At 37.6% G+C, this 57,671-nt stretch carries 54 protein-coding genes, 1 pseudogene, 1 riboswitch and 1 other annotated feature (2 of these 57 only partly in view); of the genes and pseudogenes, 21 read left to right on the plus strand and 34 right to left on the minus strand.

Features of this window, described 5'->3' with window-relative positions; translation table 11 throughout:
* From dltB to BN1082_RS04485, 5 genes are all read left to right on the plus strand, one after another.
* A protein-coding gene (dltB, locus tag BN1082_RS04465; RefSeq protein ID WP_090631453.1) for a D-alanyl-lipoteichoic acid biosynthesis protein DltB crosses the window boundary here: on the plus strand, nucleotides 1-1,112 show its 3' portion. It extends 46 nt beyond the left edge of the window; the window shows 1,112 of its 1,158 coding nt (coding positions 47-1,158); its start codon lies beyond the left edge, outside the window; the stop codon is at nucleotides 1,110-1,112.
* A gap of 16 nt (nucleotides 1,113-1,128) precedes the next feature.
* Nucleotides 1,129-1,365: a D-alanine--poly(phosphoribitol) ligase subunit 2 gene (gene dltC, locus BN1082_RS04470; RefSeq protein WP_090631456.1), complete on the plus strand. Its 237-nt coding sequence runs from the start codon at nucleotides 1,129-1,131 to the stop codon at nucleotides 1,363-1,365.
* Nucleotides 1,362-2,564 (plus strand): D-alanyl-lipoteichoic acid biosynthesis protein DltD, encoded by a 1,203-nt coding sequence (dltD, locus tag BN1082_RS04475; protein WP_090631459.1) that lies wholly within the window; start codon nucleotides 1,362-1,364, stop codon nucleotides 2,562-2,564. Before dltC ends, dltD begins: the two co-directional genes overlap by 4 nt.
* Before the next feature lie 393 nt (nucleotides 2,565-2,957).
* On the plus strand, nucleotides 2,958-3,545 hold the full coding sequence (locus BN1082_RS04480) for a hypothetical protein (RefSeq protein WP_090631462.1): 588 nt from the start codon (nucleotides 2,958-2,960) through the stop codon (nucleotides 3,543-3,545).
* An 89-nt stretch (nucleotides 3,546-3,634) separates the two neighbouring features.
* Nucleotides 3,635-3,850: a twin-arginine translocase TatA/TatE family subunit gene (locus BN1082_RS04485; RefSeq protein WP_090631464.1), complete on the plus strand. Its 216-nt coding sequence runs from the start codon at nucleotides 3,635-3,637 to the stop codon at nucleotides 3,848-3,850.
* Nucleotides 3,851-3,943: 93 nt separating this feature from the next.
* On the opposite strand, the gene BN1082_RS04490 is transcribed toward BN1082_RS04485, so the two are convergent.
* The 5 genes from BN1082_RS04490 to BN1082_RS04510 all read right to left on the minus strand — a co-directional run bounded on the left by BN1082_RS04490 (nucleotide 3,944) and on the right by BN1082_RS04510 (nucleotide 8,630).
* Nucleotides 3,944-4,516: a hypothetical protein gene (locus BN1082_RS04490; RefSeq protein ID WP_090631467.1), complete on the minus strand. Its 573-nt coding sequence runs from the start codon at nucleotides 4,514-4,516 to the stop codon at nucleotides 3,944-3,946.
* Between the two features lie 388 nt (nucleotides 4,517-4,904).
* Nucleotides 4,905-5,846 (minus strand): CAP domain-containing protein, encoded by a 942-nt coding sequence (locus BN1082_RS04495; RefSeq protein ID WP_245640308.1) that lies wholly within the window; start codon nucleotides 5,844-5,846, stop codon nucleotides 4,905-4,907.
* A gap of 109 nt (nucleotides 5,847-5,955) precedes the next feature.
* Complete coding sequence (locus BN1082_RS04500; protein ID WP_090631470.1) at nucleotides 5,956-6,936, minus strand: ABC transporter permease subunit; 981 nt, start codon at nucleotides 6,934-6,936, stop codon at nucleotides 5,956-5,958.
* Nucleotides 6,929-7,840 (minus strand): ABC transporter ATP-binding protein, encoded by a 912-nt coding sequence (locus BN1082_RS04505; protein WP_090631474.1) that lies wholly within the window; start codon nucleotides 7,838-7,840, stop codon nucleotides 6,929-6,931. The genes BN1082_RS04500 and BN1082_RS04505 overlap by 8 nt, the downstream gene beginning before the upstream one ends.
* Before the next feature lie 13 nt (nucleotides 7,841-7,853).
* Entirely contained in the window at nucleotides 7,854-8,630 is a 777-nt protein-coding gene (locus tag BN1082_RS04510) for an SGNH/GDSL hydrolase family protein (protein ID WP_425412106.1), read from the minus strand.
* A gap of 374 nt (nucleotides 8,631-9,004) precedes the next feature.
* Between BN1082_RS04510 and BN1082_RS04515 the strand changes: the two genes are divergently transcribed.
* Together BN1082_RS04515 and BN1082_RS04520 are read left to right on the plus strand one after the other, a co-directional pair.
* Nucleotides 9,005-9,601, plus strand: a complete 597-nt coding sequence (locus BN1082_RS04515) for a YdcF family protein (RefSeq protein WP_090631477.1) — start codon at nucleotides 9,005-9,007, stop codon at nucleotides 9,599-9,601.
* A gap of 113 nt (nucleotides 9,602-9,714) precedes the next feature.
* Nucleotides 9,715-9,945, plus strand: coding sequence for a hypothetical protein (locus BN1082_RS04520; protein ID WP_176699644.1), 231 nt, complete (start codon nucleotides 9,715-9,717; stop codon nucleotides 9,943-9,945).
* A 143-nt stretch (nucleotides 9,946-10,088) separates the two neighbouring features.
* On the opposite strand, the gene BN1082_RS04525 is transcribed toward BN1082_RS04520, so the two are convergent.
* The 5 genes and pseudogenes from BN1082_RS04525 to proS form a co-directional block, all read right to left on the minus strand.
* Nucleotides 10,089-10,994 (minus strand): nuclease-related domain-containing protein, encoded by a 906-nt coding sequence (locus BN1082_RS04525; protein ID WP_090631483.1) that lies wholly within the window; start codon nucleotides 10,992-10,994, stop codon nucleotides 10,089-10,091.
* Between the two features lie 135 nt (nucleotides 10,995-11,129).
* Nucleotides 11,130-12,245, minus strand: coding sequence for a CaiB/BaiF CoA transferase family protein (locus BN1082_RS04530; RefSeq protein ID WP_090631486.1), 1,116 nt, complete (start codon nucleotides 12,243-12,245; stop codon nucleotides 11,130-11,132).
* 67 nt (nucleotides 12,246-12,312) lie between these two features.
* On the minus strand, nucleotides 12,313-13,074 hold the full coding sequence (locus tag BN1082_RS04535) for a 3-hydroxyacyl-CoA dehydrogenase (RefSeq protein WP_090631489.1): 762 nt from the start codon (nucleotides 13,072-13,074) through the stop codon (nucleotides 12,313-12,315).
* Nucleotides 13,075-13,254: 180 nt separating this feature from the next.
* A pseudogene (locus BN1082_RS04540) lies at nucleotides 13,255-13,368 on the minus strand (GNAT family N-acetyltransferase); the annotation flags it as partial.
* 232 nt (nucleotides 13,369-13,600) lie between these two features.
* Complete coding sequence (proS, locus tag BN1082_RS04545) at nucleotides 13,601-15,031, minus strand: proline--tRNA ligase (RefSeq protein WP_176699645.1); 1,431 nt, start codon at nucleotides 15,029-15,031, stop codon at nucleotides 13,601-13,603.
* Between the two features lie 48 nt (nucleotides 15,032-15,079).
* Nucleotides 15,080-15,296: a binding site (T-box leader), on the minus strand.
* 89 nt (nucleotides 15,297-15,385) lie between these two features.
* On the opposite strand from proS, the gene BN1082_RS27295 reads away from it, so the two are divergent.
* Nucleotides 15,386-15,556 (plus strand): hypothetical protein, encoded by a 171-nt coding sequence (locus BN1082_RS27295; protein WP_176699646.1) that lies wholly within the window; start codon nucleotides 15,386-15,388, stop codon nucleotides 15,554-15,556.
* A gap of 154 nt (nucleotides 15,557-15,710) precedes the next feature.
* Nucleotides 15,711-16,592, plus strand: coding sequence for a cupredoxin domain-containing protein (locus BN1082_RS26910; RefSeq protein WP_141650817.1), 882 nt, complete (start codon nucleotides 15,711-15,713; stop codon nucleotides 16,590-16,592).
* Nucleotides 16,593-16,948: 356 nt separating this feature from the next.
* Here the strand turns inward: BN1082_RS26910 and BN1082_RS04555 are convergent, their stop codons facing one another.
* Together BN1082_RS04555 and BN1082_RS04560 are read right to left on the minus strand one after the other, a co-directional pair.
* Nucleotides 16,949-18,004: an ABC transporter permease gene (locus BN1082_RS04555; protein WP_090631495.1), complete on the minus strand. Its 1,056-nt coding sequence runs from the start codon at nucleotides 18,002-18,004 to the stop codon at nucleotides 16,949-16,951.
* Nucleotides 18,001-18,726, minus strand: a complete 726-nt coding sequence (locus BN1082_RS04560; RefSeq protein ID WP_090631498.1) for an ABC transporter ATP-binding protein — start codon at nucleotides 18,724-18,726, stop codon at nucleotides 18,001-18,003. The genes BN1082_RS04555 and BN1082_RS04560 overlap by 4 nt, the downstream gene beginning before the upstream one ends.
* 28 nt (nucleotides 18,727-18,754) lie before the next feature.
* Between BN1082_RS04560 and BN1082_RS28495 the strand changes: the two genes are divergently transcribed.
* From BN1082_RS28495 to BN1082_RS04570, 3 genes are all read left to right on the plus strand, one after another.
* Nucleotides 18,755-18,886 carry a hypothetical protein gene (locus BN1082_RS28495; protein WP_281176988.1) on the plus strand — a complete coding sequence of 44 codons (132 nt, stop codon included), beginning with the start codon at nucleotides 18,755-18,757 and terminating at the stop codon, nucleotides 18,884-18,886.
* On the plus strand, nucleotides 18,867-19,481 hold the full coding sequence (locus BN1082_RS04565) for a TetR/AcrR family transcriptional regulator (RefSeq protein ID WP_176699647.1): 615 nt from the start codon (nucleotides 18,867-18,869) through the stop codon (nucleotides 19,479-19,481). The genes BN1082_RS28495 and BN1082_RS04565 overlap by 20 nt, the downstream gene beginning before the upstream one ends.
* 89 nt (nucleotides 19,482-19,570) lie before the next feature.
* Nucleotides 19,571-19,780 (plus strand): hypothetical protein, encoded by a 210-nt coding sequence (locus BN1082_RS04570; RefSeq protein WP_090631502.1) that lies wholly within the window; start codon nucleotides 19,571-19,573, stop codon nucleotides 19,778-19,780.
* Nucleotides 19,781-19,924: 144 nt separating this feature from the next.
* On the opposite strand, the gene BN1082_RS04575 is transcribed toward BN1082_RS04570, so the two are convergent.
* The 5 genes from BN1082_RS04575 to BN1082_RS04595 form a co-directional block, all read right to left on the minus strand.
* The gene (locus BN1082_RS04575) at nucleotides 19,925-21,175 is read right to left on the minus strand and encodes a sensor histidine kinase (protein ID WP_090631505.1); all 1,251 of its coding nucleotides are present in this window, start codon (nucleotides 21,173-21,175) and stop codon (nucleotides 19,925-19,927) included.
* A gap of 10 nt (nucleotides 21,176-21,185) precedes the next feature.
* The gene (locus tag BN1082_RS04580; protein WP_090631508.1) at nucleotides 21,186-21,857 is read right to left on the minus strand and encodes a response regulator transcription factor; all 672 of its coding nucleotides are present in this window, start codon (nucleotides 21,855-21,857) and stop codon (nucleotides 21,186-21,188) included.
* A gap of 315 nt (nucleotides 21,858-22,172) precedes the next feature.
* Nucleotides 22,173-23,339, minus strand: a complete 1,167-nt coding sequence (locus BN1082_RS04585; RefSeq protein WP_090631512.1) for an ABC transporter permease — start codon at nucleotides 23,337-23,339, stop codon at nucleotides 22,173-22,175.
* Nucleotides 23,317-24,027, minus strand: coding sequence for an ABC transporter ATP-binding protein (locus BN1082_RS04590; RefSeq protein WP_090631515.1), 711 nt, complete (start codon nucleotides 24,025-24,027; stop codon nucleotides 23,317-23,319). The genes BN1082_RS04585 and BN1082_RS04590 overlap by 23 nt, the downstream gene beginning before the upstream one ends.
* Complete coding sequence (locus BN1082_RS04595; RefSeq protein WP_090631518.1) at nucleotides 24,027-25,058, minus strand: efflux RND transporter periplasmic adaptor subunit; 1,032 nt, start codon at nucleotides 25,056-25,058, stop codon at nucleotides 24,027-24,029. The genes BN1082_RS04590 and BN1082_RS04595 overlap by 1 nt, the downstream gene beginning before the upstream one ends.
* A 193-nt stretch (nucleotides 25,059-25,251) precedes the next feature.
* Between BN1082_RS04595 and BN1082_RS04600 the strand changes: the two genes are divergently transcribed.
* Together BN1082_RS04600 and BN1082_RS04605 are read left to right on the plus strand one after the other, a co-directional pair.
* On the plus strand, nucleotides 25,252-25,713 hold the full coding sequence (locus BN1082_RS04600) for a MarR family winged helix-turn-helix transcriptional regulator (protein ID WP_090631521.1): 462 nt from the start codon (nucleotides 25,252-25,254) through the stop codon (nucleotides 25,711-25,713).
* 3 nt (nucleotides 25,714-25,716) lie between these two features.
* Entirely contained in the window at nucleotides 25,717-28,863 is a 3,147-nt protein-coding gene (locus BN1082_RS04605; RefSeq protein WP_090631524.1) for an MMPL family transporter, read from the plus strand.
* Nucleotides 28,864-29,106: 243 nt separating this feature from the next.
* On the opposite strand, the gene BN1082_RS04610 is transcribed toward BN1082_RS04605, so the two are convergent.
* The 4 genes from BN1082_RS04610 to BN1082_RS04625 form a co-directional block, all read right to left on the minus strand.
* Nucleotides 29,107-30,156 carry a sulfite oxidase gene (locus BN1082_RS04610; RefSeq protein WP_245640309.1) on the minus strand — a complete coding sequence of 350 codons (1,050 nt, stop codon included), beginning with the start codon at nucleotides 30,154-30,156 and terminating at the stop codon, nucleotides 29,107-29,109.
* 65 nt (nucleotides 30,157-30,221) lie between these two features.
* Nucleotides 30,222-30,998, minus strand: a complete 777-nt coding sequence (locus tag BN1082_RS04615; protein ID WP_090631530.1) for an arylamine N-acetyltransferase family protein — start codon at nucleotides 30,996-30,998, stop codon at nucleotides 30,222-30,224.
* 84 nt (nucleotides 30,999-31,082) lie between these two features.
* Nucleotides 31,083-32,147 (minus strand): undecaprenyldiphospho-muramoylpentapeptide beta-N-acetylglucosaminyltransferase, encoded by a 1,065-nt coding sequence (locus BN1082_RS04620; protein WP_090631533.1) that lies wholly within the window; start codon nucleotides 32,145-32,147, stop codon nucleotides 31,083-31,085.
* Nucleotides 32,140-32,652 carry a DUF5946 family protein gene (locus tag BN1082_RS04625; protein ID WP_090631536.1) on the minus strand — a complete coding sequence of 171 codons (513 nt, stop codon included), beginning with the start codon at nucleotides 32,650-32,652 and terminating at the stop codon, nucleotides 32,140-32,142. Before BN1082_RS04625 ends, BN1082_RS04620 begins: the two co-directional genes overlap by 8 nt.
* A 627-nt stretch (nucleotides 32,653-33,279) precedes the next feature.
* Between BN1082_RS04625 and BN1082_RS04630 the strand changes: the two genes are divergently transcribed.
* Nucleotides 33,280-34,716 carry a TerD family protein gene (locus BN1082_RS04630; protein WP_090631540.1) on the plus strand — a complete coding sequence of 479 codons (1,437 nt, stop codon included), beginning with the start codon at nucleotides 33,280-33,282 and terminating at the stop codon, nucleotides 34,714-34,716.
* 51 nt (nucleotides 34,717-34,767) lie between these two features.
* On the opposite strand, the gene selB is transcribed toward BN1082_RS04630, so the two are convergent.
* A complete protein-coding gene (gene selB / locus BN1082_RS04635; protein WP_090631543.1) occupies nucleotides 34,768-36,651 on the minus strand; it encodes a selenocysteine-specific translation elongation factor in 1,884 nt (627 codons plus the stop codon).
* Between the two features lie 71 nt (nucleotides 36,652-36,722).
* Nucleotides 36,723-37,520 carry a type II pantothenate kinase gene (gene coaW, locus BN1082_RS04640; RefSeq protein ID WP_245640310.1) on the minus strand — a complete coding sequence of 266 codons (798 nt, stop codon included), beginning with the start codon at nucleotides 37,518-37,520 and terminating at the stop codon, nucleotides 36,723-36,725.
* A gap of 272 nt (nucleotides 37,521-37,792) precedes the next feature.
* On the opposite strand from coaW, the gene BN1082_RS04645 reads away from it, so the two are divergent.
* Nucleotides 37,793-39,097, plus strand: coding sequence for an Nramp family divalent metal transporter (locus tag BN1082_RS04645; RefSeq protein WP_090631546.1), 1,305 nt, complete (start codon nucleotides 37,793-37,795; stop codon nucleotides 39,095-39,097).
* A 251-nt stretch (nucleotides 39,098-39,348) separates the two neighbouring features.
* Here BN1082_RS04645 and BN1082_RS04650 read toward each other — a convergent pair whose 3' ends face one another.
* Nucleotides 39,349-39,723, minus strand: coding sequence for a GNAT family N-acetyltransferase (locus tag BN1082_RS04650; RefSeq protein ID WP_245640311.1), 375 nt, complete (start codon nucleotides 39,721-39,723; stop codon nucleotides 39,349-39,351).
* A 357-nt stretch (nucleotides 39,724-40,080) separates the two neighbouring features.
* On the opposite strand from BN1082_RS04650, the gene BN1082_RS04655 reads away from it, so the two are divergent.
* The gene (locus BN1082_RS04655) at nucleotides 40,081-41,052 is read left to right on the plus strand and encodes a phosphodiester glycosidase family protein (RefSeq protein ID WP_090631549.1); all 972 of its coding nucleotides are present in this window, start codon (nucleotides 40,081-40,083) and stop codon (nucleotides 41,050-41,052) included.
* Nucleotides 41,053-41,065: 13 nt separating this feature from the next.
* Nucleotides 41,066-42,076, plus strand: a complete 1,011-nt coding sequence (locus BN1082_RS04660) for a hypothetical protein (protein WP_090631552.1) — start codon at nucleotides 41,066-41,068, stop codon at nucleotides 42,074-42,076.
* 561 nt (nucleotides 42,077-42,637) lie between these two features.
* Here BN1082_RS04660 and BN1082_RS04665 read toward each other — a convergent pair.
* The 4 genes from BN1082_RS04665 to BN1082_RS04680 all read right to left on the minus strand — a co-directional run bounded on the left by BN1082_RS04665 (nucleotide 42,638) and on the right by BN1082_RS04680 (nucleotide 48,253).
* Nucleotides 42,638-44,545 (minus strand): APC family permease, encoded by a 1,908-nt coding sequence (locus tag BN1082_RS04665; RefSeq protein ID WP_090631554.1) that lies wholly within the window; start codon nucleotides 44,543-44,545, stop codon nucleotides 42,638-42,640.
* Nucleotides 44,546-44,637: 92 nt separating this feature from the next.
* A riboswitch (cyclic di-AMP (ydaO/yuaA leader) is annotated at nucleotides 44,638-44,780 on the minus strand.
* Nucleotides 44,781-45,225: 445 nt separating this feature from the next.
* Nucleotides 45,226-45,426, minus strand: coding sequence for a cold-shock protein (locus BN1082_RS04670; protein ID WP_007083969.1), 201 nt, complete (start codon nucleotides 45,424-45,426; stop codon nucleotides 45,226-45,228).
* Nucleotides 45,427-46,129: 703 nt separating this feature from the next.
* Nucleotides 46,130-46,486 carry an ArsR/SmtB family transcription factor gene (locus tag BN1082_RS04675; RefSeq protein ID WP_090631557.1) on the minus strand — a complete coding sequence of 119 codons (357 nt, stop codon included), beginning with the start codon at nucleotides 46,484-46,486 and terminating at the stop codon, nucleotides 46,130-46,132.
* Between the two features lie 21 nt (nucleotides 46,487-46,507).
* A complete protein-coding gene (locus BN1082_RS04680) occupies nucleotides 46,508-48,253 on the minus strand; it encodes a SulP family inorganic anion transporter (RefSeq protein WP_090631560.1) in 1,746 nt (581 codons plus the stop codon).
* Between the two features lie 313 nt (nucleotides 48,254-48,566).
* Here BN1082_RS04680 and BN1082_RS04685 point away from each other — a divergent pair, with 313 nt between their 5' ends.
* Complete coding sequence (locus BN1082_RS04685) at nucleotides 48,567-49,358, plus strand: TIGR00266 family protein (RefSeq protein WP_090631562.1); 792 nt, start codon at nucleotides 48,567-48,569, stop codon at nucleotides 49,356-49,358.
* Nucleotides 49,359-49,886: 528 nt separating this feature from the next.
* On the opposite strand, the gene BN1082_RS27300 is transcribed toward BN1082_RS04685, so the two are convergent.
* From BN1082_RS27300 to BN1082_RS04700, 3 genes are all read right to left on the minus strand, one after another.
* The gene (locus tag BN1082_RS27300; RefSeq protein ID WP_176699648.1) at nucleotides 49,887-50,057 is read right to left on the minus strand and encodes a hypothetical protein; all 171 of its coding nucleotides are present in this window, start codon (nucleotides 50,055-50,057) and stop codon (nucleotides 49,887-49,889) included.
* Between the two features lie 207 nt (nucleotides 50,058-50,264).
* Nucleotides 50,265-51,707: an amino acid permease gene (locus BN1082_RS04690; RefSeq protein ID WP_090631565.1), complete on the minus strand. Its 1,443-nt coding sequence runs from the start codon at nucleotides 51,705-51,707 to the stop codon at nucleotides 50,265-50,267.
* A gap of 996 nt (nucleotides 51,708-52,703) precedes the next feature.
* Nucleotides 52,704-52,895 (minus strand): hypothetical protein, encoded by a 192-nt coding sequence (locus BN1082_RS04700; protein ID WP_090631570.1) that lies wholly within the window; start codon nucleotides 52,893-52,895, stop codon nucleotides 52,704-52,706.
* Between the two features lie 495 nt (nucleotides 52,896-53,390).
* Between BN1082_RS04700 and BN1082_RS04705 the strand changes: the two genes are divergently transcribed.
* A complete protein-coding gene (locus tag BN1082_RS04705) occupies nucleotides 53,391-53,714 on the plus strand; it encodes a hypothetical protein (protein WP_090631573.1) in 324 nt (107 codons plus the stop codon).
* A 58-nt stretch (nucleotides 53,715-53,772) separates the two neighbouring features.
* Here BN1082_RS04705 and aspA read toward each other — a convergent pair whose 3' ends face one another.
* Together aspA and BN1082_RS04715 are read right to left on the minus strand one after the other, a co-directional pair.
* On the minus strand, nucleotides 53,773-55,197 hold the full coding sequence (gene aspA, locus BN1082_RS04710) for an aspartate ammonia-lyase (protein WP_090631575.1): 1,425 nt from the start codon (nucleotides 55,195-55,197) through the stop codon (nucleotides 53,773-53,775).
* 327 nt (nucleotides 55,198-55,524) lie between these two features.
* Nucleotides 55,525-55,968 (minus strand): MarR family winged helix-turn-helix transcriptional regulator, encoded by a 444-nt coding sequence (locus BN1082_RS04715; protein ID WP_090631580.1) that lies wholly within the window; start codon nucleotides 55,966-55,968, stop codon nucleotides 55,525-55,527.
* 304 nt (nucleotides 55,969-56,272) lie between these two features.
* Here BN1082_RS04715 and BN1082_RS04720 point away from each other — a divergent pair, with 304 nt between their 5' ends.
* The gene (locus tag BN1082_RS04720) at nucleotides 56,273-57,523 is read left to right on the plus strand and encodes an MFS transporter (RefSeq protein WP_090631582.1); all 1,251 of its coding nucleotides are present in this window, start codon (nucleotides 56,273-56,275) and stop codon (nucleotides 57,521-57,523) included.
* Nucleotides 57,524-57,666: 143 nt separating this feature from the next.
* Here the strand turns inward: BN1082_RS04720 and BN1082_RS27305 are convergent, their stop codons facing one another.
* Nucleotides 57,667-57,671, minus strand: the end of a protein-coding gene (locus tag BN1082_RS27305) for a hypothetical protein (RefSeq protein WP_176699649.1). It continues 502 nt past the right edge of the window; the window shows 5 of its 507 coding nt (coding positions 503-507); its start codon lies beyond the right edge, outside the window; its stop codon occupies nucleotides 57,667-57,669.

Consider the following 57,671-nt stretch of genomic DNA (forward strand, 5'->3'; position numbering starts at 1 on the left):
TTTTAGCACCGACTGTTATTCTTGGTTTGTTAGGAAAAAGGTTTCAAGCCTATAATATTTTTGTTTCGGTTATTGTCTTAGCAATAATTTTTTCATCGAAGCCAACTGGAGCGATTGCCCTAATTTCATTTACAATTTGGCAAATTTTGTTGATAAAGGCATACTTTGCTTATCGTAAAAAGGCCAATAATACTGCTGTTTTTTGCATTGCGGTCATCGCTTCGATTCTGCCATTAACGATATCGAAACTGCTGCCGTTTTTTGGACAGGTAAATTGGATGGGCTTTTTAGGAATTTCGTATTTAACCTTTAAAGGTACACAATTAATAATGGAGATAAGGGATGGACTTATCAAAAAAGACTTGTCAATTGTCCGTTTACTCTATTTTATTCTCTTCTTTCCGACGATTTCCTCCGGTCCAATCGACCGCTATCGCCGGTTTGAAAAAGATCTAAAAAATGAGATAACAAAAGATCAATACAAACTACTTTTATATGATGGAATCAACAAAATATTCCTTGGTTTTTTATATAAATATATTATTGGTTATTCCATTAACAATTATTTTATCTCGAATATCGGAAACATTGCTCATAGTCCATTTGAGAATCATCTTTATTATATGTATGCCTATAGTATGTATCTCTTCTTTGATTTCGCCGGTTATAGCTGTTTTGCTATCGGTGTCAGCTATATTATGGGTATTAAATCTCCAGAAAACTTTAATAAGCCGTTCCTTAGCCGAAATATTAAGGAATTCTGGGATCGTTGGCATATGAGTTTATCCTTCTGGTTTAGAGACTACGTATTCATGCGTTTTGTCTTCTGGATGACAAAGAAAAAGTGGATTAAAAACAGAAACCTTTTAGCCAACTTAGGCTTTATCTTGAATTTTTTATTAATGGGTGTATGGCATGGACTGGCCATTCAATATATTCTTTACGGTGCCTATCAGGCATTAATAATGGTATGCTATAATACCTTTGACCAGTTCAATAAAAAACATAAATGGTTGCCAAACAATAAATATACTAAAATAGCTGGAATTGTGATTACCTTCCATTTTGTTTGTTTTGGCTTCTATATCTTCTCAGGTCATTTAATTAAATAAGGGAGTTTGATTTATAATGGAATTTAAAAATGAAGTAGTTTCTCTATTAGCTGAAATTTGCCAGGATGACGTCATCAAAGAAAATCCTGATATTGATTTATTTGAAGCAGGTTTATTAGATTCTTTCGGTACAGTAGAATTACTTGTTCAGGTCGAAGAACGATTTGGAATTACCGTTCCTATTACGGAATTTGACCGTGAAACTTGGAACACTCCAAATAATATTGTTAAAGAGTTGGAAGATATGAAATGAAAAAGCCTGTCTTTGGCCCAATGATATTGGCGGTACTCGTTCTTTTTTGTCTTGTTATCATTCCAAATAGTTGGATTGAAACCTTTATTCCAAAGAATCGAGTCAGTCAGGCAGCAACAGATTTAAATCCGGTCATGTTCCAAGGAAAGTATATTCAGTCAGAAATGCTTGAGGATAATCGTTATCTTCCCATTTATGGTTCTTCTGAACTTTCAAGGTTGGATCGCTTTCATCCATCAAATTATTTCCAAGTGACCAATGCGCCATTTACCCCTTTCCTTATCGGAAGAGGTGGAACCGAATCTTTAATTCATTTTTTGAATTTTTCCGAGCATATGGACCAGCTTAAAGGAAAAAAATTAGTATTCATCATTTCTCCTCAATGGTTCCAACCTAATGGAACTGATGAATCGCATTTTGTACCAAATTATTCAACATTACAAGGATATGATTTTGCTTTTAACAACAAAATTGATCCATCCGTAAAAAAACAAGCAATTGAACGCATGTTAAAGTTTTCACCAGTTAAAGATGATCCTATGCTCTCTACCCTTTATAAAGGAGAGATTTCCAATAGCCCATGGGACCAACAAAAAGCTAATCTTGTTCGCCCATTTGCTTATGTCTATCGAAATTTATTAGAGAAAAAGGATCTCTATTATTCTTATGTTGGCAGTGAACAGCCTGGACGTGAAATTAAGCATAATTTAAGACATAAATCTTGGAACCAATTAGCGGAGGAAGCAAACCAATTAGGTGCTAGTCAGGCCACAAATAATCAATTTGATGTCATTAATTCACAATACGATAAAATGAAAAAAATGGTTCCTTCATTAAGAGGCTATAAGCATGGAGCTACTTACGGAACTGGACCAGAATACAAAGACTTTCAACTCGTTCTTGATGTTTTAAAACAATCTGGAGCTGACCCGTTATTTATATCCATTCCAGTAAACGGAAAATGGTATGACTATACTGGATTTCCTAAGCAAGGTCGTACTGCTTATTATCAGCGGATTACAAAGCAAATCGAAGCTGAGGGCTTTCCTGTTGCCGATTTCTCAGACCATGAATACGATCCATATTTCATGAAAGACACGATCCACATTGGTTGGAAAGGCTGGGTTTATACTGATAAAGCGATTGAGGATTTTTATTATGGTGTAAAGGGAAACGATGAAGTCGTCCGGGCAAATTAACCCGGACGACTTTTTCATTGGCGTGTGCGTTGTTAACTTATATAAGTTTTTTAATATGTGAAAATAGAAAAAACCTTTTGGATTTATCAGCCTATTAAGGGAAAATTAATAAATATTGGTTATGATAGGTTTTAAGATATAGGCTGTGTTAAACTTGCCTGCTGATTTGCGCTCAAGAAGCGAGCATCCGCGGGCGTTCCGGGGAGCCTCCTCGGCGCTTAAGCGTCTGTGGGGTCTCCCCTGCCCCGTACTCCCACAGGACGTTGAATCAGCATCTATGTATCAACACCGCACGAAGGAAATGCGATAGCATTTTCGAGGATCTCGCGCCTTCCGCTCATAGTTTCAAAAATCAACAATGACCTTTAACACAGCCAAGATTTAAAGAGGTGGGTGATTCCAATTAAACAGCATACAATGGCTAATCAAAAATCAGGGTTCTTGGCTAACTATATTGCAAATCCAAAGGAACGCAGATTAGTCCTCCTTTTCTTCATCCTAACGGCTATTCTAAATATAACAGGTATATTTATAATCCTGGCGTTCTATCAAAAGATAATGGCTGTAAATTTCAGACAATATAAACATCTATTTAGACAATTTGGTTCTATTTCTGAGTATGGTTTTTTTGTCGCGTTATCGATATATCCCATATTTTTTATCTTAAAATGGAAAAATATCAAGAAGCTTCAATGGGGGAAATTTCAGATTAAAGCCCTTTTGCAGCCCTTAGGAAAGCTGGTTAGAAAATGGCATGTTCCTGCTGCCCTTGTATCAACTGGGATCGTATTACTGCACGGGGTTTTAGCGATTTTAAAGGGTTTTAAACTAGATTTCACATATTTATCAGGAATATCAGCCACCATTATCTTGTTTTTTCTACTCATTATGGGCTTAAAACGGTATAAAAGAAACGACCGCAAATGGCATTTTAGACTTGCTGTTATCTTTTTAATCCTATTTTTGGTCCATGCCGGATAGACACAAAAAATTAACTAGATGAACGTTTGGAAAAGCGATATAATAAGAATGAAATTAAATGAGCACTTCTAGGTTAGGAGATGACATTTATGCTTTCTAATATTGGAGTACCTGGTTTAATATTGATCCTTATTGTTGCTTTAGTAATCTTTGGGCCAAATAAACTACCTGAAGTGGGACGTGCCTTTGGTAAGTCCATTCGTGAATTTAAAAAGGCAACAGAAGGTATTACTGACGGTATTAAAGAAGATTTGCATGAAGATTTGAAAGAGGTTAAACAAGAATCCAGTGATGTAAAAAAGTAAAAAATGGTTGAATATGAAAAGCGGAAGCGCTTAAGGGACTAGGTTTACAGACAATCTCCCCTCCCTAAGGCGCTTGCGCTTTTCTTTTTCAATTTATTTTTTTAAGATTACTTTTAACATTTGATTATGCTGCTTGTACTGAGCCAATAATTGATTTAATAGAACGGCTGCATCCTTCTTATTTTTCGCTTCTACCGCCATCTCTAATTCATGGTATGTTTTCCAATGCCCCATACCTTTCCATTCATGTGCCTTTTTCATAAATTCTTCCTTTGTCAGCTTTCCTTCTTCAAATTGTTTCTTTAGCTCCGCTATTTGGGCCATTTTTTCTTTTTTCAACTTCTCTCTCTTTTCTGCATTCTCCGGACTCATCCATTGACTACGTAATGCCTTCTTCTCCGCCATTACTTTTTCCCATTCCGCTTTCTTTTCCGGAGTATACTGACTTACCCAAGTCATTAGATGTTTGTCCCGCTGCTCCATCTTTGCTTGCCAATCTTTATGCTTCAAATGATGGTCCCTATCCTCATTACAATTACAAGGTTGTTTTTCAACCTGTTCTCCCTTTATTTCTCCCTTGGTGTCAGGCACCGTAGGGTTGGCAGCTGCAATGCTCGGAACCATAAAGAGTAAGCCTAGAGCAAATATTAACATTTTCATATTCATCCTAATCACCTTCCAATACTTTATATTAGTAATTTTAACCAGTTTTTAATTGTCACGAATTTATCATTCCCAATTTAGCCGAAAAAATTTACTATTTCACCAAAATTTTTGTTAATATTTTCTTGAGGAAATTTTTCTAATATTGCATCTTAATCGAGCGATTTGTGAAATATTTCACATTTTTAACAAAACGAGTGCTCTTTATTATTTATGTTTTATTTTGAAACTTTTCGTCTTCTGTAAAAGCAATTCCACATTCTTTTAAATGTTTTATTAATTCGACTAAACTTTCTACAACAAACGTTAGGTGGGCTTTTTTAGCAGACGTAAATGGTTAATCAATTCAAAAAAGCTATCCCTCACGATGCAAGGAATAGCTTTCTTGATGTTATTTACCAATAAACATTTGTGACCAGTAGTTTCCATCGGAAGTAAAACCAACACCGATATTGGTATAGTTTGGACTTAAAATGTTTTTTCTGTGCCCTTCACTGTTCATCCAAGCAGTTACAACTTGTTGCGCGGTAGTTTGCCCCATCGCAATATTTTCTCCAGCTGAACTGTAGGATATACCGAAGTCCCTCATCATATCAAACGGGGAACCATATGTCGGACTTGTGTGCGAGAAATAATGTTTTGCTTCCATATCATTTGTTTTTGTCTGGGCTACTCTACTTAGCGAGCTGTCTGCCGTTAAAGGAGGTAGTCCATTTTTCTTTCTTTCCGCATTGGTCAAATTAATTACCTGCTGAGCCATCTGACTGATTCCCGTTGGGGCTTGTGCCGTTGGCTTTTGTGGAGCCGGTGCAGCAGGTGTTGTTGTTCTTGGTGCCGTTGGTGCTGTTGGTGCCGTAGTCTGAGGTGGTGTCACCGACTGTTTTGGCAAAGCAGCGTTTGGATTAGCATTTCCGGGTACGAATGAGTAATACCAGAAATTGCCTTGGTTAATTCGTTGTGTATGAGGATACTGGCTGCTTGGTGTTTGTGTACTATAAGAATTTGGAGCAATAGTAATAAACCCATTGTTCATCGGCTGAATTTCGGTTGTCGCATTAGACATTCCATCTGGATATATTACGTTTCGAGTATTGAACCCATCAGTAGGCATTTTGTGGTTGTCTGTACGACCCAAGTTGTTTGCTGGATTATAGTTCTGATTTAAGTCATTCATTACGCTATTTCGATTATTCATCGTTCTTAAATCACCAGTTGAGACATTTCTTGGACCAGTCGTGGTATTGTTTATATTCGCTCCCCTATTGGCTGTGCACGCCGTTAACGAAGCTAACATCACAGAAGCAACCGCAATTTTCGACAGCTTAAAACCCATCTTTCACATACCCCCCTTGTATTATTGAAGAAAGATACGTTATTATCTTTTCCCTTTACTACAGAAGTATTGATGGGAAATACCGTGAAAGCTGGGAAGCAATATTTCATTAATACACATCTTTTTTTGTAAATACGAAAAAAGAAACAAATAAGGCAACTGCCCACCAAACTAAAAGATCCAGCAATGAAAAAGAAAGCGTCATTCCTTGAATTGGCGGTGCTAGCCCCTTCATATAATCCGTTAACCTTAAATTGACCATGAAAAGGTATTTCGCTGAATCCCAAGAAGAAACCATATTACTTAAAATAGCTCCGGATATAAGAGCTGCAAGCATAACTCCCATTCCAGCAGCTGTGCTTCTAATTAATACAGAAAGCATAAAGGATAATGTTCCAACTACAATTGCTACGAACCAGACAAGCCCAAAATCCATTAGTAAAAACTGCCATAGGTAAAGAACCTTTACAGCCGCAGTATTTAGTCCTGTTTCTGTTACATTAAAGCCTGTAAGAATGGGAGCTCCCCATCCCTTATAACCAAAAACCATTCCGGAAATGATATATGAAAGAAAGCCTACAATAGCAACAATTAATGAAATCACTAAACAAAGGGTAATATATTTACTCAAGAGAACCTTCCATCGCTTAACTGGTCTTGTCAATAAAAGCTTAATGGAGCCCAAACTATGTTCGGATGATACCAAATCGCTAGCGATGACCATTACCATTAAAGGAATAAACAAATCAATTGAATTTTCTAAAAATACCCTCATAAAGGTTGGTGCACCTGGCTCAGCAGGATTAATATTTTTGTCTAGATAGTATTGTTGCTGCTGCAGGGAAATTTGAAGCTGCTTTTTAAAATCAGGAGTAAGGCGGCTGTTACTTAACCTATTTTGCGTATCAATAATTTGCTGTTGTAACATCGTTCTCCAGTCACTTGTTCCCAATTTCTCCATTTGCGTTTGGACCTGTTTATGTTGTGCATATGTAAATAAAATTACCAATACACCTATTATGATCGTAATGACGATTAGCCTCTTTTTGGCGATAAGCTTCATCATTTCATTTTGAACGAGTTTAATCAATTGAATCCCCCCCGGTCAGTTCGAGAAATAAATCTTCAAGAACAGGCATTTTCCGGTTAATTTCGATCACAAGGACACCTGATTCTACTAGTTGTTTGTTCCACTCAGGTGTTTTTTGTTCATTAAATTCTGTAAGAATCGTTCCATCTTCTCTCACTTCGATTGTGGTTAAGGAACTTAATATTTGCTTTCCTTTTTCAAATGGCTGGAACCGCCATTCAACTTTTTCCCGATTAGCAAGTAATTGGTGGACCGTATCAATCCGAATAATCGTTCCCTTTGAAATTATCGCAACCCGATCACATAAAAGCTGGATTTCACTTAATAAATGGCTGGAAACAAGAACGCTTAGTCCCTCTTTTTCTGCGAGAAATCGGATAAATTGCCGCATCTCACGAATTCCAGCCGGATCAAGTCCATTAGTTGGTTCATCAAGAATAAGCACTTTTGGTTTTCCTAAAAGAGCCTGAGCAATTCCAAGGCGCTGCCTCATTCCAAGGGAATATGTTTTGACCTTATCATGAATTCTTTCCGACAACCCCACAAGCTCAGTGACCTCATTAATCCGATCTTCCCCAATGTCGTCAAGCATTCTGGCAAAATGAAGTAAATTGTTATAGCCAGACAAATACGGATATAATTCTGGATTTTCTACGATACAGCCAAGATTTTTCATCGCCTGCTGAAATTGGTCACCAATTTTATATCCGCAAATACAGATTTCCCCTGAGGACGGTTTAATAAGACCGACAAGCATTCGGATGGTCGTTGTTTTGCCGGCTCCATTTGGCCCCAAAAAGCCAAATACTTCCCCCTCTTTTAAATCAAAGGTAAGCCCTTTAATAATTTCCTTTTTTCCAATTGTCTTTTTTAGATTCTTTACAGATAATGTTATATTCTCCATCAACCATTTCTCCTTACCAAGTGATCAATGAGGCAACCCGTTCAGCAATTAAACGGTAGCCCTTTGAATTTGGATGAAACTTATCGGAATAAAGATAATCGTTCACTTTTAATTCGAACAAATCATATGTTGGTACGAATACGATTTTGGGAAAAACAGCGCAAGCTTCGGAGCTATCGTAATTCCAATGACGAACGACCTCCGACATCGCTTTGCCCTGGTTTAAATCCATAAAGGGATTATACAATCCAATAAAGAACACATTTGCATTGCTATTGTTCTTGCGAATCTGTTGAAAAATAAAGTTGAGATTATCCAAGTAGTTTTTTTCTATCTTGTTAATTTCTGTTGTTTGATAATCCACTAAGCCTTGTCCACCGCGAAACAAATCATTACCGCCTATTGTCACCAAAATGATATCCGCTTTTTGAATCTGACGCTGGACTTCCATTTGTTGAACCTGTGACCGGAGCTGATCCGATGTTTGTCCGATAATGCCCAGGTTCGTCAGCTGAATGGGCTGCTTTGTTTTTTTCTTAAGTTCATCAAGCAAATCGCCGACATAGCCCTTTCCGGTTACATCACCAGTTCCTCTTGTTAAAGAATCGCCAAGTGCTACGATCGTCAACCCTTTTTTATTTTCTACTTTATTGTTTATAATTTTTGTCTGTGGAAGTTTAGCCGGTTTTTCTGCATAATATTCCTTCACTGCCCACCCAAGCCCCACTATCCAGACTAAACAAAATAATGCTGATACTATAGTAACGAACCGGATAATTATCTTATTCAAAAAAATCATCCCCTCTGGCAATTTCTACCTCTAATTAAATCACATTTGTCGCTTGAGTCAAAACTCTCTCAGCAAGAAAGGATTAAGTGAAAACTTGGCGATTGTCGATTCCGTTAGGACGGTTCATGAGGCATTGTAGAATTTATGCTTTCCTATTTGCCAAAAAAAGAACCCAAAGATTGGATACCATAAATGTCTTCATAGAAGTTATCGTTTAAGAAAGATTTACTGAAAACGAATCCATCTATGGAAATCGCTTTGCTCCGCAAAACTCACCTTATAAACGGATGCATAAATTTTCCAATTGTGATATGCTTTCATTATTATACCTGAGTTCTATATAATGTATTTATTTAAAAAAAGGATTTGACACCATGAAAAATAAGAAAAAAATTTTATTTACATTAGGTATTATTGTAGGAATTGGGTTGATTTATCTTGTTTTTTTACAAGTGAAGATTTCTCAATACAGTCACTTAGAGCCTCCAAAGAACGCTGATTATGTAATTATTCTCGGTGCAAAGGTCAATGGCAAGGTGCCCTCTCTGGTATTGCAATCTAGAATTGACGCTGCAGCCAAATATTTAACGGAAAATAAAAATACTATTGCGATTGCTTCAGGAGGAAAGGGTTCTGGAGAAGATATTTCTGAGGCGGAAGCCATTAAAAATGAGCTTATGAAAAAAGGGATCGATGAATCGAGAGTTATTATGGAGAATCGATCAACTAATACAGTAGAAAATATCGAGTTTTCTAAAAAGCTCATCCCGAAAAATGCTAAGTCCGGCATTGTTGTAACCAATACCTTTCACATGTACCGATCGCTATCGATTGCGCATGACCAAGGATTAACATTGTCCGGTCTGCCAGCTGAAACCCCAGCAAATGCTGTCATAAAATCATACTCACGTGAATATTTAGCAATTACTAAATATTATTTACAAAAATTGTTTTCAGTAGGGGTATTTTAACTAGTGATTACTTGGCCGATAAGAGGAAAATTTCTTGAATCAGGACACGTAGATGGATTTACGTGTCCGCAAAAGTGAAAATTGCTCTACCCGGGTCACGTAAATGGATTTACGTGACCCGATTATTGAAAATAACTCGACTCGGGGCACGTATTTGGTTTTACGTTACCGATTTTGTGAAAATAGCTCGACTTGGGGCACGTATTTGGATTTACGTTACCGATTTTGTGAAAATAACTCGACTCGGGGCACGTATTTGGTTTTACGTTACCGATTTTGTGAAAATAGCTCGAGTAGGGGCACGAAAATGGTTTTACGTTACCGATTTTGTGAAAATAGCTTGACTCGGGGCACGAAAATGGTTTTACGTTACCGCATTAGTAAAAATTGCTCCACCAAGGGCACCTTAATGACTTTACGTTACCAATTTAGTAAAAGTTACTCGACTTGGGGCACGTAGGAGTTCATTGTGAGCGAAATTTACAAGTTACTCAAAATAAAACCCCTTACCAAAACCGATACCTTTATAGTTTTCAAGCAAAACCCTCCGAATGATCTTCTTAGAAGATATCACTACACACCACTCTTGAATAGTCCTGGTAGTAATTTTTCTATTGGGAAAAAGAAGTTTAAGCTCCTCTGCACTTCGCAATATGGCAGAATCTATTTCTTCTTGGTTCCCGCACTTATCACATACCAACTTCTTAGCATTGGCAGTAACGTTAAATGAATGACACGATGCGCAAGTGATACCCTTTTTTTGTTGATCATAATCATATGAAGGCAACAGAGTATACGGTGATTCAGTAATATGCTTTGAGATAATTTGTTCAGCTAGCTTCATATGCCAACTATTAAGCTTTGATGGAGTATTTTCCAAATTTCCTATAAAACGATTAACTTGTGTTGGATAAATGATTGGTTCGTTTAAAGGTGCTTGATATAAGGTAAACTCGGGGTTATTAAAGACAAGGTATGGTTCGATGTGGCCGTGGTATCCGAGGTTACGAAGAAATTGGCGGAGTAAGGATTCACTTCGTCTCAATTGCTGCAGCGGATTCTGAATTTCTTTTTTGGGTATTTTAAAAAAGCTTTCGGATTGATAGTAATGATCACCATTAAAATATTTTATTTCAATCGGAAGGATAGAAGACTGAGAAATAATGAGGGTATCAATTTGAAAATGGGTGTTATTCGTCTTAAGCATTAAATCATTTAAAATGTATAAATCGTTTCCTAGGTTTTTTGTTAACTCATCAAACCTCTTCTCGCCTACATAACCTTTCTCTTGGTTTAAATAATACTGTTTTTCTTCCTCAGTTAAATTCATTCGTACGTTCAATGATCGTAAAATTTTTAACCTATTAAGTTCAGACCGATTCTTTAAAATCATTTCACACAACCTTTCTTAAATAAGTTATAAGTTAATTTTACAAAATCCACTAATTTTTTTGCATGTAATGATTGAATATTTTGTTAACATATATAAACAAAAATACCCCAAAGATTAGCTTTGGGGTATTCTCAATTAACTGGACGATTCCAATTTATTTAGCCCTACGAAAACTTCCTTATTACTATCTCCGGGACTTAAACCAACATGTTTATAGTTGGGAGTGAATACAGATGTTTTGATTGGACAAGCTATTTGTTTTTGAGTCCCTCCATCTACTTTAGGTACCTCAACCACCATTCCACGTGCGATCAATTGCGGATGTTCGCACGCTTCAGCAAATGTTAGTACGGGCTCGGCACATGCTTCAAAATCAGCAAAAATGTCCTGCCACTCGTCAAAGGTTTTCAATAAAAACTCCTGTTTAACTGCTTCTTTAAAGGATGCGATATGTTCCGGATTGTTACTAAAGCTAGTCTCAATTAAATCCACTCGACCAATTGCTTCACACAGCGCTTTTCGAAATTGCGGTTCTAAACTCCCTACTGAGAAATAGCGGCCATCCTTCGTTTGATAATAGCCATAAAAGGTTCCACCATTTAACATTAATTTTTCCGGCTCGAGGTTTTTCTCTCCGACTAAGTATGTCGGAGCAAATAATGCATTCAAGGCAAAGCTGCAATCCGTCATGCTAATGTCAATAAATTGCCCCTCCCCCGTTCGTTCACGGTAGATAACTGCAGATAATATGGCAACAACAGAATGTAAAGAACCGCCCGCAATATCCGCGATCTGTGTTCCCTGATTTGGTGGCCCTCCTTTTTGAGTGCCAGAATAGCTGGAAAGCCCGGCGATTGAGAGATAATTAATGTCATGACCAGGACGATCCTTATATGGTCCCGTTTGTCCAAATCCAGTTAAGGAGCAATAAATTAATCGTGGGTTTATTTTTTTTAAATCATCGTACCCTAAGCCAAGCCTTTCCATTACACCTGGGCGGAATTGCTCAAGAACAATATCATACTCTTTCACTAACTGCTTTACCAAATCTTTGGACTCATCTTGCTTTAAATCAAGGGTAATCGATTTTTTTGACCGATTAAGATAACGATCGTCAAACCAGGCCTCCCTGCTTGCCGGTTTTTTGACATGAAGAACCTCTGCACCTAAATCGGTCAATAATAAAGTTGCAAAAGGTCCAGGTAGTAAAGTCGAAAAATCTAAAATCTTTAAATTACTTAATAGAGTCATACGCCTTTGTTTTCCCCCTTACAATTGCAATATATTAGTGGGATTCACCGCCAATGGTTATTACGAACTATCTAGGTGACATCCGGATCGCACCATCAAGGCGAATCGTTTCTCCGTTCAGCATTGGATTTTCAATGATACTTTTTGCAAGCATCGCAAATTCATTCGGTTTTCCAAGTCGTGACGGGAAAGGAATTTGTTTTCCTAGCGCAATGCGGAGCTCTTCAGGCACCTGCCCCAATAGCGGTGTTTCAAACAATCCCGGAGCAATCGTCATGACACGGATTCCAAAACCAGCCAGTTCACGTGCAATGGGTAAAGTCATACCTACGATGCCAGCTTTTGAAGCAGAATACGCTGCCTGACCAATTTGTCCTTCAAATGCAGCCACGGATGCGGTATTAATGATGATACCCCGTTCTCCTTCTTCATTGGGTTCACCTAGAGACATTGCTTCCGCAGCCAAACGGAGAACATTGAAGGTACCGATTAAATTAACTTGAACGACTTTTGTAAACAGTTCAAGTGGAAACGGCCCCTTCTTACTGACAACCCGTTTTGAATCGCCAATACCTGCACAATTGATGGCACCGTGAAGCCCGCCATAGCTATCAATAGCAGTCCTAACAGCTCGCTTTACATCCTCTTCATCACAAACATTGGCTTGGACGAATTGTCCGTCAAGCTCCTCTGCTACTGCATGTCCCTTTGATTCATCTAGATCAACAATGACTGTCTTACCGCCATTTTCATGGATGATTCGGGCAGAAGCTTCTCCAAGTCCGGAGCCACCGCCAGTTATTAGAAAAACATGATCCTTCAGTTGCATCGTGTCATCCTCCTATTATTCATTCAGAGCAAGTCCAATTTCCATAATGAAACCACTCTCATTTTCTGAATAATGATTCATAATTCTCTATTTCATCATAAACCGTTCTTTAGTGAAGATTCAATATTATTTTCGTAAAATTCAGTTAATATTTTATAATTAAAGACCTCGGTACTCTAATTACTTTATCTTTGCATAGATGCACGTATCTCTTAATTCATTATCTTCAAAAGATTTTCCATCATTTTTTAAAATCCCTTCTAATTGGAATCCCAGCCGTTCAGGGATTGCCCGGCAGATATAATTGATTTTTCGCAGATAAATCATCTAAATGCAGATAAAATGTGATTTTTCCGCAGCTATATTGTTAACGATGGTCTATAACTGCTTTCAAACAGCATTTATGCGCGAATTAATCTGATATATGCGCGAATTTTTTTATTTATGAGCGAAAAAACAAATATATGCGCGTTTCACTTTTTTTGAAGTAAAAAAGACTCTTCCAAGTAGAAGAGCCTTTAAAAAATTAATAAGCTTTCGCCCAATATACCATCTTTTTCGCTTCTTTTCCGCAGCACACGCACTTATCTGAAACCTGTTCCTGTTCAAACGGGATACATCTGGAGGTTGCACCAGTTTCTTCTTTGATTTTTTCCTCACAAGCTGTTTCTCCGCACCACATGGCTTTGATAAAACCAGGTTTGTTAACAAGTGTTTCTTTAAATTCATCAAAGTTTACAGCCTTTGAAGTTCTTCCTTCGCGATGATTAAGTGCTTTATTGAAAAGATTTTCTTGGATCTCATCTAATAACTCAGCAAGCTTAATTTCTAGTTCGGCGATAGGAACAACTAATTTTTCTAATGTATCCCTTCTTACCAAAACAACTTGCTTGTTTTCAATGTCTTTTGGCCCAACTTCAAGGCGAACTGGAATCCCCTTCATTTCGTATTCATTGAATTTCCAGCCTGGTTTCTTATCACTTGCATCGATGTCAACTCGAGCAACCGAAGAAAGAGACTGTTTCAAATTATAGGAAAAGTCAAGAACGCCTTCTTTATGCTGGGCAATTGGCACAATCATGACTTGGGTCGGTGCTGCCTTTGGCGGTATCACCAGGCCGCGGTCATCGCCATGTACCATGATTAAGGCACCAATAATTCTAGTGGTGAAGCCCCATGAAGTTTGATGAACATATTGTAGCTTACCATCTTTGTCTGTGTATTGAATACCGAACGCTTCTGCAAATCCTGAACCAAAGTGATGAGAAGTTCCAGACTGAAGTGCTTTTCCATCATGCATTAAGCTTTCGATTGTGAAGGTTGCTTTGGCTCCAGCAAATTTTTCTTTTTCCGTTTTTTGCCCTTTTACGACCGGAATAGCGAGAATTTCTTCACAGATAGAGGCATAAACATTTAGCATTTTAATGGTTTCTTCCATTGCATCTTCATCTGTTGCGTGCGCTGTGTGACCTTCCTGCCATAAAAATTCTAATGTTCGAAGGAATGGGCGAGTTGTTTTTTCCCAACGCACCACATTTGCCCACTGATTATATAGCTTTGGTAAATCACGATAGGAATGAATGATATTTTTGTAATGCTCACAGAATAACACTTCTGATGTTGGGCGAACCACGAGTCTTTCAGCAAGCTCTTCAGAACCACCATGTGTTACCCAAGCGACTTCAGGAGCAAATCCTTCAACATGATCCTTTTCCTTCTGAAGTAAGCTTTCAGGAATAAATAGTGGCATATAAACATTTTCATGCCCGGTTTCTTTAATGCGGCGATCTAGTTCATTTTTTATATTATCCCATAAGGCATAGCCATATGGGCGGATAATCATCGAGCCGCGAACACTTGAATAGTCAATTAAATCTGCTTTTGTGACAATATCTGTGTACCACTGGGCGAAATCCTCGTCCATTGAAGTAACATCTTTTACAAATTCCTTAGCCATTCTTGACACCTCATTATTTTTTTAAAATATAAAAAGGCCTTAATCCCAACAAGGGACCAAGGCCTGGCGGTACCACCCTAAATTTATAAAGCAACATGCTTTAAACACTTTACATGATAACGGATTTGATCCGCATGTATCTTCAAGAAATCCGATACAGAACTCCGAGGCAGGTTCAACTGACCGTCTTAAGAAACCTTTCAGCAAATGGTTTCCTCTCTTGGTAAGACCTTTTCAATTTACTAGTCCCCATCATCGTTTCAATAGTATTTTTGGTTATTATATATTTCTCAAGCATAAAAGTCAACAAGTGAATGTTTCTTTCTATTTATCATTTTTTGTAGATAGGTTAAAATGCAATTACTAATTACAAACGGGGTGAAGGCATTGGAGAAAAAGAATAAGGATGAGCTTGAAAAAGAGGAAGAAGAAAAAAGAGTTTTACTCGAATACATCCGCATGCAAAATGATGCCTTAAAACGCATTTTTAAAAATACTCTTGATAAAGAACATGAAGAATCATAACGTTCCCCTTGCGTTTCCATTTGTCTCATTTTCTCCATAAAAGTAGCAATTTTCATGAAAAGTTCATAAAAGTCAAAATTCAATACAAATATTTCCTTTATAATATCAATATAGTGTTTTGGTTTAATGACTCTATATAGAGGAGATATGCATCATGAATATTTTATTGATTATCACGATAGCGGTCGTTTTTATCATGACAAGCTATTCCATTTACCTGGTTCACCGCGAAAAGAGCAAACTATCCACCATGGCAGGAATGGTGATTAGTATGGCGATTGCGACAATGGCAGGCCTTTTATCTGGATTCCTCTTAGGTTCATATTCAGGGGATATGTTTCTTTCAAGCGGAATTAGTATCATTATTGGCTTTACGATCGGTTTCTTATCAGGACAGCCGCTTGGACTGATACCAATAATGAATGGTGCACTTTCGGGCTTAATCAGCAGTCTATTGGGAGCAATACTCGGCGTCATGCTTCAATATACAGCTCCAACCGTTATGCTTCTCCTTTTACTACTATTATATGTTGTCATTACTGGCATAGTTATTATATTTATATTAGTCGAAACTAGTGATAAATTTTCGCTCGATACACAAGGCCTGTCTCCTTTCGCGATTTTGTCTGCAGGAGTGGTTCTCGTAACAGTGTTTTTGTTTTTATACAGCAGTGATCTCGTGAAAATTCCAGATAAGAATGTTACTGCTAATACGCAGGAGAAAACTCCTCAACAATCAAGTAAATCGGAAATCGATGTATCGAAGGAAAGCAATCCAAAAGTGACGATGAAGGTCACCCCAACAGGTTACACCCCTAATGTGATTCTTGTAAAAAAAGGTGTCCAAGTTGAACTAGAGATTGACAATCCACTAGAGAATAGCTGCCTCACCACCTTCACCATGCCTGATTTTAATATAAACAATGTAAACTTAAAAGTGGGGACAACGAATTTAACCTTCACACCGGATAAAACAGGAGAATATACCTTTAGCTGCGGTATGCATATGTATAAAGGGACCATTATTGTAAAATAAAATAGAAAGAGGATGTCCCAAAAGGGTTTTAACCCTTTGTATTAGGATATCCTCTTTTTTGTTAGGCTGTGTTAAACTTGCCTGTTGATTTGCGTTCAAGAAGCGAGCATCCGCGGGCGTTCCGGGGAGCCTCCTCGGGGCTTGCGCCTGTGGGGTCTCCCCTGCCCCGTACTCCCGCAGGACATTGAATTACATCCTTGAATCCGCCCACGCACGAAGGAAATGCGATAGCATTTTTGAGGAGTCTCGTGCCTTCCGCTCCAATCAACATAGTTTCAAAAATCAACAATGACCTTTAACACAGCCTTTTGTTAAAATATAAGTTCATTTTTCTCAGCACTTTTTATAAACGAAGACTATAATTTCCTATACCTCTTTAAGGCAAAGATGTTTAATACAATAAAAATGGCTGCGAAGATTACCAAGGCAAGTAGGTCACCACTTATGTCACTGAAACCATACCCTTTATACATGACCCCTTTTAAAGCATCACCCGCATAGTACATGGGAATGATTTTCGCTACACCCTGCAACCAATTAGCCATCCCTTCGAGTGGAAAGATCCCCGCAAAAAACACCTGCGGAATAACGGCAATTGGAATAAATTGTATCATTTGAAATTCAGAAGCAGCAAAGCTTGATAACAGGATTCCTAAAGACAATGCAACTAATGCAAGCAATAAATTAATCACTATGACAGTCCAAAGAGAACCAACAAGGACCAAGTCTAATACGTTAATGGCGTATAAAACCACAATAATGGTTTGAATAACGGCAAATATTCCATAGCCTATAAGATAGGCAAATACAATTTCTGCTCTGCGAATGGGTGTTGATAATAATCTCTCCAATGTTCCCGTTGTACGCTCCCGCAGTAAACCAATCCCGGATATGATAAATACAAAAAAGAAGACAAAAAAACCAACTAATATCGGACTTAAAACATCAAAATAGACTGTGTTTTTATTTCCATAAATATATTTTGTTTCAATCGTTTTATTGGGAATATTCACCGGTACTTTCAATTGTTGAATTAATTTAGCTTGGGAAACGGATGCTACCGCTTGATTCACTCTTAATTGTAATGCCTTAGCCGTTGTTGGATCTGCATTTTTTAATGTTAATGTAAAATTTCCATTTTCCATTTGTAGCATTCCATCGAGATTGTCATCTACAACTGTCTTTGATGTTGCTTTCTCGTAATCCTTCACCGTTATCTTTGAATCCTTTAATACTTTTACAATATTTTGATCAATGTTCACTACACCCAATTTCGGATTGACCGTATTACCGTTAAATAAAAAATACATAAGGGTTAAAATTAGTAATGGTGCCACAAATAATAGTGCCAATGTCCTTTTGTCGCGGAACATTTGCTGACAAATACGTTTGATTAATGCGGTTGTTCTCATGCTTGTTTCCTCCCTGCGCGTAAGAATACCTCATCAAAATTATCGGTTTTATATAATTCTTTTAATTCTTTAGGAGAGCCAATCGCTAATATTCGTCCATCCCTTACCATGGCGACGACATCGCATTTTTCGGCCTCATCCATTACATGGGTTGTGACAATGATCGTTTTTTCCTCTTCATTTTTTAATCTTAAAAGTTCACTCCATATTGATAATTTTAATTCTGGATCAATGCCAACCGTCGGCTCGTCTAAAATAAGAACTTTTGGGTCCTGAATTAAAGCGATTGCCATTGATAGCCGCCTTTTCATTCCTCCTGAATAAGCAGAAACTCTTTTATTTAAATCAGAAGTTAGGTTTACTAAATTGGCTGCATACAAAATTCGCTGCTTTTGTTCTTGCTTACTCAATTTATACAAGGATGCAAAAAATTTAAGATTCTCCTCCCCTGTCAGCTCTACATATAATGCATCTGATTGCGCCATGTAACCTATTTCCTGTAATAAAGCCAGATTCGGCATTTTTTGATCTAGGACTTGAATAGATCCGGCATCAGCCTTTTCCATGCCGACAATCATTTTTACCAATGTGGTCTTACCAGCACCGGAAGGTCCAATTAACCCAAATAATTGACCTTTAGGAATATTTAAATTTACATCATTCAAGACATTTTTTTTGCCATAGCTTTTACTAACCTGTTCCACTTTGATGGTTGGATTCATCTAACTTACCCCCTAATCTCACTATAAAATGAACACCGTGTTGACTGTTTTTCTACTTTTAGATTACAATGCAATTACCTTAAATACAATCGACAATAAAGCAAAAAATGTTCATTTTAATAAAAATGGAGCTGGTAAGGATGACAGAAAAAGCACATGATAAAATGGCTGCAAGAACAAAGCAACTTATAAAGGAAACTTTAATCGAATTGATCGAAGAAAAGAGCTTTGAAGGAATAACGGTTAAAGACTTAACTGTGAAGGCTGGATTAAATAGAGGAACCTTTTATCTTCATTATCGGGATAAATATGATTTAATGGTTAAGATTCAAGAAGAATTACTCCAAGGATTTTTACAGATTGTTTTACAAATAGACCCTTTTGATGTAGGAAAGTACCTATCAAAAAATATTCCTTACCCTGTAATTGTTCAACTTTTTACGTACCTGAAAAGTCATTCGCGAATTATTAAAGTGCTATTAGGGCCAAAAGGTGACCCTGCCTTTCCAAAGAAAATGAAAGAGATCATTAAAACGAATTTTTTTGAAAATACGATCAAAAATTTGATTACCTTTCCAGAAGAAGTCGCGATTGTAAAAGAGTATCTGCCTGCAATTGGGACGTCAGTACATTTTGGGATTATTGAAAAATGGTTAGATAATGACATGCCCCATTCACCCGAGGAAATGGCGATGATGTATTTTAATATTGTTAAATTTATTAAAGTTCAAATAAACAAAATCAATAAAATTTAGTTTTAATTAAGGAAAAAGCTTGGTCATGAAACCAAGCTTTTTTTCATAAAATTGTTGTATTGATATTATAAATATGGAGGGTTTTTCTTATGATTAACACGGAAAATGTGAAAAAAAAATCGCCATCTTCATCTACGACGAACAATAAAAATGATATAAAAATAAATAACAGCTTTATCCTCAATTTAACGTTTAACATGGGAGATTCTTTAAGTTTACTGGGGGTTATTGCAGGAATAGTCGTTTTAAGAAAAGTAGTAAAACAACGTATAAATAAGAAGCGCTCAAAAGAAAATTAAAGGCTGCCGAGAATCTTCAGGCAGCCTTTCTAGTTTAATGGTAATCATTCTTTCGTTTTTTTCCAATAAGAACCTTGATTGATAAACAGAATCCTGTACATGTTAAAAACATCTTGGCTACAACTGAGATCCATCCACTAAAAATCAAATTTTTTGCGCTTTTGGAAACGTAATTTCAATCATGGTTCCTTTTCCAAGTGTACTCTGGACCTTTGTTTTACCATGATGTTTTTCAATAATCCATTTCGCTATTGAAAGCCCGAGTCCTGTCCCCTCAGCTGCAGAACGTGCTTTATCACTTTGGTAAAAACGATCGAAAATTTTGGGAATGTCCTCCTCCGGAATTCCAATCCCTGTATCTTCAACCTTAAGAATGATTGAAGAGTGGCTTTGCTGACAGGCAAGGCGTATTTCGCCACCTTCATTTGTATACTTCATGGCATTGTCTAGCAAAATGACAATAAGCTGATGAATTCTTTCTTTATCGCCAAAAAAAGAAACAGTGTCATTCGCTTCCAAACAAATGGACTTTCCTTGGTAGGAAACGATTTCTTCATAATCTTGAACAAGTTCTCTTAAAAGATCATCCAAAAGGAATGGCAGTTTCTTCACTTCAATTTGATTGGAATCTGATCGTGCCAATGTCAACAAATTGGTCACTAACTTAGATAACCGTCTCGATTCCTTCGAGATGGTCGATATGTCAAGAATCTTTTCCTGAATAGTCGCTGAAGGAGCACGGAACAGTAAATCCGTTTTCGCCTGAATCACCGCTAGTGGCGTTCTGAGCTCATGTGAAGCATCAGATACAAACTCCTGCTGCTTTTGCCAGGCATTTTTAATAGGAACAAGTGCACGACCAGCTAGAAAATAACCTGAGAAAATCGCACAAATTACACCTACCCCACAACCAATTGTGATAATTAATAAAAGTCGATTCAACAATTCTTGTTCTGAATCGGTATTTCGAATGACTTGAACGGTAAATTTACCAAAATTCGGATCAACGATTGTTGTCGCGATGTAACGGAAGGAAAAATTCTCAACATCTACATCCTGTAAAGAATCCAATTTCTTCGGACGGATTTGATCCTCATTATCAATAAAAAGCTGGGAGTCACGACCTTGGTTAGACATAAGATGCTTATTCTTATCCCATACGAGGATTATTATTCTTGGATCTCTCCTGATGTATCTTGGACCTGGTCCGGTATTATCTTTTGGAGTCGGCTGCTGACTCCGAAAAACATCAATCGATTGCAGCAAGGATTGGTTCACATTTTTATATAATTTGTTTTGAGTATAAAAATAAATAATACTCCCAAAGATGCTAATTAATACGATAAAAACAACGGAATTAATAATGGTAAGCCTGATATGTGTCTTCCGAAACATGGCCGACTCCTTACTCTTCACTTAACATATAGCCAACACCACGGATGGTTTTGATATCGCAATGATAGCCAAACGGTTCAAGTTTTTTACGAAGATGATGCATGAACACCTCAACAATGGCGATGGTTGTGTCAGAGTCAAAGCCCCATACACGATCGTAGATTTGTTCTTTTGTTAAAATGGCTCCTTTATTTTGAATCAAATATTCTAATAGCTCATATTGTTTTGAAGTAAGCTTAATAGACTTGTCATTCACGATAATATCCCGTTCTTTTCCCAACAGCTCAATTCCCCGATATTGAATCGTTTGATTGGTTGTCAAGCTTCCGCTCCTCCTTAATAATGCGCGGATACGTGCCTTCAATTCTGCTGCTTGAAACGGTTTAACTAAATAATCATCACCACCGCTGTCGAGTCCCATGACACGATCTTCTAATGAATCCCTAGCTGTTAAAAACAGGACTGGTGTTTTTAAACCCTCTTTTCGAATCGTTTGTAAAACTTCAAATCCATCCATTTCAGGCAGCATGACATCTAAAACAATGGCATCATGGATATTTTGCATCGCCAAGAATAAGGCATCTTCACCATTTGATGCTTGATCGACCTCGAATTCGTCAGATAATAACTGGACAATGGATTCGAGTAAGGGAATATTATCTTCAACAACTAATAATCGCAAGGTATCTCTCTCCTTTTTAGAAAAGCGCAAGCGCCTTCGGAACAAGCACAGCTTGTTCCTGCGAGGAATATTCTAAGGAGCATTCCTTTATGCTCAGCCCCGACAAGCATAAGACAAGCCGGCATGAAGGTTGCTTTTTAACCTTCTTGGCGGATTGGCTTATGACCTCGAGGGGCTAGGCGCTGGAGCTAGACAATTCTCAAAATACAATGATATAAATTCTGATTTTATTAAAAAGCACTCCATTATTATCCTATTATATAGCAAACAAAGCGGTCGTTACAGTCACGTCCGCTTTGTTCTAACACTATTCTCCTATTCATATCTAAGGGCTTGAATAGGGTTTAATTTTGATGCTTTATTAGCAGGGAATACCCCAAAAACAACACCTACTACTACCGAGAATAAGAATGACATTAAAATGACTGATGATGAGAAGGTAAATGTCATGCTTAAGGTTGACGATAAAATTTTACCAAGCCCGAGTCCAATTAGGATTCCGATGATTCCTCCCATTGAACTTAAGACAGCTGCCTCGATTAAGAATTGCAATAATACATCTCGTCTTTTCGCTCCAATGGCTTTACGAATACCGATTTCTTTCGTTCTTTCTGATACTGAAACGAGCATAATATTCATAATTCCAATACCGCCAACAAGTAAGGAAATCCCAGCAATTCCTCCTAACATCATAGTCATCGTGTTGGAAACCGAGCTCATCGTATTCATTAAATCCTGCTGATTTGAAACTGAATAGGAATCAGATTGGTTTGGAAACATGGTTGCCAATTTGGCTTGAATTTCAGCCATGATAAAATCCAATTGATCCTGGCTTTTGCCTTGAAGATATAATTGATTAACATTAGTGGTTTTCAGCAAACGCTCACCGGTGCTTAGCGGCACAATAACGACATCGTCACCACTTGACCCAAGCGAACTTCCTTTTGATTCCAACACACCGACTACTTTGAATGACGTACCATTTATTTGAATGTATTGGTCAATCGGATTATCTGTTCCAAAGAATGTTTGTGCTGTAGTTGCACCAATGACAGCAATTTTCTGTCTGTATTCGTTGTCAAGGTCATTAATAAAACGACCTTGACTAACATTTACATTTTTAATTGATGAGTAATTAGAGTTTGTTGCCGTTAACGATACCTGAGCAGATGTCCGATCTTTTTTTACTTCAACACGACCGGAAATAACAGGAGCGACTGACTTAACTCCATTTAATTTACTGATCTCATCAATTTTATCCTGCGTTATTGCTAAATTTGTCCCAAATGTATTCACGGTTAACAGGTTAGTCCCTAATGAATTAATTTGGTTGGTTACATTGGTGGTAGAACCTTGTGCCATTGCCACAAGGACAATGACAGAGGAAACACCAATGATAATTCCGAGCATGGTTAAAACTGAACGGAGCTTATTGCTTTTAATACTGCGGAGTGCCATTTTAATGGATTGCAAGATGCCCACTCAGCACACCCCCATTTTCTTGAAGTTGCCCATCTTGAATACTCACCATTCTTTTTGCCTGTTTGGCAATCGATAAATCGTGGGTAATTAATATGATCGTATTCCCTAACTCATTTAATTGGTTTATGATTTCTAATATTTCCTTACTCGTCTTACTATCTAACGCTCCAGTAGGTTCGTCAGCAAGTAAGATCGATGGATTACCAGCAAGGGCTCTTGCGATGGCAACCCTTTGCTGCTGGCCACCTGAAAGCTGGGTAGGCAAATGCCCAGCTCGGTCGGACAGCCCAACCTTTTTTAACGACTCTAAGGCGAGTTCACGTCTTATTTTCGCAGAAAGTCCGGCATATAACAGCGGAAGCTCAACATTTTCAACAGCCGTCAGCTTCGTTAAAAGGTTAAAGTTTTGAAAAATAAATCCAATCTTTTGATTACGAATCGTGGCTAACTGATTATCATTCATTTTTCCAATATCCTTCCCATCAAGAAGGTATTGACCTGAATCAGGTCGGTCCAAGCAGCCGATCATATTCATCAATGTCGATTTACCTGAACCGGATGGACCAATGATCGCTAAAAATTCGCCCTTATTTATTTCAAATGAAATATTATTTAAGGCATGAACGGTTTCGCCACCAAGCTTATAGCTTTTCATGATGTTTTTGATTTCAATAATCGGTGTGCTCATTAGTTACCACCCCTTCCACCAGATGACGCTTTTCCACCTCCATTACCACCATTTCCACCGCCTCGGTTCTGACGACCCATGCCGCCCATTCCGCCATATCCGCCCATACCGCCAAATCCACCTTGCATATATTTAGCATTATTGTTGCTGCTAATCACTAAATTTGGAAGGCGAACGACTTGACCTTCGGTTAAGCCTTGAGTAATTTCGACATAATCTGCATTTGCCATACCAGTTTGAACCATGACACGGGAACTAGACCATTGGTTACCTTGACTGTTTTGGTTATTACCTTGCGTATTTTGACTATTCTGATCTTGGTTTGCAAGCATAACAAATTTCTTGCCATTCATTGAATGCACTGCATCCACCGGTACATATAAAGCATTGTCCTTACTTGCTGTTAGAATGTCTGCCTCTGTACTCATACCCACCTTTAAGCCGGTTGGGTTGTCAATATGGACTGTAACATCAAAAGTGGAAACACCGTTTGTTGATGTACCTTCGTTTGCAATTGCTGTTACAGTTCCATTAAATGTTTGATCAGGTAGAGCATTTATTTTTATGGTTGCAGTTTGTCCCACGCTAACCTTTGGAATATCAAGTTCATCGATCGAAGCAACTGTTTGTAGATCATTGTAATTTGTAAGATGGGCTACAGCTTGGCCGATTTGCACTCGTTCACCTGCTTGAACATTGATTGCTGTAACAACGCCATCTGAAGGTGCTGTAATCGGATTACTTCCATCTGTAAAAGTAATAAGCACGTCGCCTGCTTTGACTGCCTGCCCTGCCGAAACGAGAACTTCAGCAATTTGATTATTATTTATTGTAGATTTAATGTCCTCAGTCGTAACAGGTTGTACTGTACCAGATCCACTGACTCGGACCTCAAATTTCCCTTTTTGAACAACAGCTGTTCGATTTTGGGTAGGAGTTTGTTGTTGTGCTTTTGTTTTCGAACTGTAAAATAGGTAACCTCCTCCACCTACTACCAGTACTGCAATGATAATAATAATCCATTTTTTCATTTCTCCATGCTCCTTTTGATTTGAGGATTGTTTTTGGAATAAGCCTATTATTAAATGCCTACCTTAACTTTTCCTTAATAAATAGGTAGAAGTTTGACATCTAGATTTTCCCATAATATAGTTAAATACGTGAATAGTTAAACAGTTTAACTATTTTTAGTCATTTTTTAGTCATTGTGAGGTGAAATCTTTCATGAATAATGGAGAAATTCAAGAATTAATTGACCGCTATATGTCCTTATCTTTTCAAGTACACAAAAAGGCAGAAGCATTAATTAAAGAAGAAATCGGAAATGAATTGACCAATGATCAGCACTACATATTAAGGCATATTTATCAAGCTGGGGAATGTACTTCATCAGAATTAGCAGACGTGTTTGAAGTAAACAAAAGTGCCATTACGGCTATTATAAATCGAATGGTAGAAAGAGGGTTTATTCAAAGAACCCGCGATGAAAATGACCGGAGGGTTGTTTATTTATCGTTAACTGATGGGGGATCTGAGCTATTTAAAACTGCTCAAAAAAGAGTTCATCTTTTAGTTGAATCCATCATAACCCAGTTTGAGAAAACAGAAATTACAAATTTTCTTCAAACGTTTGAAAAATTAGCGCAAATATTAAACAACAAGAAACAAGAAGAAATGGGGGAATAATTCATGAAAGCAATTTTTAAAGGAAAATGGTTTATTCTTACTGCTTGGATTGCTGTGATTGTCCTTCTTTTCATGTTAGCTCCCAATATGGAAACCCTTGTAAGGCAAAAGGGGCAAATCAAAGTCCCTGATGGTTATTCATCCACAATGGCGGCAAAAATTCTAAATGATGTACAATCAAGTGAAAATACAGGAAATGGATTGCAAACAGCTCTTGTTTTTCATAGCAGCAGAAAGTTGACTGATGAAGATTTTGCTAAAGCAAAAAAAGCCGTCAATATATTGGAAGATCGGCAAAAAGAACTTGGTATAACGTCGATCGTCTCACATTTTAACGATGAACAGCTGAAAAACCAACTCGTTTCCAAGGACGGCAAAACCATTCTTGTCTCAGTAACAGTGAAACCGAATGGCCGGGATTTAAATGAAATTACAAAAGATTTATATAGTGCTATCAAAGATGTTAAATTGTCTCATTATTATACAGGAAGCTGGTTGATTAATGAGGATCTCGTTACCAATTCTCAGGAAGGTTTGAAAAAAACTGAAGGGATTACCGTTGTTTTCATTTTGATTGTCCTCTTACTTGTATTCCGATCTGTGATTGCTCCGATTATTCCATTAATTACGGTTGGATTCAGCTACCTTACTGCCCAATCCATCGTTGCGATCTTGGTCGATAAGTTCAATTTCCCATTATCTACCTTTACACAAATTTTTCTTGTCGCTGTTTTATTTGGGATTGGAACCGACTATTGTATTCTCTTGCTGAGCCGTTTCAAAGAGGAAATGTCAAAAAAGGAAAATGTGACAGAGGCGATCGTGGAAACTTACCGCACTGCTGGGAAAACAGTCTTTTTTAGTGGAATCGCCGTTATGATAGGTTTTGCTTCAATCGGCTTTTCAACTTTTGTGCTATATAAGTCAGCTTCCGCGGTAGCAATTGGTGTAGCTATCCTATTATTGGCACTTGTTACTGTCGTTCCTTTTTTCATGGCTGTACTGGGGAAAAAACTATTTTGGCCTTCTAAGGGTAAGCTTGAACATGGTGAGAGTAAAATCTGGGGCTTCGCCGGTAGATTTGCTTTAGCAAGGCCATTTATAGCCTTTATCATTGTTCTTGCTGTATCAGTGCCCTTTTTATTTACCTATAAAGGAACCTTATCTTTTAACTCGCTTGAAGAAATCGGTTCTAATTTTGATTCCATTAAAGGCTTTAATATCATTTCCGATTCATTTGGGCCTGGTGAGTCGATGCCTACCCAAATTGTAATTAAAAATGATGTGCCAATGAATTCTCCTGATTATATTGCTATTACTAATAAAATCAGCCAAGATCTGAGTAAGGTAAACGACGTCAAAACCGTCCGTTCTGTTACCCAACCAACCGGAAAACCAATTGATGATTTGTACATTTCCAAACAAGCTGCAAGCCTTGGAGATGGGCTCGGCCAAAGCAATGACGGAATACAAAAAATCAGTAATGGGCTTGAGGATGCAAGCACCCAGCTTGCTGCCAATCAACCGAAATTACAGGAAACAACTGGCGGAATTAATAATTTAATTACGGGAACTAATCAGGTGAAATCGGGGTTAGGGACCATTCAGGTCAATCTGAGCAAAATTGAAGATGGGCTGAAATCAGGTACAATGGGTGCGACCCAGATTAAACAAGGATTAGAGCAAATAAAGGCCAATTTAATAACGATTGATGCTAATTATAAGAAGCTGCTTGATGGATATAATCAGTCCAGTGCTGGGATTGCGCAGCTTTTAACAAATTACAAGCAAATTGCCGGTGGACTTGATTCCTTGCATAAAAGTTTGTTGGCCACAAATGATAATTTTAAAAATCTTGAAAATCAATATCAGGGAATTGAACAAAACACAAACTATCAAGCTATTAAAATGACCGTTACAGAGGCCCAGAATGCAACTGCGACATTAGCTGGCAGCCTGAATCAGTTGAATGAAGGCCTCAAAGGCGCCCAAGATGGAATCAATTTTGCCAATAGTAAATTTGAAGAACTAATTACTGGCCAGGAATTAGCTGTAAAAGGTATGGATGACCTCATTTCTGGAATTTCCAATTTGGAAACCGGGATGAATCAAATGGCTGTGGGCCAAGGTCAAATTGTTGATAACATTCCACAGTTGTCAAACGGTTTAAATGGGATTAATGATGGCCACGAACAGCTCTTAACAGGTTTTCAAGGATTGGGCGGTCAGATCTCTCAACTTACTGATGGTCTCAACAAAAGTACTGATGGATTACATCAAGTATCAAAGGGCTTAAACTCTGCTCAAGATTATTTATCAGGAGTTTCTAAAGAGAAGGATAACGGTTTTTACATTCCACAAGATGTGATTGACAGCAAAGATTTTGCCAAAGTTTTGGATACTTATATGTCAAAAGATCATAAAGTGATGACCATTGATGTTGTATTCAATAAAAATCCTTATTCAAATGAAGCAATCAACCGCATTGATGAAATCAAACAAACCGTTAATAGGGCTGTAAAGGATACAAAGCTTGAGAATGCGAAAGTGGCCGTTGGCGGTGTAACAAGTATGAACAATGACCTTGATACGATGTCAAAACATGATTATTCACGGACAGTTGTTCTCATACTTACCGGGATATTTTTCATTTTAATTATCCTGTTGCGTTCTTTTATCATGCCGATTTACCTAATTGGTTCATTGATTTTAACGTATTATACCTCAATGGCAATTTCCGAAAAGATTTTTGTAAATCTATTAGGATACACGGGTATTAGCTGGGCCGTTCCGTTCTTTGCCTTCGTAATCTTAATTGCTCTTGGCATTGACTATAGTATTTTCTTAATGGACCGCTTCAATGAGTATCGTGACATGCCCGTTCAAAAGGCTATCTTAGAATCGATGAAAAAGATGGGAACCGTCATTATTTCCGCAGCAATCATTTTGGGTGGTACTTTCGCTGCCATGATGCCATCAGGCGTTTTATCCTTGCTTGAAATTGCTACGATTCTATTAATTGGCCTAATCTTATACGCCCTTATCGTTCTTCCTTTGTTTGTTCCCGTCATGGTAAGAACATTTGGCGAAGCAAATTGGTGGCCATTTATAAAAACTCGGGATCGCGACACTTCATCAAATATGGATTAAAATGAAAAGCACGCTGATTAATCTCGTCAGCGTGCTCTTTTATGTTTATAAGATCATCTTAGTGACCCATACAGTTCATTTTTTCGAGTTTCAGGCACTATTCATAAAAATAGTGACCCTACCAGCTTATTTTCCCAAGTTTCAGGCACTATTCAAGAAAATAGTGAATCCACCCAGCTCATTTTTTCAAGTTTCAGGCACTATTAATAAAATTGCAATTAAAATGAACAACGATTAAAATCTTCATTCAACCTTTACTTCTATCTTATCAATTGCATTATAGCCATAACCTTTTCTATTCCATATAGGTTCATTTGGCTGCATACGTCCTTCCGAATCAATTGCTTTTGAGATAATCATGTATTCTCCTTTTTCAGTCACCTGCCATTCATAAATCCAACGGACCCATGAATAATTTTCAGTTGATAAGAAAATTTTTGCTGCTTCCCAAGTACGTCCTCCATCTAAACTAATCTCCACTTTCAGAACTTTTCCTCTACCAGTCCAGGCAATGCCCTCAATCGTATGATTCCCAGTATTCAAAACTTGCAGATTAAGAGGCTTTTGTATAGTTGAGTTTAAATTGATCGTTGTCACCGGAATTTTTCCAATATCGCTATCCCTGTTTGGATAGTAAACATAATCTATCGCTTGAAAAGGTCCTGTAAATTCATGATCAATAACCGTTATTTTCTTGATCCATTTTACCGATGCCATTGCATACCATCCGGGCACAATTAACCTCAATGGATAACCATGTTTAAATGGTATCGGCTGATCGTTATATTCATAGGCAATGATCGTATCCGGATGAAGAGCTATCTCAAGAGGTAAGCTTCTTGAAAAATGATATTGTTGATTGGTATCAGTTCTTTCTCCAAAATCATATCCCTCAAAAACTATCTCTTTAGCAGTTTCAAGTAATCCTGTATATTGCAATAAAGCTGAAAGAGGAGTACCCTTCCACTTTCCTTGGCTAATCGCTCCTTTTCCCCACTGTTCACCAAAAACCTTTGGATTAAACAGTTCCCTTTTATTACCTGCACACTCTAAGATCACTTTTACAGTTTTACTCGGTAATACTCTGATTTCTTGCAATGAAAAGACCTTGGGGAAACGTACCAGTCCCTCAATTGGCAAAAAATAAAATGATGTGAGAAAGTTTGGATAGGAAAAATGATTGCGGCGATAAAACAATTTATAATTAACAATATCACCTTTTATAAAATTAATAGGTGTTTCCTGGTTTTCAGGAGTTAAACTTTTTGTAATCAGGTAAGGTTTTATACCCAAAATAATCCCTCGTTCATTTGAATTTAATATTTCATAATTATGAGGGCTTTTTATAATCATTCTGATTAAATTAAAAAATGCTGCTTCATTAGTTCTTTAAATTGATTCTCGTTGATTGTCTCTTTCCTCATTACTCCGTCAATCCATTGAGTAATAGATGTATTTGTCAGGGTAAGGCTTCCGTTTATCGTAAGTTTTGTCAATAAAGGATGCTTATTAAAGGAAGAAAGATGACTTTCTTTAATGATTTTTTGAATCACATTCATTTCCATTAGATTTTTGACAAGATTTATTGAATCAAAAGCATAACCTGTCCTCCATACTTGATCCTTATGCTTTAATTTGATTTCAAGTTTGTAATTTCCATGTTCACTATCTAACTGGCTGACACGGAACTCCCCCGTTGCCGAAGTAACTATTTCTCCGTTAAGTGGAACAGGCTTCAAAGGTAAATTGCTGCCAAATCCTGTATCAAAAAGGTATATTTCCCCTTCATGTGCTAGTAGGATGGCAGCGTGGGTTCTTCCAGTTTTACTCCAGATTTGGTCCGCTTGATTAAAGACTACTCCAGTAACTAAGCTGACATTAAAGCCATTTTCTTGTAGAAAAAGATAGAGGATTGAATTTAATTCATAACAAAGCCCGCCTTCATTTTTCACCAGAATTTTGTTTATTAAGTACTCTCTGTTTACTTCATTTATCTCGTTGGCGATGATGCACAAATTTTCAAATGGGATAGAAAGTGCCGTTTTTTCAAGGACATCACCTAGCATATCGAAGGTAATTTTTTCATTTTCATCTAAACCAATTCTTTTGCGAAAAAGTTTATTTAGGTTATTCATTTAAACATTCCCCCTGATAAGATATGCCTTGAATTACAATTTATTTAATGGAATTCCTGATCGTCTTTTTCAAAAGAAACATTATTAAAATTTATTAATTTCATCGATAATCGTCTTTAATGCCTCTCCTTGAACTGAGCCCTTCATAGCCATGATAAAACTCTCTTTATTAAGCTCAATATTGTTTAAAAAGGAGAGTAGAGATTTTCTATTTAGGTGTTCTTCCTCTAAAGTCAATGAATAACCTTTTTCTTCGAAGGATTTTGCATTTAATATTTGGTCCCCTCTGCTTTGTTTCTTACTTAAAGGAATGATCAGCATTGGGATTTTTAAAGCTAAAAATTCAAAGATCGCATTGGAACCACCACGAGTTATAACAATATTTGTAGCAGCTAAAATATCGGGAAGTTCGTCATTTACATATTCATATTGCTTATATCCGGATACCCCCATCAAATTTTTATCGAGATTTCCTTTCCCGCACAAATGGACAATTTGATATTTTGATGTCAGTTCTTTTAATGATTCCCTAACCACCTCATTAATTTTTTTTGCGCCCAAGCTCCCTCCCATAATCGTTAATACTGGAAGCCTTTCGTGAAATCCAAGAAATATCCTGCCATTTTGAGGTGAACCGTTAAAAATCTCTTTTCTTATTGGGGACCCAATTACCATCGTTTTTTCTCTCGGGAAAAAATTCTTTGTTTCTTCAAATGATGTGAAAATTAAAGTTGTAAACCTTTGTGAAATTTTGTTGGCTAACCCTGGAGTCATGTCACTTTCATGGATAAAAATCGGAATTCTTAATGTTCTTGCTGCCACAATCACAGGAACTGACACAAATCCTCCTTTTGAAAACACTAATTGTGGCTTTAATTGCTTTAAAATTTTTCTCGCTTCAAAACATCCTTTTAACACTCTAAAAATATCCTTAATATTTTCAAAATCTATATATCTTCTTAATTTTCCGCTCGATATTCCAAAATAAGGAATGGTTGTTTTTTCAATTAACTCCTTTTCAATCCCTTTTTTTGAACCAATATAATTAATATCCCATTTACTATTGTCAAGTTCATTTATTATGGCCATGTTGGGAGTAACATGGCCTGCAGATCCTCCACCCGTAAACATAATTGTTTTCTTAGTCATGATTTCTCCTATCTAACAAATTTTTTGTAATCTCCTTTACCCATTCATGTTGATGTTCCCAACAATTCCAAACATCACACATCCAATTATTAATCATGTTATCAAGATTTTCGCCCTGTTTTTCATTTAAGATGTCATTAACAGTTATTGAATATGGTTTCTTTGGCAACTCTAACTGCTCCCAGCTATGCTTCTGCTTACTAAGCAACATATGCACACGCTGGACTTGCTTACCTGAAAATCCATGTTCAATGGCATAATATAATCCTATTAACGAATAAGCAATGGTGATGTTTTTCATACCGTTTCCTGCATGCTGTGCACTATAAGCGTCAATAGCATGCTGATGAATAAAATTTATGTCTTGTTTACCTATCGTATAAAAACTAAGTTCACTGTATTTTTGATAACATTCACCGGAAGCGTTGTAGTTATGCTGAATTGTTATTTTCTGATTAGGCAGTTTAAGTCCGCAGCCTGGACATTCAATGATCAATCCACTCATTCCTATCATTCAATTAAATTTTTTAAAAAATTGGCTGTGTTAAACATGCCTGTTGATTTGCTCTCAAGAAGCGAGCATCCGCGGGCGTTCCGGGGAGCCTCCTCGGCGCTTAAGCGCCTGTGGGGTCTCCCCTGCCCCGTACTCCCGCAGGACATTGAATTACATCCTTGAATCCTCCCACGCACGAAGGAAATGCGATAGCATTTTCGAGGAGTCTCGCGCCTTCCGCTCCAATCAACATAGTTTCAAAAATCAACAATGACCTTTAACACTGCCTTAAAATTAAAGTATCTTTTCGTAAAAATTGTTGCTTTTCAATTGTAAAATGAGGCTATCCGACAGTAATGTCACACTTTCCGATAAAGAGGTCACACTTTCTGCCAGTAAAACAACTCTTAAACATTTTTTCTCTTTCCAATTTCATATTAAATTACATTTTACCATATTAGAATGGTTATCCCATTGATCAAAAATAATGGGTGTTTCTTTTTCGAGTAAGTGATTTACTTGGAACCTTTCGGACGTTTCCTCGTATTAATTAAAGCGGGTAAATATCGTTGAATTTACCCCTAACCAATAAATAGAATTATAATATACAAAAGGACAAAATGATGAGGAGTGAATTTTGTGGGCGTGACGTTACGCAAGGGGCAGAAGGTTGATTTAACAAAATCTTATCCTGGTTTGCAAAATGTAGTGGTCGGACTAGGTTGGAGTATTAGCCAGATGGGGTCAAACTTCGATTTAGATGCTTCTGCCTTTTTATTAGGACAGTCCGGAAAGGTTAACAATGATTTGGATTTTGTTTTCTATAATAATCCTAATGGCGGTAATGGATCGATTATATACAGCGGTGATAACCGCGTCGGTTCAGGAGTTCGGGATGATGAACAGATTCGCATTGATTTAAAAATGGTCCCTGACCATATTCATCGAATTGCCTTTACGATTACGATTCATGATGCACAAGTGAAGCGGCAAAATTTCGGTCAAATCTCGGATTCATATGTACGAATTTTTAATGAACAAACGAATGAAGAGCTTTTACGATTTAACCTTGGAAGAGATTTTACAATTGAAACAGCAATTGTGGCTGCAGAGCTATACCGTCATAATGGTGAATGGAAGTTTAATGCCATTGCCAGCGGGTTTCAAGGGGGACTTGCTGCTCTGTGCGGCAATTTTGGGGTAACTGTTGACGATGTCCCTGCTACTGGACAAGCAGGATCAACCTATCAACCAAACCAACCTACTTTTCAACAAAATACTTATCATTCAAATCAGCAATATCAAAATAGCTATAACTCCTACCCACAAAGTAACTCTTATCAGCCAACCTATCAACAAGCAGAAACATTCACTCAGCAACCATCTTATGGATATCCAACACAGACATATCCTGCCACCCCAGGCGGATCACGTACATATGGCGGGGAGGATATTACTTGTCCTCGCTGCTATTCTAGTAATATCCGTACAGGAAAAAAAGGGTTTGGTCTTGGAAAAGCAGCAATTGGCGGGTTAATTTTAGGACCGGTTGGATTACTTGGTGGGTTTATCGGCCAAAATCAGTTGAAGTTTACATGTAACAGCTGTGGAAATTCTTGGGCGCCTTCGCAAACGGATTATGCAGAATGGGCCAATAATCAAAAAAGACGTGCACAGGATCTATTTCAGCGCTATAAAAGCCAGGATGTTTTGGATGCCGTCGTTGCTGCCTGTGCACTAGTTTCAATGGCCGATGGATATCTGGACGCATCAGAACGACAAAAGATGCTTGAATTTGTGAATCAAAGTGAGGAATTAAGAGTATTTGATCCGCAAAAAGTCATTCAGAAATTTAATTTCTTTATTTCCCGAATAGAGCGTGATCCCATGGCAGGCCGCGCCGAGGCATTTCGCGCTTTAGGAAAAATGAGAACAAAACCGGATATGGCTCGGCTTATTGCCCGTTATTGTATAGCCATTGGTTATGCGGATGGGAATTTTGATAATAGTGAAAAGCAAGCAGTGGCAGATGTTTGCAGGGAGCTTGGCTTAAATCCAGCTGAATTCCTTTCATAATGAAAAAAAGAGGATGTTCCAATCCAAAGTGGCAGGGACATCCTCTTTTTGCTATGATTGCCAAACACGCTTATTTTCCACGCGTTTTGTCAGACCCATTGCATCCAATTTTTCTAAAAATGGAATCATATATTTTCTCGATAAATCGAGAACGTCCTTCGCAACACCCACTTCAAACTCCATTCCTGTATGATTGTGAAGCTTATCAACGGCGTCCTTAAACACCTCCCCATGATAAGCGAACTGTTCGTCCAACTGGACAATAAGTTCTTGATCTTCAAGGAAACGTTTTAGATCACTGACAAGAATCTCTGGAATACCTGCAGCCGTGAAATATTCTTTTAAGGACCGGACCTTTAAACCATCTTTCTTTATTTCTCCAAGCATATTTTCAGTCCTCTTTTCCCAGTTTTTCGGCAAATGAGGAACAAAAGCTGCTATTGAAACAAATTGTTCTTTCCGTTTAAAAATTTGATTTGTTATGCCATTTTCAACCACATAATCTAGCAAGCTCTTTGGAAAGCGATTTTGCATGGTTTGCAACAATTCCGCTTTATTGACCCCTGATTTCATTGGTTGTGCTTGATGGAAATCCTGTATGCGGTCGTAAATGTCTTCTTCGATTGAATCAATTAATGATTTAAGTGTATATTCTTTGCCATTAAATAAAATAAATTCTGCACCACTTAACTCTTCTAATAAGGAGGATTCATCTAGGGCTGTCCGTTTGATTAACTCATTAAGAGTCAGACTCTTTGCCTCTATTAATGCAGCTATGATTCGTTCCATGGGTGTTCCGACTTTTTTCTTTTCAAGTTCTTCAATCGTACGGTCCCCAAAACGATATTTATCTCCTCGTGGGTCAATGACCCAGCCACCGCCAATTGTTTCTTGTGGGCTTGGTCTCCTGAGGATAAATCGGTCACCTCGTTTTGTCAATATTTCTTCTTCAAGCCTGAGTTGACATAGGATTTCCCCGTTCTCTTCTTTAATTTCATTCCGATCAAAGAAAACAATTCTTCCCATTACCTCTGCGGTTCCGATATGAAGCTTGATGGGCATCCGTTGTTTAACAATATGTTCAAGATCTTCTACTACGCGTATCGCGACATCAACTGTTTTGGATACAATGAAATGCTCTGATGAAACCAGTACATCCCCACGTTCTAGATCTTCTTTGGAAACACCGGATAAGTTAACTGCAGTCCGTTGTCCTGCATAGGCTTTTTGAGCAGGTTTGTGGTGAACCTGAATTTGCCGGGCACGAACCTCTATTCCACTAGGCATTATAGTAAGTATTTGCCCTTCTTCGACCGTCCCCTCATAAACAGTCCCACGAACAACTGTCCCCTGCCCTTTTACCGTAAATACCTGGTCAATAGGCAGACGAAAGGCCCCTTTTGCATCACGCATTTCTTGTTCTTTCAACGTTCTTATGATTAAATCTTTGGTTTCTTCGATTCCTTTATGTGAGAGACTATCTACAAGCACAACTGGAGCATCCTCAAAAACTGTTCCGACAAGCTCGGCTAATATATCATCCTTCACCAACTCAATAAATTCTTCATCGACGCGCTCAATTTTTGAAATCGATACAATCCCCGTTTTTATGCCTAATAATTTCAAAATCTCCAAATGTTCACGTGTTTGCGGCATAACTCCTTCGTCCGCTGCTACGACGAGGACAACGAGGTCAATTCCTGAGACACCGGCAATCATCTGCCGGATAAAGCGCTCATGTCCGGGTACATCTATAACAGAGATTTGAATTTCCTCATTTTCATATAAGGGTGCAAATCCGAGTTCTATCGAGATTTGCCGTTCTTTTTCCTCTTTTAACCGGTCTGTATCCACATTGGTCAGCGCTTTCGTTAAAGATGTTTTCCCGTGGTCAATATGTCCTGCCATCCCAATTGTAAAATATCTTTTTTCCAAGCTTGCCACCTACTTTTTCTATCTTCCATTTAACTGTAGCCTTTATCGTAAAATTGTTCAACTGAACAATTTTAGACAGATAAATAGGCCCCGGTGGCGCCGCAGTATTCCCCGTTTTTTAAAAAGGTCGCAGATAACCCCATCATATTCATATAAAATTCAAGACCTTTTTTTAACGATTCATTGCCAATCAGGGTACTGCCGATAAAAACAACTTCCTTTACTTGGTGAATCTCTGCGGCTTGCATCGTCAATAAAACGATGGTCTCTACGATCATATTCGAAATAGCCGCCATTCGATCTGCATCCGAATGCTTGACCTTTGATCCTTTTGCAAAATTGGCCGCAGTTAAATTACCATCGATTGGGGGTTCATCGGACTCATAAATGTCCTTTACAAGCAAATCTACTTTCCCTTTATCCCCTTTGTTTGCAAGTGTGGTCAGCTTCCCAAAATCCTCTTCTGATGTTAAAAGTGACCCGAGCCCTGTAAAAATCCCACCGCCAACCCCGCTTCCCAAAATCCGCTCATATTTTTCCCCTTTTACAATATGCCACGATGTTCCAGTTCCTATATTAACTAATAAGAAAGGCTCCTCAATATTCTTTTCTTCCTTTAATAAGAACATCCTTGCACCCTCACAGGTTGCCTGAAATTCCGGAACAATCTCTCCTTCTGGAAAATATTTTTTTTGGATCAGGTGAGCTTTCCCCCCTGTTAAAGCGACCTTCATTTCAGTTGCAGCTATTTTTAGCCACGAAATCGCCTGATTCAACTCGTTTATATGATACTTTTTATAATGAATTCTATCTTTTTCCTCGTAGGCGATTTTTACTAGAGAACCACCTGCATCTATTCCTGCTTTCACTTGTCACACTTCCTCATGAATGGGTTTACTAATTGTATTTGACAAATTAGTTGTATTTCCTTTTCTTCATTGTTTTTATGTTAAGTTGTCATGAATATTTTACTTTATTATGTATATTACACTCAAAATATATTAAACTTTTTTAAGCAAATGTATTCACAACTTTTATGAAATTTACTATAATAAATTTATAAAGTTGCACTAACGCAAAACTTATTCATGGACGAACAAAGCTTGCAAATACGAAAAAAATCATAAAAGGATGGTGTCTTATGAGCCAAAGTCATTTTATTGAATACAAACGAGCTCAAGCAGCCGAAGACCGAACCGTTTCTGCCGCAAGAGATGCCATGAACGGGAAAGTTAAGGGTATTCGAGCATTACTTCCCTTCCTAGGTCCAGCATTTATTGCCTCCATTGCATATGTCGATCCAGGGAACTTCGCCACCAACATCCAAAGTGGTGCACTGTTCGGATATAAAATGCTATGGGTGATTATTTTAGCAAATTTAATGGCCATGTTACTTCAAAATATGTCAGCAAAATTAGGTATTGCAACTGGAAAAAGCCTTCCGGAAATTTGCCGCGATCATATGCCAAAATGGCTGACATGGACTATGTGGGTCGTCTCTGAGCTGGCAGCAATGGCTACTGACCTCGCAGAATTTTTAGGAGCTACCCTTGCTTTAAACCTATTAGCAGGCATTCCAATGCTGGTTGCTACCATCATCACTGGGATTGTCACCTATCTTATTTTAATGTTAGAAAAATTCGGCTTCCGCCCTTTAGAGAAGTTTATTGCTGCATTTGCGACGCTAATTGGGTTATGTTATTTAGTCGAAACCATCTTTTCAAAGCCAGATCTTACGCTTGTAGCTTATCATAGTGTTGTTCCATGGCTTGGAAACAAAGAAAGTATTATCCTTGCAGTAGGTGTGATCGGTGCGACCGTTATGCCTCACGCAATTTATTTACATTCTAGTCTGACTCAAAACCGTGTTGTTCCAAGAAACGATATGGAAAAAATCAAAATTCAAAAATTCAGTACGAAAGAAATTCTAATTGCTATGACCCTTGCTGGATTTGTAAACCTCGCCATGATGTTTATGGCTGCATCGGTTTTTAATACAACAGGTAATAGTAATGTTGCAGATATTACAACTGCTTATCACACACTGACACCGCTTCTCGGTTCAGCAGCAGCTAGTGTATTTTTGATCTCATTACTTGCTTCTGGAATATCAAGCTCAGTGGTTGGGACAATGGCTGGTCAAGTCATCATGCAAGGCTTTGTAGGTTTCACGATTCCGTTATGGATTCGCAGGGTTGTCACGATGCTTCCAACTGTCATTATTGTGGCAATTGGTGTCGACCCAACAAAAACTCTTGTCATAAGCCAAGTCATTCTAAGTATCGTGTTACCATTCCCAATTATTGCATTAATCTATTTCTCGCAAAAGAAAGAAATCATGGGTGTGTTAACCAACAAACGACTCACCACCATTTTATCAACAATTTTCGCGGTCATCATTTTAGGATTAAATATTTGGTTGATTGTGCAAACGTTTATGGGGTAAGGATTTAATGGAGTCATGAGCATTTCCCACAGTTCCATGGGACTTTGGGATTTTATTGTTTTCGTAGAAGAGTGACTGTAATATATTTTTAATGTTTTGGCTTCATTCCTTTTATGTTAAAATGTTTTAGAAGAAATCAACCTTTATGAGCAATAGAAAATCCTATTTTGATTTTGAAATGTATTTTTCAAATTGACTAATGTAGACGCCTGGTGCTACCAAATGATCTCTAACGAATTGATATCCATTTTTCATATATAAGGTTTAGCAGGAAAATTATCTTTTCCGGTCGAGACTTTTAAAATAGTACTTTCCGGATTATTTTCTTCTAAATCATACAACAGCATTTGTGCAATTCCTTTGCGGAAATGGTTTGGATGAACGACCATTCGGCAAATTGTAAGTTCTTCCCCATCAGTTGTAAAAGAAAGGGCCCCTGTAAGCTCGTCCTCGTAAAAATATCCTAAAAAGGTTTCATCACATCGTTGAAATTCCTCAAAAGATTCTTTAAGGGGTGGAAGATCAAAAAAACCAATTAACTCCGCTTCAACATGATAAGAAGCTCGTTGTAATTCAAATAGTTTTTTGGTTAAATGGATATCTTGAAAATCAATTCTCTTAATCATGACAACCAATCCTCTTGTCAATAAATATTGTGTTCACTATTGTTATTAACTGTACCAACTAGGCGTTTTATTGTTTAAATTTTCTACTTATCTATTTTAAAAAATTGTAGGTAAACTAGATAACTATCAAAATAGGATTTCATTTGTGATTTGAGACTGATTTTAATATTAAATTCTATATTTTCCTTAATTTTACTTTTTTAACAGTAAAATACCATAGAATGAATTTTGAATAGAATTTACAATGATTCTGACAAAAAACATTACAAAACGCTAAGATTTTTATATAATAGTTCAGTATCTATAAAAAAAAGAAATGGGTTTATCATTCAATAGATAAATAAGGGTGATTAATGAATGAAGTTACTTAAAGGATTTTTATATTTGATTCTCACATTTTTGTATGTTTGGGTTTCAAGTGTTATCTTAGTTTTTCATGGGCCATTCCCATCACTTAAAAGCTATGTGATCGGAATGATTTCAACGTCGATGCATTCTCAATACCTTGAACCGCTATCATTGTGGACGGTATCTTTGGATAAATACAAACCAAGTTTGATGGGTGATCTTAAAACAAACACAAAAAAAGATGAAGAGAATTCTAAAAAGGTTCGAAATCAGTATGAAAAAATAACCGATCCTACTATTAAAATTGAAGATTATCAAGCAAAGACGTTTTCTGCTAAAATCATGTTAATTTCAGACCCGAAACGGGTCCATGTGGCCGCAACAAAATACCAAGGAGATGTCGGGCAAACGGTAAGTGAAATGGTGTCCGATAATCATGCAGTTGCAGGAATAAACGGCGGAGGATTCTCAGATACGGGATACCGTGGAACAGGTGGTATTCCGCTTGGTACAACTATTCATAACGGACAATTTTTAACAACATCAGGTGGATCAAACCCAATGGTTGGTTTTACCCGTGAAGGATTGTTACTAGTCGGAAACTATACTGATCAAGAACTAAAAGATTTAAAAGTTACCGAAGCATTATCATTTGGCCCTGCTCTTGTGAAAGATGGAGAGGGAGTCGTCAAAGGAGATGGCGGCTGGGGTTATGCACCTAGGACGGCAATTGGTCAAAAAGAAGATGGCACAGTCATTATGATTGTAACCGATGGACGAGGGGTTCATGGTCTAAACAATGTTGGTGCGTCCATAAGGGACTTAATGAATTTGATGTTAAAATACGGTGCGGTGAACGCAGCAAATTTAGATGGTGGTTCTTCGACTACCATGGTGAAAGACGGCCTTTTAGTGAATGAGCCATCTGACGTCCTTGGTGAACGAAAAATTGCAACTAGCTTTGTCGTGATGCCGGAATAAGGTGGAGTGAACAATGAAATACTTTTTACGAATAATTATCATTATTACAATCCTTGAGGCTGGAGTATATGGGTATTACAATCATATGCTGAATTCTAATAATGCCATGGCGACTACAGCACCTGCAAAAGCGAAAGAAGTAAAAGAAGTAAAAAAAGTAAAACCAAACTCATATACTCAACTGGCAAATGAAAAGGTAAAATTAATATCGATTTCTGAAAATCAGAAATTTGTCGCTTCTGTAGATGAGAACAACAAACTGCAAATCACGGATTTAGATAGCAATCAAGAAGTGTACTCATCAACTGAAAAATCCGATATTGTTTATCTGAAATTTATCCGAAGCGACAGTCTTTTCATAGGGATTAAGACAGAAAACAAAGACTTGGTTTTAAAGACAATCCAGATTGGTGCGAATAGGGAGAGAACGATTAAAACCTTTACCGATGTTTCCCCTACTTCGACGTTTAAATCGATTACTTATAGCCCATTCACGAACGATGTGTATATTCTGATTGGGAATGATGTGAATACAAAAATGTACCATTTTGATACAAACGGTCAAATGACGGCATTACCGTCTCAATTCTCTTATATTGAAAATCCAATGATGCTCGCTTCGAAAAATGTGTTGTTTTTTGAAGATAAGCATAATAATATTTGGATGAGCCAAGACAACAAAAGCTTAAAGAAAATTGCAGAAAATGCAACATTGCTGGCTGTAAATGACGATACAATTTATTATGGTTCTCTTGATCAGGATGGAAAGGTAGTGAGTATCCATGAGTACAAAAATGGTGAAAAACAGGATATTTACCAGCTGCCAACACCTGTTCTAGGAAGTCGTATCCTTATTAATAAGGATGGAAATGTTTTTTATGAAAAGAACTATACGTTCTACGATACAAATCTTAATAAATCGTATCCAATTCCGAAGGATGCATCGTCTGTTTTCGTTGAAAATCACAAAATGTTTGTTCTTACACCGGACAAAGCATATATAATGAACGACGCAGAGAAATAATTAAGCTTCATCAAATGTGAAAGGGGGTGTCCCAAAAGTATAACTTTTAGGGGCACCCCCTTTTTATTAATGGTCTGTTAAACTTTGTCTGTTGATTTCCGCTCCAAGCACTCGCTTTCCGCGGGCAGTCCGGGGAGCCTCCTCGGCGCTATTGCGCCTGTGGTGTCTCCCCTGCCCCGTACTCCCGCAGGACGTTGAATCATCATCTTTGAATCATCATCTTTGAATCAACACCGCACGAAGGAAATGCGATAGCATTTTCGAGGATCGAGTGCCTTCCGCTCCAATCAACATAGACTTTGTAAATATAGATGTGCCTGTCACATTTTGGGACAGTACCTTTTCAATTGTTATTTATTTTCTTTTAATTTAAATAGAAAAAATTCCCTACCAATGATTTCCTTACCGTTTTTAAAGTGACCCAAAATAACGAATTTTTGACATTTATAAACCCAAATTAGGGAGGTTAGAAGATGATACTTATTAAAACTTCTTCTATCAATCTCTTACTAATAAGGGTAAAAAAAGGCTTCCTCATCATTTGGATGGGAAGCTCTTTTTTTATTTTTTCAAATGATACGGTACGGTCGTAATCACAACATCCTTGTGACGGAGAAACCAAAGTCTTAGTTGAAGAGCAGTTTGGTTATGAAGCAAATTATGCCACCCACGCTTTGGAATAAACTGTGGAATAATCAGGTGAATGTGGCCTTCATGTCCGCGTTTTTCTTCAACAATCTTGATAAAGCGGTTCAGCGGTTCTAATACAGAACGATATTTACTTTTAAGAACCACTAGCCTGCATGGATATCCCCATTCCTCCCACTTTCGTTCCATTTTATTGATTGACTCATCGTCAAACCCGACGTAAACCGCAATGGGATTGTCCCCTATGCTTTTGGCAAATGAAATGGTACTGTTAACCACTCGATGGACTCCTGAAACAAGGACGATTGTTGTTACTTCCCTTATTTCTGGGAATTCTTTTGAAATATCAATATGTAGCTCCTGAGCGATAAAATTGTAGTGCTTCCGAATCGTGAGAGAGAAGAAAACCAAAATCGGTAAGACAACTAAAACAATCCAAGCACCGCCCATAAACTTGGTAACTGCAAAAATAACGGCTACTATGGCAGTAATAAATGCACCAAATGAATTAATCGCTAGTTTGATTTTCCACCGAGAACCTTTTACCCTTAGCCAGCGTCGTACCAAGCCAATTTGTGCGACTGTAAATGATAGAAATACACCGATGGCATAAAGCGGAATCAAAGCATTCGTATGGGCATGAAATGCAAGGATCAATATACTTGCACAGGCTGCCAACGCAATAATACCGTTTGAATAGCCTAGTCGGTCACCACGATTGGTTAACACCCGTGGCAGGTATCCATCAGCAGCAACAATTGCCGCCAACTGTGAAAACCCCGTAAAGGTGGAATTGGCTGCTAATATTAATACAATAAACGTAAACCAAATAATGATCTGATATATGATGCTATGGCCAAAATATAATCCTGTTAGCTGTGACAGCATCGTATTCTGAGGAGATGGCGATATACCTTTCACATATAAAAGATATGCAAAACCTAATAAAGTAAAAGAAGTAATGGATCCTAAAGCGATATAGGTCTTAATCGCGTTTCGTTGTTTAGGTTCTCTAAAAATCGGAACGGCATTTGAGATCGTTTCAATCCCTGTCAGGGCCGAACAAGCTGAACTGAATGCTTTAAGTACAAGCAAGGTGCTAATTCCTTTTGGCACTGTACCAAATGGCGGTGTAGTACTCTGGACAAATCCATGCCTCGTACATTCAAAAAGACCGGTAAAAATGATTATTACCATACATACCATAAAACCGATAGTCGGCCAGGCAAAAATTTTTGCTGACTCTGCTACACCTCGTAAATTCATAACAAGTAGTAGAAAGACACAGCCAATCGCTAATTCCGTTTCATAAGGGGCTACGATAGGATAAGCAGAAGAAATTGCTTCTAACGCTGCTGAAACGGAAACGGCTACGGTTAGAATATAATCAATAAGTAATGAACTCGATGCAACCAGCGAAACCCATCTTGGTTTAAAATTATCCTTTGCAATTGCATAGGCACCTCCGCCTGATGGATAGGCTAAAATCCCCATTATGTAAGATGTAATTAAAATTGCTAATAAGATAACTGTTGATACGGTAATTGGAATAATATACCATTTCGCTCCATCACCAAGCCCCATCAATTCGGTCATCCCTGCTTCAGGGCCATAAGAAACAGATGAGTAAAGGTCTGCTGAAAGGATTGGTAATGCAATAAACCAAAGCAACTTCGTATGTTGACCAGAAAGCTCAGCAGTTCGCATTGGCCGTCCAATTAGAAACCTTTTCACCATTCCAAAGTTTGTAAAGGAAATCCAAACGAGGAATAGAAGAATAATAAATAATAATACCTCAATCAAATGTCCAGGATGATTCATGTTTTATGCGCCTCTCTCGCTTTCATGATGAATAGTTGCAATAAAAAAAACCCTAAGTGATTTACTCTGGGGTCTTTTTCACACCAAAAAGTAAACCTTCTCTCTAACGCTTACGAGGTTAGCTGTCGGATTCGGGCTTTAAGAGTAGCCCTACCTTTAAAAAAAGGATTCACCCCAAGTACTAAGGTACCATCATTGGTTTCCCCGCTCCATTAAGATTAAGCGATATAAGGTTGCTTTTTATTTTATAATGTAAAAAATATATTCCTTTCACGACAATTTGTAAAGAGAAAAATGAAATGTTTGTAATAAAAACCGTTTTAAGGTTTTGAAATTGTAATGATTATTTGTTTTTTTCCAGAAATCCCATAATGAAATGCTAACCTATTTGAGATTCTTTTTTTAAATAGGTTGTTACAACGAAATCATCTAAACATATAATCCCCCCAAAAATAATAATTAATCCCAATACTTTTCGATCTAGGTTGAATTTAAAATTCTTGCCATACCAGGTTTGCGTTTTCTCAAAACTGTAATACGAAATAAGAAAAGCGGAAGCGCCTTGGTCAGCCCTGAAGCTGGACAATTATAAAGTCAATTTTTATACTTTCTTATCTTATAGAAAAACAAAAAACAGTCCGGCATTATCACCGGACTGCTATATGTGTTAGCGTAATAAATTACTTCTTAGTTACGTTAGCAGCTTGTGGTCCACGAGCTCCTTCAACAACTTCGAAAGAAACTTCTTGACCTTCTTCTAAAGTTTTGAAACCTTCAGTTTGGATTGCAGAGTAATGAACGAATACGTCATTTCCGTCTTCTGCTTCGATGAATCCAAAACCTTTTTCTGAGTTAAACCATTTAACTTTACCGTTTTTCATAAAAAAAAATCCTCCTATTGGCTCCCACAATAGCCATCTGTAAAATTCACCAAATTACAACGTAGATAGCTTTACCTTCATTTCCTCATCCAAACATCGGTTAAAACATTGAACAAGCTTGTAACATAAATCTAACTTCGTGCAACGGCTGTTTAAAATTTATCACTATTTAGGCCGAATGTCAAGAAAGGTAAAAAAGACAGAAAACTACATTTTTCTACGTTTTTAACCTTGTTTATTCACAAAGATATTCTATTTCCTTTACTATTTTGACTGCAATTCCGTTGGGGATACTTGGTATACCTAGACTCTATCTACTACCTAGCATTATTACAAGTAAGTCGTTTTTTAATAGGTCTGTCTGATTTTGTTGAAAAATATATAGAGTATCTTTCATTTTTTTAGAGAATTCTCATTTAAACAAGATTCTGTTAAATATGTCTGTTGATTTCCGCTCTAGTGGCGGTCCGGTGAGCCTCCTCGGCGCTAGCGCCTGCGGGTCTCCCGCAGGACGTTGAATCATCATCTTTGATTCAACACCGCACGAAGGAAATGCGATAGCATTTTCGAGGATCGAGCTCCTTCCTCTCAAATCAACATCGTGTCAAAATCAACAATGAGCTTTAACAAAGCTTTAAACAATGATGTTTATTTTCTAAAAAAATGAATTTAAAAGTAAATAGCAAAATAATGGCCGAAGAATTTAATTCTTCGGCACGATAGGCATTTCTTCTTCAAGATCTTTAAATTTATCTAATAAGGAAATAGTATCAACAAGATGATTATTAAAAATTTGTCGGGCAACCGCTAATAATTCGATAATCATCGGATCCTTTAATGTGTAAATAACCTTATTTCCATTCTTTGTTCCTGAAACAATATTTTTAGCCCGTAAAATCATTAATTGCTGTGAAACAGCCGATCCTTCACTGCCAATAAGAGATTGAATTTCATTCACATTCTTGTCCCCATCAGCTAAAAGTTCTAAAATACGTATTCGCAAAGGGTGGGCAAGAGCTTTAAAAAACTCTGCTTTAAACTGTTGCATTTCTAAATTCAAATGTTCCACTTCCTTGTTAAATTAGAAGGTGGCTGTTAATTTTGCCTTTCCTTCTAGAGTCCCAGAGGCAGATAGCTTTTTACATTCCCTAAATGCAAAATGCTTACATCCGAGGCATTTATTTTTATTTATCTGTGTAAGTCCGTATTGAATCGCCTCACCAGTATGTTCAAAAAAATGTTCATGACCAATCAAATCATATAGACCAGTCTTTTTTAGAACACTTTCAGGTTGTTCATTCAATCCCGATATCATAACTATACCACTTTTTGAAAAATTGTTCACAATACTTGCTAAAATGGCTTCACCAGTCGTATCGATCAACGGGACTTTACTCATCCGTAGTAAAAGAATTTTTGGCCGGTAGTTAATCGTGCTCATAATTGTTTTTTCAAATGTTTGTGCCGCCCCAAAAAACAGTGGGCCATCGACATTAAAAATACTAATTTGTGGACAATCATGTGTATCTGTGACCATACTGGTCTCTACCTTCCCCTGTTTGTGATTGAGGTTAGGCAGCGCCTTTGCGGTTGTCGTAACATCGCTCATACGTTTAACAAACAAAATAGCAGACATTACTAATCCAACTTCAACAGCGGTTGTTAAATTGAAAAATACTGTTAATAAAAACGTTACAATTAGGACAATAGAATCCGTCGATTTCGTTTTTAAAATATGGGCAAAAACTTTCCTTTCACTCATGTTCCAAGCAACAACCATTAAGATTGGTGCCATGCTTGCCAATGGTATATATGAGGCTTTTGGTGCAAAGAAACGTAAGACGAGCAAAACCACCACCCCATGAATGATTCCCGATAAAGGGGAAACTGCCCCATTTTTAATATTCGTGGCGGTACGGGCGAGCGCGCCTGTTGCCGGAATCCCGCCAAATAAAGGTGTCACCATATTGGCAATCCCCTGCCCGATTAACTCTTTATTGCTGTTATGGCGACTATTGGTCATACCATCTGCCACTACTGCTGTCATAAGTGATTCAATTCCGCCAAGCATAGCGATTACAAATGCAGGCTTCAATAGTTTGATAATGATATCTACGTTTAAATTCGGTACATGTAGCTTTGGCAATGTGTTTGGAATCTCTCCATATGCTGTGCCAATAGTTGCCACATGCCCTGGGAAAAACAAGTTTGCTGCGAGTGTGGAAACCACTATTCCGATAAGTGGACCTGGAACTCTTGGTGTCAATTTAGGAGTCAGGATCACCGTTATTAAACAAATTCCTGCCGTGAGCAAACTGTATATATTGATTGTATCCAAATGAACAATAATTTCATTGATGTTTAGAATAAATTCCTCATGCCTCTTAATTCCTACCAATCCAAGAAAACTAGCAATTTGACCTGCAAAAATAGTGACGGCTATTCCTGTCGTGAATCCAATTGTAACAGGTCTAGGAATCCATTTAATGAGCGAGCCTAGTTTAAAAATGCCCATTAAAGTAAGGATGACCCCTGCTAAAAATCCTGCAATTAAGAGATTCTGATAGCCGTACGTCATCACGATTCCGAATACTATAGGAATGAACGCTCCCGTTGGACCACCAATTTGATATTTGGATCCACCTAATAAAGAGATTAGAATCCCTGCAACAATCGTTGTATAGATTCCATACTCCGGCTTCACCCCTGAAGCAATCGCGAAAGCCATTCCTAGAGGAATAGCGATCACACCAACTATTAATCCAGAGATGAGGTCTTTTGGTACATTTCTTAAGGAATAATTATGGAATCTTTTGTCAATAAACATTTGAACCCTTCTTACTTTTTTAATTTTGTATATCTGATTATTTGAATATAGAATAATACTGATTAATATTCAAGTGTTTTTTTCGAAAACGGCACTTGTTTCTTTCAGTTGAAGATGTTATACTTATTGAGCGATGAGCTGAGTTGTGTAAGTCGAGAAACATTCCTATACGGAACACACTATGTGGAGTGTGGTTTCTCGCCTCAATACGCGAAGGACGTCTGTTTGAACAGACGTCCTTTTTTATTTAACTTTTTCTACTAATCAAGTAAAATATTTATATTAAATTTTATAAAAAATGGGGGGAATTGGAATGATGAACCACGAGATAGATTACAGGATTTATGGCGATGACATGCAATTTGTAGAGGTTGAGCTCGACCCTAATGAAACAGTTGTAGGAGAAGCTGGGAGCTTTATGATGATGGAAGATGACATTCATTTGGAGACAATTTTTGGAGATGGAAGCGGTGCAGGCGGAAGTGGGCTGATGGGCAAACTGTTTAGTGCAGGTAGACGTGTCCTAACTGGGGAAAGCTTATTCATGACGACATTCACAAATACTGGAATTGGCAAAAAACGCGTCTCATTCGCTGCTCCATACCCCGGTAAAATCATCCCAATAAATTTAAGTGAATATAACGGAAAAGTGATTTGTCAAAAAGATTCTTTCCTTGCTGCAGCAAAAGGAGTTTCAATAGGGATCGAATTCCAAAGAAAAATTGGTGTAGGTTTCTTTGGAGGAGATGGTTTTATTATGCAAAAGCTCGAAGGCGATGGTTTATGCTTCGTCCATGCAGGAGGAACCATTATTAAAAAGGAACTTCTGCCCGGGCAAAAATTACGAGTGGATACCGGTTGTTTAGTGGCCATGACGCGAGACGTTCAATATGATATTGAATATGTAAAAGGTGTCAAAACAGCCCTTTTTGGCGGTGAGGGTTTATTCTTTGCCACATTAAGTGGTCCAGGATCTGTTTGGATTCAATCATTGCCATTTAGCAGGCTAGCAAGCCGAGTTTTCGCCGCTGCTCCTTCCCGCGGCGGTGCAAAAGATGAAGGCAGCATCGCAAAGGGAATTTTTGATGTATTTGGCGGGGATTAAGCTGAGTTATAAAAAGCAGGATCGCGAGTGGTCCTGCTTTTATTTTATAGCTCTCCCCTGAAATATCTGCGAAACTCCAATTCGCAGATAAAATAAGAATTTCGCAGATATTTTGGTTGTTTTCGCAGATATATTGAAAATTTGCAGATATAACGAATATAACCGCAGATATCTTACAAAAAATACAAATCAGGTCACCAATAATTTCACTTGGTGACCTGATTTTTTTAATTTTCCCCCGATATTTGTTTCTTTCGAATTCTTCCAATCACTTTTTCTAAGATTAACTAAAAATAATGGCTTTGTTAAACCTGTCTGTTGATTTGCGCTCCAGGCGCTTCGCTTTCCGCGGGCGTTCAGGGGAGCCTCCTCGGCGCTTAAGCGCCTGTGGGGTCTCCCCTGCCCCGTACTCCCGCAGGAGTCTCGCGCCTTCCGCTCCAATCAACATAGTTTCAAAAATCAACAATGACCTTTAACACAGCCAAAATAATAAATGACGATTAGAATCTCCACTTTTCTCAAGCCTGTTTATTTAGGAGTATTTTCTAGTATTTGAATGTTTTTGTCTCTCTCTCCTCCATCAGAAAGTTCCTCAGAAAATTCTCGTTCAGCTTTTTTTCCCAGTAGCATTTCAGAAGACTGGATTGTTTTTGGCGCTAGGTTATTGTTCGGTGCTGCCTGTTCATTCCATTTATCCATTTTATCACCTCTTCTTTTTACATTAGTATTGAAAAAATGCCATGAAAATATTAAATGAAAACTCGCCGATTGGCGAGTCCGTTAGGACGAAGACAGAGTCGTAGTTGAATTTATGCGACATAGGAAAGTATAAATTGGAAAAAATTTATACTTTCCTATTAGCCAAAAAAACCACTTGAATAAATTCAAGCGGTTTTTGAAAAAAGATTAAATAACCATCTTTTTATTATTATGAAGATGCAATTCTTGTTTATCTGAACCATCTTGTTCACGATGCTTTTTGATTTTGAAGTGGTAAATCAAATAGCATGCAATTGTAAACGGAACGAGGCAATACAATGCAATTCGTTGATTCGGATCAAACGCTAAGCTGACCAAAACAATAATATTTAGAGTTAACCCAATCAACGGCAGGAATGGATAAAGCGGTGTTTTAAATTTAAGGTCTTCTACTCTGCCGCCTTCACGGATAAATTTACGACGGAAGGCTAATTGGGATGCAGTAATAGAAATCCAACCTACTTGTGCACCTACTCCAGCAATGGAAATAAGCCATAAGAATACAGTTTTAGCAGCAACTACACTTGATAATAATGATAAAAGGGCAATTCCCATCGTTAACAAGAGCGCATTTAATGGAACACCTCTTTTTGTTACTTTTGTCAAAGCTTTACTGGCCATTTTCTCTTTTGACATTGCATACAGCATCCGAGTAGCTGCATAGAGTCCAGAGTTTGCAACAGAAAGTAACGCAGTAAGGATAACAAAATTCATAATGTCAGCAGCATAAGGGATTCCTACCCTATCAAATACTACGACAAAAGGACTTTCAATTACACCAGCCTGTTTCATTGGAATTAAGCCACCTAAAACAAAGATCGCTAAGACAAAGAAGAAAAGAGTACGCCAAACGGTCTGGCGGATCGATTTTGGAATCGTCTTTTCCGGGTCTTCACTTTCACCTGCGGCAATACCGATTAATTCTGTCCCTTGGAACGAAAAATTAACCGTAAGCATCGTAATCACTAGAGCATTGAAACCATTTGGCAATAGACCATGTGCAGTGAAATTTGATAAATATGGTGCAGGTTGTCCACCTTTCATATGGATAATGCCGAACATAGCTGCTCCACCAAGGACAATGAACGCAATAATAGCCAAAATTTTGATACTTGAAAACCAAAATTCGGCCTCTCCAAACGCCCGTGCCGAAAGTGCATTCAGTAAGAATAGAACAATGGCGAAGATTAGACACCATATCCAGACGGGTGTGTGCGGGAACCATCTTAGCATCTGATTACTTGAAGATAGTAATTCTAACGCAACAGTTACAGCCCATCCTAACCAATACAGCCATCCTAAGGCAAAGCCAGTTCCGGGACCAATAAATTTTGTTGTATATGTTTGAAATGAGCCTGAAATCGGCATAGCTACTGACAATTCTCCAAGACAAAGCATGGTTAAAAACATAATAAATCCGCCAACAAGATATGAGAGGACGGCACCCATCGGTCCGGCTTGATTAATTGTAAAGCCTGAACCTAGAAAAAGACCTGACCCGATAACCCCTCCAAGGGAAATCATAAATAAATGTCTAGCCTTCATCGTTCTCTGTAATTCATGTGATGCATTGTTCTCTGGTTGTTGCATTACATTTCCCCCTTCATCCTAATAAGGATGCATTTCCAAACCCCGTAGTAAATTAAATATTACGCGATGGATTTTCAGCAAATTTATTGCATAAAAAAAGAATAAAATATTTGTCCAAAAATAGCAATAACCAATTCCTTTTGTTATATTTGCAATTTTCATGCAAAATAAGAGATTACTCAATCATTAATATTCTCTCCAACAAATATGCCAACTATTTAGCTTAACTAATAACAATTTGGTAGGTTAATCGTAAAAATACTATTCCTCTATATTGGGGACATTCGAAGTTTTCACAATAAATTTCACATTATTTATTATTCTTTTTAAGAAAAAAATGGTACAAGACCGGATTTTATATCACATCATTATTATTCTTTTCATAGTATATTAATAAGGAAATTTTTACATCATTTGTATATTTTCTTGTAAATATTATCACAATAAAGTATGTAGGATCGGACGGAGTATGTTGTCCAAATACTAATAAGAAATACTAGCAAAATGTTTCCATTTTTAAACAATACTAAGGTGAAATGATGAGGTGATGAATTTGGGCCTACTCAACGCTTATAACCAGTGGAAAGAGACTAGATATCAAAATTACCTCTCCAATATGAAAGACCAAGGAAAATGTCCTGATTGTCAGGGCAGAGGATATACCGTTTATCCCTATAATGAATTTGCTTATTTTAATTCATTCGAATGCCCTGGCTGTCGAGGTAGTGGTATCTACACGGACTGGGAGGAAACGAGATAATCATTCTTACAATCTAATCATGGATGTCCAAAAAATATCCCTTCACTGCTTGAAATAATTTGAGAACAATGAAGGGTTTTTTTGTGTTTGTTCAGATGAGCCCATACTTTTTTGCATAAATAACGTTTTCTTCTAGTTGTGAAGATACCTTTCCTGAATGTAGGGCATTTTCATCTTTCAGTATAGCTGCTTCCACTTTCATCGATTACTTCCGGTGATAATAATTGAAAAGCGTTTTAAGCCGTAATAATTGACTGTGGCCCAAATTCTTTATTCAAATCTTGAAGTTTAACTTCTCTTTTTCTAAGATTGCCATATGTTTTGCCAATTTCAATTGCAGAAGTCAGAAAATCATATTTTGCTTTCCATAACTGATACTTTAATTTTGTCGTTTCTTTTTCTATTTCCTCGTTGTATTTCTGTTTCAAACTCTCAATCTTTGTAACGACAACATTAAGTCGTTCATTCCTAAACTTGTTGATTTCATCATCTCTTACTCAAACTGGTCAAAATTGAGGCATTTCTCCGCGGTAATAAAATATATCGGCGAATTCGAACTAAATATCTTCTAATTTTTATTTATATTTGCGAATTTTAATAGTATTGCCCCTGTTTTTCACGAATAACTTAGCTTCGTTGCAAGAAGCAACATCTTATGCGCGAATCTGAAGCATATATGCGCGAAAATTTAAATATATGCGCGAATCACAGTTCCGGAGGCTAAGCACGGGAGTTGGACAGTAATCGAAGTAGACCTGTAACCATATTTTAAAAAATTCAATAGTATTGCTTCTACCAGGATCAGTCCTTTTTGAGATATCCTCCTTATGTTTAATTCAATCCAAATAAAAAGCATAAAAAGGGGTAGTAAAGAAAAGATAATTGTAAGTCTGATTAATTTAGTTTAGGGAGTGCAAATGTAAATGACCGTTTTTGTTTACCAAACCTTCGAGGTAAAGCAAAACAAATTTAAAGAGGCAATTGATAATTTAAGGGAGATACAGAAATTTAGAAATGAAACCTATAACCAGCATGTTGAAATTCTAACACCTGTTTCAGGTGAGGATCATACCTATGCCATTCTAACAACATATGAAGGCTTAGCAGAAATGGAACTGCAAAGTAAAAAAATGTTTGATGATGAAGAATACTTAAAGCTTATTGGGGATTTCTTTCTTGAGAATATCGTACAAGGAAGTATGTACACTCAAATATATAGAACTATTAATACAAAAAAAGAAAAATAAAAATTTTTTTTAAAAAAAGACGACATTGTGATTTCCACAACGTCGTCTTTTCACAATATTAATTTTTATCTAGAAGTGATGCACCCGCAATTCCCGGTTTTGTCATTTCATAGATATTTAAGATAAGATCTAATTCCTCTTCTGTTAGAACATCGTGCTGGAGACATAGTTCTCGAACTGATTTACCGCTAGTAATCGCTTCTCTAGCAATCCGTGCCGCCACTTCATAGCCAAGGTGTGGATTTACTGCTGTAATAATTCCAACACTTTTTTCAACATTTTCCTTTAAGCGGGCTTCATTTGCTTGAATACCGGCAAGGCAATGATCGGTAAAGACGCGAAATCCGTTGTTCATTATGCTGATGGATTGAAGCAAATTAAAGACAAGTACCGGCTCCATAACGTTCAATTCAAGCTGCCCAGCTTCAGAAGCAAGACAGATGGTATGATCATTACCAATTACCTGAAAGGCAATTTGGTTTATCACTTCAGCCATAACGGGATTTACTTTTCCAGGCATGATAGAGGATCCTGGTTGACGAGCAGGAAGACTAATTTCGGCTAAGCCAACACGTGGACCAGACGCCATAAGGCGTAAATCGTTTGCAATTTTTGACATATTCATCATACAGACTTTTAATGTCGCAGAAACTTCTGTATAGGCATCCGTGTTCTGAGTAGCATCGACAAGATGATCGGCATTAATCAATGGCAGGTTGCTAATTTCTGAAAGCTGCTTTACGACATCTGTAATATACTCGGGATCAGCATTTAAGCCTGTCCCAACAGCTGTTGCCCCCATATTTACTTCATATAAATGCTTACGTGACTGTTTAATACGATCAATGTCTCGCCTTAACACCCGACTGTATGCCTCGAATTCCTGCCCTAGACGGATTGGAACAGCATCCTGAAGATGGGTACGCCCCATCTTAATGACTTTTTCAAACTCCACTGCTTTAAGTTGAAAAGTCTTATGCATATGTTCCATCGTTAAAAGTAACTTTTCCAGTAGTTTCAAGGTTGCAATATGTATCGCTGTTGGGAAAACATCGTTTGTCGATTGTGACATATTCACATGACTATTTGGACTTAAATGAATATACTCTCCCTTTTCATGTCCAAGCAATTCAAGAGCACGGTTGGCTATCACTTCATTCATATTCATATTCATTGATGTCCCTGCCCCGCCTTGGATGGGATCAACAATAAACTGGTCCTTCCACTTTCCTTCAATTATTTCATCCGCTGCTTTGCAAATAACTTCTCCAAGACCGCTATATAATCGAGTTGTATTCATATTGGCAATAGCCGCTGCTTTCTTAACCATGGCTAGTGCAGTAATTAATTCTTCATGAATACGGTATCCTGTAATTGGGAAATTTTCTACTGCACGCATTGTTTGGATCCCGTAATAAACATCAGCTGGAATCTCTTTTTCCCCTAAAAAATCATGTTCGATCCTATTGTTTGCTGTTAACATCCCAATACCACCTTTTCTGAAAACGATTTAATTCTACTTCCACACTAATAATATAACTTTTTACTCTTCATGTCTCTCTTTAAGTAAAAATATATCTAGCTGAAAGTTTTAAAAAGGTTCTGTTAAACATGTCTGTTGATTTCCGCTCCAGTCGCTCGCTTTCCGCGGGCGTTCCGGGGAGCCTCCTCTGCGCTTTAGCGCCTGCGGGGTCTCCCCTGCCCCGTACTCCCGCAGGAGTCGAGCGTCTTCCGCTCCAATCAACATATTGGCAAAATCAACAATGATCTTTAACATAGCTTTTAAAAAAGTGAACAGGATAATATCTTTTCATTCTAAGCTTTTGAAAAAATAATGATCTGCGGAATGATTATATTTTTTTAAAAATTTACCAAATAACTCAAGTTCTTCATCGGTCCAATCCTTTAATACTTCCTCGATGATAGAAAATCTTCCATGTTGGTATGATTTAAACTCTTTTTTTCCTAATTCTGTTATCTGAAGGGAATAAGCCCTTCCATCCATAGGATCAGGGATTCTGTAGACATAACCTTTGTGTTCCAATGCAGAAGCTTGTCTACTTATTGTCGAAATATCTAATCGAAATGCTTCTGCGAGCGCTTTTACCCCAAGCGGACCATCAGAAGTTATTTGATGTAATATGAGATAGGCTGATCGATCAAGATTACTGATTTTTTTACTAGAGATTGATGTAATCCGGCGAACTAGAACGGCCAGTTCGAAATCTATACTTTCAAACGCTTTTTCATCCATCGTGTATTCCCTCACTTTTTCCCCATTCTCTCTATCATCATGTTAACATAACATCAACTATTTTAAAATTTTTGTAAATCCAGGAGATAACAGTATTGACTTAACTGAAATTAGTTGTATAATACAACAATATAGTTTCATAATACAACTTATATATGCATAATATGTTAGAAACAGAATGCATGGTAATGAAATTGTGGTTCACGAGGTTCAAATGGAACACATTCAAAGGTATTCTTTTGGGATTATTCGCCTCCTAAAAAACGATTAGGCAGGCATATGACAAAAACAAGGGGGTAAAAAAGTGTCATCTTCATCAAAATTATCTGTAACTTCGCCAGCAAAAGCTGGGTCATCCTCAGGAGAAAAACAAAGTCTTTTAAAACAATCAAAGGCAGTTTGGGCCGTCTTTTTTGCAAGTATCATCGCCTTTATGGGACTCGGTCTTGTTGACCCAATTTTGCCGGCTATTGCTAAAAACCTTCAGGCTACACCTTCGCAGGTAACCTTATTATTTACCAGCTATAATGCCGTTATGGCGGTTGCAATGCTTATCACAGGTGCTATTTCGTCAAGACTTGGAATCAAATGGACATTGCTCACTGGAATTGTCATTATAGCAGTATTTTCAGCACTTGGAGGGATGTCTAACGGAATTTGGACACTCGTAGGCCTTCGTGGTGGATGGGGCCTAGGCAACTCATTGTTTGTAGCTACTGCGTTAGCAGCAATCGTTTCGTTATCCAAAAATGGAACAGCAAAAGCGATTGTCTTGTATGAAGCTGCAGTTGGTCTTGGTATTTCGGTTGGGCCGCTGATTGGCGGCTGGCTTGGCGGAATTTCATGGCGCGGCCCATTTCTAGGTGTTGCTGCATTGATGGTGGTTGCTTTTATTGGACTTATTACATTAATGCCGAAATCAGCCTCAAAGGATCCAAAAACAATTCAAAGAAAAACATCCGTACTGGACCCTTTCCGGGCCTTGAAACACCGTTCCCTTTTAGTTTTCGGTATTTCAGCCGCTCTATACAATTTTGGTTTCTTCACATTGCTCGCTTACTCACCTTTTGTTTTAGGTTTGGATGAGCATGGATTAGGTTTTGTATTCCTAGGCTGGGGAATTCTATTAGCCATTACATCTGTTTTCATGGCTCCAAAACTACAACTGCGGTTTGGTACCGTTAAATCAATGTGTGCAATGTTAACCCTTTTTGCACTGCTTCTTGTCGTAATGGGAGTCTGGACAAATATTCAATGGGTTCTAATCGTTGCGATTATCCTTGCTGGTGCTGTATTGGGCAATAACAATACATTAATTACAACGGCCGTTATGAACTCTGCTCCCGTTGAACGGGCTACTGCCTCTTCAGCATACAGCTTCCTCCGTTTTATCGGAGGAGCAATTGCACCATATTTTGCTGGTAAACTAGCTGAATGGTATAATCCCCATGTTCCATTTATTGTTGGTGCAGGATTTGTTCTACTATCCGTGCTCTTAATTTGGATCAATACTAAGCATCTTAAACATGTTGATGATGCTTTTGAAGGGCATTAATATTTGTTAGTGGGTGTCCTATAAGCGTATGAACTCTCGCTCCCTCACTATATTGCTGTTATTATGCAAAGTTCAGCAATATAGTGTAGGCTGTGGGGTCTGACATTTTGTTTGGAACATCCTCATTTTTTTAAAGGGTTCATTTAAT

Origin of the sequence: Neobacillus massiliamazoniensis (genome assembly GCF_001048695.1) — a bacterium.
Lineage (GTDB): Bacteria > Bacillota > Bacilli > Bacillales > Cytobacillaceae > Neobacillus > Neobacillus massiliamazoniensis.

Excerpts from the sequence above, each read along its gene's own strand:
- dltC (WP_090631456.1), top strand. The coding sequence starts at position 1,129 with ATGGAATTTAAAAATGAAGTAGTTTCTCTATTAGCTGAAATTTGCCAG.
- dltD (WP_090631459.1), top strand. The coding sequence starts at position 1,362 with ATGAAAAAGCCTGTCTTTGGCCCAATGATATTGGCGGTACTCGTTCTT.
- BN1082_RS04485 (WP_090631464.1), top strand. The coding sequence starts at position 3,635 with ATGCTTTCTAATATTGGAGTACCTGGTTTAATATTGATCCTTATTGTT.
- BN1082_RS04490 (WP_090631467.1), bottom strand. The coding sequence starts at position 4,516 with ATGAATATGAAAATGTTAATATTTGCTCTAGGCTTACTCTTTATGGTT.
- BN1082_RS04495 (WP_245640308.1), bottom strand. The coding sequence starts at position 5,846 with ATGGGTTTTAAGCTGTCGAAAATTGCGGTTGCTTCTGTGATGTTAGCT.
- BN1082_RS04505 (WP_090631474.1), bottom strand. The coding sequence starts at position 7,840 with ATGGAGAATATAACATTATCTGTAAAGAATCTAAAAAAGACAATTGGA.
- BN1082_RS04515 (WP_090631477.1), top strand. The coding sequence starts at position 9,005 with ATGAAAAATAAGAAAAAAATTTTATTTACATTAGGTATTATTGTAGGA.
- BN1082_RS04525 (WP_090631483.1), bottom strand. The coding sequence starts at position 10,994 with ATGATTTTAAAGAATCGGTCTGAACTTAATAGGTTAAAAATTTTACGA.
- BN1082_RS04530 (WP_090631486.1), bottom strand. The coding sequence starts at position 12,245 with ATGACTCTATTAAGTAATTTAAAGATTTTAGATTTTTCGACTTTACTA.
- BN1082_RS04535 (WP_090631489.1), bottom strand. The coding sequence starts at position 13,074 with ATGCAACTGAAGGATCATGTTTTTCTAATAACTGGCGGTGGCTCCGGA.
- proS (WP_176699645.1), bottom strand. The coding sequence starts at position 15,031 with ATGGCTAAGGAATTTGTAAAAGATGTTACTTCAATGGACGAGGATTTC.
- BN1082_RS27295 (WP_176699646.1), top strand. The coding sequence starts at position 15,386 with ATGCAATTACTAATTACAAACGGGGTGAAGGCATTGGAGAAAAAGAAT.
- BN1082_RS26910 (WP_141650817.1), top strand. The coding sequence starts at position 15,711 with ATGAATATTTTATTGATTATCACGATAGCGGTCGTTTTTATCATGACA.
- BN1082_RS04555 (WP_090631495.1), bottom strand. The coding sequence starts at position 18,004 with ATGAGAACAACCGCATTAATCAAACGTATTTGTCAGCAAATGTTCCGC.
- BN1082_RS04560 (WP_090631498.1), bottom strand. The coding sequence starts at position 18,726 with ATGAATCCAACCATCAAAGTGGAACAGGTTAGTAAAAGCTATGGCAAA.
- BN1082_RS28495 (WP_281176988.1), top strand. The coding sequence starts at position 18,755 with ATGAACACCGTGTTGACTGTTTTTCTACTTTTAGATTACAATGCAATT.
- BN1082_RS04565 (WP_176699647.1), top strand. The coding sequence starts at position 18,867 with ATGACAGAAAAAGCACATGATAAAATGGCTGCAAGAACAAAGCAACTT.
- BN1082_RS04570 (WP_090631502.1), top strand. The coding sequence starts at position 19,571 with ATGATTAACACGGAAAATGTGAAAAAAAAATCGCCATCTTCATCTACG.
- BN1082_RS04575 (WP_090631505.1), bottom strand. The coding sequence starts at position 21,175 with ATGTTTCGGAAGACACATATCAGGCTTACCATTATTAATTCCGTTGTT.
- BN1082_RS04590 (WP_090631515.1), bottom strand. The coding sequence starts at position 24,027 with ATGAGCACACCGATTATTGAAATCAAAAACATCATGAAAAGCTATAAG.
- BN1082_RS04595 (WP_090631518.1), bottom strand. The coding sequence starts at position 25,058 with ATGAAAAAATGGATTATTATTATCATTGCAGTACTGGTAGTAGGTGGA.
- BN1082_RS04600 (WP_090631521.1), top strand. The coding sequence starts at position 25,252 with ATGAATAATGGAGAAATTCAAGAATTAATTGACCGCTATATGTCCTTA.
- BN1082_RS04605 (WP_090631524.1), top strand. The coding sequence starts at position 25,717 with ATGAAAGCAATTTTTAAAGGAAAATGGTTTATTCTTACTGCTTGGATT.
- BN1082_RS04615 (WP_090631530.1), bottom strand. The coding sequence starts at position 30,998 with ATGAATAACCTAAATAAACTTTTTCGCAAAAGAATTGGTTTAGATGAA.
- BN1082_RS04620 (WP_090631533.1), bottom strand. The coding sequence starts at position 32,147 with ATGACTAAGAAAACAATTATGTTTACGGGTGGAGGATCTGCAGGCCAT.
- BN1082_RS04625 (WP_090631536.1), bottom strand. The coding sequence starts at position 32,652 with ATGAGTGGATTGATCATTGAATGTCCAGGCTGCGGACTTAAACTGCCT.
- BN1082_RS04645 (WP_090631546.1), top strand. The coding sequence starts at position 37,793 with ATGAGCCAAAGTCATTTTATTGAATACAAACGAGCTCAAGCAGCCGAA.
- BN1082_RS04650 (WP_245640311.1), bottom strand. The coding sequence starts at position 39,723 with ATGATTAAGAGAATTGATTTTCAAGATATCCATTTAACCAAAAAACTA.
- BN1082_RS04655 (WP_090631549.1), top strand. The coding sequence starts at position 40,081 with ATGAAGTTACTTAAAGGATTTTTATATTTGATTCTCACATTTTTGTAT.
- BN1082_RS04660 (WP_090631552.1), top strand. The coding sequence starts at position 41,066 with ATGAAATACTTTTTACGAATAATTATCATTATTACAATCCTTGAGGCT.
- BN1082_RS04665 (WP_090631554.1), bottom strand. The coding sequence starts at position 44,545 with ATGAATCATCCTGGACATTTGATTGAGGTATTATTATTTATTATTCTT.
- BN1082_RS04670 (WP_007083969.1), bottom strand. The coding sequence starts at position 45,426 with ATGAAAAACGGTAAAGTTAAATGGTTTAACTCAGAAAAAGGTTTTGGA.
- BN1082_RS04680 (WP_090631560.1), bottom strand. The coding sequence starts at position 48,253 with ATGTTTATTGACAAAAGATTCCATAATTATTCCTTAAGAAATGTACCA.
- BN1082_RS04685 (WP_090631562.1), top strand. The coding sequence starts at position 48,567 with ATGATGAACCACGAGATAGATTACAGGATTTATGGCGATGACATGCAA.
- BN1082_RS27300 (WP_176699648.1), bottom strand. The coding sequence starts at position 50,057 with ATGGATAAATGGAATGAACAGGCAGCACCGAACAATAACCTAGCGCCA.
- BN1082_RS04690 (WP_090631565.1), bottom strand. The coding sequence starts at position 51,707 with ATGCAACAACCAGAGAACAATGCATCACATGAATTACAGAGAACGATG.
- BN1082_RS04705 (WP_090631573.1), top strand. The coding sequence starts at position 53,391 with ATGACCGTTTTTGTTTACCAAACCTTCGAGGTAAAGCAAAACAAATTT.
- aspA (WP_090631575.1), bottom strand. The coding sequence starts at position 55,197 with ATGTTAACAGCAAACAATAGGATCGAACATGATTTTTTAGGGGAAAAA.
- BN1082_RS04715 (WP_090631580.1), bottom strand. The coding sequence starts at position 55,968 with ATGGATGAAAAAGCGTTTGAAAGTATAGATTTCGAACTGGCCGTTCTA.